The sequence below is a fragment of the Azospirillum sp. TSH20 genome, from assembly GCF_003115935.1.
GTDB lineage: Bacteria > Pseudomonadota > Alphaproteobacteria > Azospirillales > Azospirillaceae > Azospirillum.
The window spans coordinates 278,898-333,878 of record NZ_LGQU01000022.1; the positions used below are offsets into that span (position 1 = coordinate 278,898).

The window sequence follows — 54,981 nt, forward strand, 5'->3', positions numbered from 1 at the left end:
TACCGAGCGGCGACCGAGACACCGGACGCGGCGTGCGACGCGGCCAGCTTGGTCTGGTAGGTCTGGATCAGCTGCTCGACCGATGCCGAGGTGACGTTCAGGAAGCTGCTGGGATAGACGCCCATCCACAGGACGACAACGATCAGCGGCACGAACACCGCGATTTCGCGCGGAGTTATGTCGAACATCGCCTTGACGTCCGGCTTGGTCAGCTTGCCGTAGACAACGCGGCGGTACAGCCACAGCGCGTAGGCCGCGCCCAGAACCATACCGGTGGCGGCCAGGGCGGCGACCCAGGTGTTGTCGCGGAAGACGCCCATCAGCACCAGGAACTCGCCGACGAAACCGGCGGTGCCCGGCAGACCGACCGAGGCCATGGTCATGAACAGGAAGACCACCGCGTATTTCGGCATGTTCTTCACGAGGCCGCCGTAACGGGCGATCTCGCGGGTGTGCAGCCGGTCATAGACGACGCCGACGCACAGGAACAGCGCACCCGACACGACGCCGTGCGACAGCATCTGGAACACCGAACCCTCGATGCCCTGCTGGTTCAGCGCGAACATGCCGATGGTGACGAAGCCCATGTGGGCAACCGACGAGTAGGCGATCAGCTTCTTCATGTCCTCCTGGGCGAGAGCGACCAGCGAGGTGTAGATCACGGCGACGACCGACAGGGTGTAGATCAGCGGCGCGAAATACTCGGTCGCTTCCGGCAGGATCGGAATGTTGAAGCGCAGGAAGCCGTACCCGCCCATCTTCAGCAGCACACCGGCCAGGATCACCGAGCCGGCGGTCGGCGCCTCGACGTGGGCATCCGGCAGCCAGGTGTGGACCGGCCACATCGGCACCTTCACCGCGAAGGAGGCGAAGAAGGCCAGCCACAGCCACAGCTGCATGTTGCGCGGGAACTGGGTGGCGGTGATGGTCGGGATGTCGGTGGTGCCCGCCACGTAATACATGGCCAGGATCGCCAACAGCATCAGGACCGAGCCGAGCAGCGTGTAGAGGAAGAACTTGAATGCGGCATAGACGCGGCGCGGGCCGCCCCAGACACCGATGATGAGGAACATCGGAATCAGGACGCCTTCGAAGAACATGTAGAACAGGATGAAGTCCAGCGCGCAGAACATCCCGATCATCAGGGTTTCCAGCACGAGGAACGCGATCATGTATTCCTTCAGGCGGACCTGCACCGACTCCCAGCTCGCCAGGATGCACAGCGGCATCAGGAAGCCGGACAGGACGACGAACAGCACCGAAATGCCGTCGACGCCCATGTGGTAGTTGATGCCGAACTCGGGGATCCAGCCCGCCTTCTCGACCATCTGGTAGCCGGGATTGCGGGGATCGAAGTTGGCCCAGACCAGAAGGGTCAGGACGAAGGTGACGAGGGTCGTCCACAGCGAGATGTACCGCACGTTCCGCAGCACGTCCGGGGAATTGCCCCGGCAGAACAGCAGGATCAGCGCGACGCCCACGAGCGGCAGGAAGGTCGCGAACGACAGGATCGGCCAGCTAGCCATTGTTGTTGTTCTCCTTCGAAACCGCTCAGCCGAAGACCGACAGCCAGGCGACGAGCAGGACGACCCCGATCACCATGGCAAAGGCGTAGTGATAGACGTACCCCGACTGCAGCCGGCTGGCGCGTGCCGCGACGTCGCGGGTGGCGGCGGCGATGCCGTCCGGCCCCACGCCGTCGATCACCGCCCCGTCGCCAGACTTCCACAGGCCGTAGCCGATAGCCTTGGCCGGACGGGTGAACAGCGCGTCGTACAGCTCGTCGAAGTACCACTTGTTGTAGAGGAACTGGTGGATGCCGCGGAAGGTGGAGGCGATCCGGCCCGGCAGGCGCGGCATCATCACATAGCCGATGTAGGCCATGGCGATACCGATCAGGCCGACCACCAGCGGGGCGATGGCGACCCAGCCCGGGGTGTGGTGGTGCGCGGCCTCGATGGCGTCATGCTCGTGCAGGGTCATGATGGCCTTGCCCCAGAACTCCATCCGGTCGTGGCCGATGAACCACTGGTGGAAACCGAAGCCGGCGAACAGCGCGCCAAGCGTCAGGACCGCCAGCGGGATCAGCATGACGACCGGCGATTCGTGGGCGTGGTCGTAGACTTCCTTGTCCATCCGCGGCGTGCCGTGGAAGGTCATGAACAGCAGGCGCCAGGAGTAGAAGGCGGTCAGCAGAGCAGCCGCGATGCCCAGGGCAAAGGCGAAGCGCCCCACCCCGCTGCCCGAGGCGAAGGCCGCCTCCAGGATCATGTCCTTGGAATAGTAGCCGGCGAAGAAGGGCAGGCCGGCGAGCGCCAGATTGCCGATCCACATCACCGCATAGGTGAAGGGAATCTTGCGCCAGACACCGCCCATCTTCCGCATGTCCTGCTCATGGTGCAGGGCATGGATGACCGAGCCGGCGCCGAGGAACAGCAGAGCCTTGAAGAAGGCGTGCGTGAACAGGTGGAACATGGCCGCGCCGTAGGCCGAGACGCCGGCGGCGAAGAACATGTAGCCGAGCTGCGACATCGTCGAATAGGCGATGACGCGCTTGATGTCGAACTGGGTGAAGCCGATGGTCGCCGCGACGAAGGCGGTCAGGCCGCCGACCACCGTCACAACCTCGAGCGCCGTCGGGGCATATTCGAAGACGGGCGACAGGCGGCAGACCATGAAGACGCCGGCGGTGACCATGGTCGCCGCGTGGATGAGCGCCGACACCGGGGTCGGGCCTTCCATCGCGTCCGGCAGCCAGGTGTGCAGACCAAGCTGCGCCGACTTGCCCATCGCGCCCATGAACAGCAGCAGGCAGGCGATGGTCAGGCCGTTGAAGTCCCAGCTGAGGAAATGCAGCGTCTCGCCGGTCAGCGTCGGGGCCTTGGCGAAGATCGTGTCGAACTGGACCGAACCGGTCAGCACGAAGATCGCGAAGATGCCGAGCGCGAAGCCGAAGTCGCCGACGCGGTTGACCAGGAAGGCCTTCATGGCGGCGGCGTTCGCAGAGGGCTTCTCGTACCAGAAATTGATCAGCAGGTAGGAGGCCAGACCGACGCCCTCCCAGCCGAAGAACAGCTGGACCAGGTTGTCCGCCGTCACCAGCATCAGCATGGCGAAGGTGAACAGCGACAGGTAGCCCATGAAGCGCGGCTTCTGCGGATCCTCGGCCATGTAGCCGATGGAGTAGACGTGCACGCAGGCCGACACGGTGTTGACGACGATCAGCATCACCGCGGTGAGCTGGTCGACGCGCAGCGCCCACTTCACGTCCAGCGTGCCGCTCTGGATCCAGGTCATCAGCTCGATCGTGCGCGGGTTGCCGTGCACGGCGACGTCGAAGAACAGGATCCAGGACAGGATCGCCGAGACGATGACTGCGCCCGCTGTCACGAACTGCGAGACGCGGTCGCCCACGGTCGGCGGCCCGGCGACGACATGGTGGTCGTCGTGGGCATCGTCGTGCGCGTGGTCCAGCTCGTCATGCGAGATGTGATGGGAATGATCGTCATGGGCATGGGCGATCTGGGCGTGCCCGTGATCGTCATGGCCATGACCGTGGCTTCCGTGACCCGCGGCCGCCGGCTCGGCCTTCGGCCCGCCGAACAGCGCGATCGATCCGGCGACGAGGAACGCCAGGAGCGGAAGGAATACGACTAGCACTTCCATGGCGCCGCCTCAGCCCTTCATCATGTTGATGTCTTCGACTCGGATCGAGCCGCGGTTGCGGAAGTAGACCACCAGGATGGCGAGGCCGATGGCCGCCTCGGCGGCGGCGACGGTCAGGATGATCATGGCGAAGATCTGGCCGACCAGATCGTGCAGGAAGGTCGAGAAGGCGACGAGGTTCAGGTTCACCGCCAGCAGCATCATCTCGATCGACATCAGGATGATGATGACGTTCTTCCGGTTCAGGAAGATGCCCAGCACACCCAGCGTGAAGATGATGGCCGAGACCGTCAGGTAATGTCCGAGACCGATCTCCATGATCACACGCCCTCCCCGGTCGTAACCTTGCGAATGACGACCACGTCTTCCCGGCGACGGGAAATCTGGGCGCCGACATTCTGTTTGCGCACGCCCGGACGGTGCCGCAGCGTCAGCACGATCGCGCCGATCATGGCGATCAGCAGGACGATGCCCGACGCCTGGAACAGGTAGACGTACTGCGTGTACATCAGCCGGCCCAGCGCATGGGTGTTCGTGACCTGATCGAGCGCCGGGGTCGGCGCGCCGGCGATGGCGGCGACGTTGGGAGCCACGATCCAGCCGCCGAGCACGGCGGCCAGTTCAGCCAGCAGGATCAGCCCGACCAGCGCGCCCAGCGGCAGCGCTTCCATCGCACCCTTGCGCAGTTCGCGGAAGTTGATGTCGAGCATCATGACCACGAACAGGAACAGCACGGCGACGGCACCGACATAGACGATGACGAGGATCATCGCGATGAACTCGGCGCCCATCAGGACGCAGAGACCGGCCGCCTGGAAAAAGGCGAGGATCAGGAAAAGGACAGAATGAACAGGGTTCCGCGCCGAGATGACCATCACACCGGAGGCCACCAGCAGCGCGGCGAACACGTAGAAGGCGATGCCTTGGAGTATCATCGTTTTTCTCGCTTCCGCTTACCGGTAAGGAGCCTCGGCCGCGAGGTTCTGGGCGATTTCCGCCTCCCAGCGGTCGCCGTTCGCCAGCAGCTTCTGCTTGTTGTAGAAGAGCTCTTCACGGGATTCGGTGGAGAACTCGAAGTTCGGCCCCATGACCACCGCATCGACCGGGCAGGCTTCCTGGCACAGGCCGCAGTAGATGCACTTGGTCATGTCGATGTCGTAACGCGTGGTGCGGCGGCTGCCGTCGTCGCGCGGTTCGGCCTCGATGGTGATGGCGAGAGCCGGGCACACCGCTTCGCACAGCTTGCACGCGATGCAGCGCTCCTCGCCGTTCGCATAGCGGCGGAGCACATGCTCGCCGCGGAAGCGGGAGCTGATGGGGCCCTTCTCATAGGGGTAGTTGATCGTGACCTTGGGCTTGAACATGTAGCGCAAGGTCAGCGCCATGCCGCCCAGCAGCTCGGTCAGGAACAGGCTGCGCGCCGCGCGGTCGAGGAACGCCATGGCCTCTTCGTCTCCTTCCTCGCCGGCAGCCGCCCTTTGGTCGGGCGGCTCGCCGGCACTCAAATCGACATGTCGATGGTGGGTTCGGTTGCCGGCTTTCGCCGTTGCTTACTTCGGCAGCCAGCCGAAGGTCACCAGAACGCCGGCGGTCAGCACGACCCAGAACAGCGACAGGGGCAGGAAGACCTTCCAACCCAGCCGCATCAGCTGGTCGTAGCGGTAACGCGGCACGGTGGCGCGAACCCAGACATAGGTGAACAGGCAGAACGCGATCTTCAGCGCGAACCACACGATGCCCGGCACCCAGGTGAAGGGCGCGAAGGGCAGCGGGGGCAGCCAGCCACCGAGGAACAGGATGCTCGTCATCGCGCTCATCAGGATCATGTTGGCGTATTCGCCAAGGAAGAAGAGCGCAAAGGGAGCCGAGCTGTACTCGACCATGAAGCCGGCGACCAGCTCCGACTCGCCTTCCGGCAGGTCGAAGGGAGCGCGGTTGGTTTCCGCGAGCGCCGAGATGAAGAACATCACGAACATCGGCAGCAGCGGAATGCAGAACCAGACCGTCTCCTGGGCCCGCACGATGTCGGTCAGGTTCAGCGAACCGACGCAGAGCAGCACGGTGATGATGATGAGGCCCATCGAGACCTCGTAGGACACCATCTGCGCCGCGGAACGGAGCGCACCGAGGAAGGCGTAGCGCGAGTTCGAGGCCCAGCCGGCCATCACGATGCCGTAGACGCCCAGCGAGGAGATCGCGAACAGGTACAGCACGCCGACGTTGATGTTGGACAGCACCACCCCGTAGTCGAACGGGATGACCGCCCAGGCGATCAGCGCCAGGAAGAAGGTCAGCATCGGCGCGACGTAGAACACGACGCGGTTGGCGCCTTCCGGCAGGATCTGCTCCTTCGCGAACAGCTTCAGGCCGTCGGCGAAGGGCTGCATCAGGCCGAAGGGACCGACGATCGCCGGTCCCTGGCGCAGCTGCATCGCGCCCATGATCTTGCGCTCGGCATAGGTCATGAAGGCGACGGCCACCAGCAGCGGCACGGTGATCGCCAGGATCTCCAGAACCATAATGATCAGCGGCAGGAGGAAGCCGCTCCAGAACTCAGCCATGGGTGCCAGTCCTCTCCTGAGCAGGGCCCACCAGCGCTTCCGTGCAGTTGGCCATCGTCACCGAGGCCCGGCTGATCGGGTCGGTCATGTAGAAGTTGGTGATCGGCGTCACGAAGGGGGCGGCATCGACCGGGCCCTGCGCGCCGAACGGCGCCCAGTTGGCCGGGGTCATCTCGCCGACCGCACCGAAGATCGGGTTCGCCGCCATCAGCCGCTGGCGCAGCTGACCGTGGGTGTCGAAGGGCAGCGTGGTGCCCAGGACTTCCGACAGGGCGCGGACGATCTTCCAATCCTCGCGCGCTTCGCCCGGCGGGAAGACCGCGAGGCGGGCGAGCTGAGGACGGCCTTCGGTGTTGACGTAGACCGCGTTCTTCTCGGTGTAGGCGGCGCCCGGCAGGATGACGTCGGCGCGGTGGGCGCCGGCATCGCCATGGTGGCCCTGGTAGACGACGAAGGCGTTGCCAAGCTTGGCCATGTCGATCTCGTCGGCGCCCAGCAGGTAGACGAAGTCGATCTCGCCCTTCGACGCGCCGTCGAGGATGCCGTGGGTGTCACGGCCACCCTCGCCCGGCAGGAAGCCGGCCTCGATGCCGCCGACACGCGCCGCGGCGGTGTGCAGGACGTTGAAGCCGTTCCAGTCGTCGCGGAACATGCCGTAGGCCTCACCGACCAGACGGGCGGCGGCCTGGACCGCGAGACCGTCGGCGCGCTGGAAGGCGCCCATGCCGACGATGATCATCGGGTTCTTGGCGGCGCGCAGCGTTTCGGCGAACGGATGGCTGCCGTCGACCAGCTGCTGCAGCGTGTCCGGACCGGAGCCGATCACGCTGTAGGGATAGGTCAGGTCACGCTGCTCGCCGATGGAGGCGATGGTGACGCCACCGGCCAGATAGCGCTTGCGGATGCGGGCGTTGACCAGCGTGCCTTCCCAGCGCGGGTTGGTGCCGACCAGCAGGATCACGTCGGCCTTCTCGATGCCGGCGATGCCCGAATTGAACAGGTAGCCGGCACGAACCGAGGTGTCGAACCGCGCACCGTCCTGACGGCAGTCCAGGTTCGTCGAACCGAGACGCGACAGCAGCTCCTTCAGCGCGAACTGCGCCTCGACATCGACCAGATCGCCGGAGATGGCGGCGACACGGTTGCCGGGCAGGCCCTTCAGGCGCGCCGAGATGGCGGTGAAGGCCTCGGCCCAGCTGGCCGGGACCAGCTTGCCGTTCTGGCGGATGTAGGGGCGGTCGAGACGCTGGCGCTTCAGACCATCGTACGAGTAGCGGCTCTTGTCGTTCAGCCACTCCTCATTGATGTCGTCGTTGACGCGCGGCAGGACGCGCATCACCTCGGCGCCACGGGCATCGACGCGGATGTTCGAGCCGACGGCGTCGAGGACGTCGATGGTCTCGGTCTTGCGCAGCTCCCACGGACGGGCCGTGAAGGCATAGGGCTTGTGGGTCAGAGCACCCACCGGGCAGACGTCGGCGAGGTTGCCCGACAGCTCCGAGCCGATCGCCTTCTCGACGAAGGTGGTGATCTCCATGTGCTCGCCGCGGTAAACGGCGCCGACATCGGGAACACCGGCCACTTCGTTGATGAAGCGGATGCAGCGGGTGCAGTGGATACAACGGGTCATGATGGTCTTGATGACCGGACCCATATACTTGTCCTTGACCGCCCGCTTGTTCTCGCCGTAGCGGCCGCGGTCGAAGCCATAGGCCATGGCCTGGTCCTGCAGATCGCACTCGCCGCCCTGATCGCAGATCGGGCAATCCAGCGGGTGGTTGATCAGCAGGAATTCCATGACGCCCTTGCGGGCCTTCAGGACGGTCTCGCTGTTGGTGCGGACGACCATTCCGTCGCCGCAGGGCATGGCGCAGGACGCGACCGGCTTGGGCGCGCGCTCCATCTCCACGAGGCACATGCGGCAGTTGGCCGGCACGCTGAGGCGCTCATGATAGCAGAAGCGCGGAATCTCGATCCCCAGCTGCTCGCAAGCCTGGAGGATCGAGGTGCCCGGCTCGACCTCGATCTCGATCCCGTCGATGGTCAGTTTCGGCATGGGAACGGGAACTCCTTACTCGGCCGCCAGCGGGGCGCTGTTGCGGTAGGCCTGGATGCGCCGCTCCACTTCCGGACGGAAGTGGCGGAACAGGCCCTGGATCGGCCAGGCGGCAGCGTCGCCGAGCGCGCAGATGGTGTGGCCTTCGACCTGCTTGGTGACCTGCAGCAGCATGTCGATCTCTTCCAGGCGGGCGTTGCCGGTGACCATGCGCTGCATGACGCGGTTCATCCAGCCGGTGCCTTCGCGGCACGGCGTGCACTGGCCGCAGGACTCATGCGCATAGAACTGCGACAGGCGGGCGATGGCCTTCACGATGTCGGTGGATTTGTCCATCACGATCACCGCGGCGGTGCCGAGGCCCGACTGCACTTCGCGCAGGCTGTCGAAATCCATCAGGACGGTGTCGCAGATCGACTTCGGCAGGACCGGAACCGACGAGCCGCCGGGGATGATGCCCAGCAGGTTGTCCCAGCCGCCGCGCACGCCGCCGGCGTGGCGTTCGATCAGCTCCTTCAGCGGGATGCCCATCTCCTCTTCCACGTTGCACGGATTGTTCACGTGCCCGGAGATGCAGAAGAGCTTGGTGCCCGAGTTCTTCGGACGGCCGAGGCCGGCGAACCAGGAGGCGCCGCGACGCAGGATGGTGGGAACAACCGCGATCGATTCGACGTTGTTCACCGTGGTCGGGCAGGAATAGAGACCGGCCTGGGCAGGGAACGGCGGCTTGTTGCGCGGCTGCCCCTTCTTGCCCTCGATCGACTCGATGAGCGCGGTTTCCTCGCCACAGATGTACGCGCCCGCACCGCGGTGGATGTAGACGTCGTAGCTGTAGCCGGTGCCGCAGGCGTTCTTGCCGATCAGCCCCGCCGCATACGCCTCGTCGATGGCGCGCTGGACGTTGGAGCCCTCGTTGTAGAACTCGCCGCGGATGTAGATGTAGCAGGCGCTGGCACCGATGGCGAAACCGGCGATCAGGCAGCCTTCGATCAGCTTGTGCGGATCGTGGCGCAGAATGTCGCGGTCCTTGCAGGTGCCGGGCTCGCCCTCGTCGGCGTTGATGACGAGATAGACGGGCTTGTCGGTCACGTTCTTCGGCATGAAGGACCACTTCATGCCGGTCGAGAAGCCGGCGCCGCCACGGCCGCGCAGCCCCGATTCCTTCACCTGATCGATGATCCAGTCCCGGCCGTTGGCCAGGAAGGATGCCGTGTTGTCCCAGTCACCGCGCTTGCGGGCCGCCTCGAGACCGAAGTCCTGGTAGCCGTAGAGGTTGGTGAAGATGCGGTCCTCATCGCGAAGCATCGCTGTCCCCTCCCCCTCAATCGTCCGCTTGCGCGGTGGTGAAAGCCTTCAGCGTCGTCGGGCCGCCGACCGGCTCCGAGGACTGACGGCCGATCTGCGAACCGGGCTTCGGCGTCTCGCCGCGCGCCAGCGCGTCGAGGATGCGCTCCATATGCTCCGGCGCCACGTCTTCGTAGTAATCGTCGCCGATCTGCACAACCGGCGCGTTGACGCAGGCGCCCGAGCACTCGACCTCGCCCAGCGTGAACTGGCCGTCGGCCGTGGTCTCGCCCACGTCGATGCCGAGCTTGCTCTTGCAGGTGTGGACGATCTCGTCCGACCCGCGCAGCCAGCAGGGGGTGGTGGTGCAGACCTGGATGTGGTGCTTACCGACCGGGTTCTTGTTGTACATCGTGTAGAAGGTCGCGACCTCGTACACGCGGATGCGCGGCATGCCGAGCAGGTCGGCCACGGCGTCCATGGCGACGCGCGGCAGCCAGCCGCCGTTCTGCCGCTGGGCGACGTCCAGCAGCGGCATGCAGGCGCTGGCCTGCTTGCCCTGCGGGTACTTGGCGATGATGCGCTTCGCCAGCTCCAGGTTTTCCGGAGTGAAGGTGAAGCTGGTCGGCTCGGCGTGGCCGTGATCGGAAGCGGGCGCGCTCATCGATCGATTTCTCCGAAAACGATGTCCATCGAGGCGATGTTGGCGACGGCGTCGGCCAGCATGTGACCCTTCGACATGAAGTCCAGGCCCTGAAGGTGGGCGAAGCCCGGCGCGCGGATCTTGCAGCGGTAGGGCTTGTTGGTGCCGTCGGACACCAGATACACGCCGAACTCGCCCTTGGGCGCCTCGATGGCGGTGTAGGTCTCGCCGGCGGGAACGTGGAAGCCCTCGGTGAAGAGCTTGAAGTGGTGGATCAGCGCTTCCATCGAGCGCTTCATCTCGCCGCGCGGCGGCGGGGACACCTTGCGGTCCTGGATCTTGTAGGGACCGGCCGGCATCTCCTTGCAGCACTGGCGGATGATGCGCAGCGACTGCTTCATCTCCTCCATGCGCACGAGATAGCGCGCCCAGCAGTCGCCGGTCAGGCCGACCGGGACGTCGAACTCCATGCGGTCATAGACTTCGTAGGGCTGCGACTTGCGCAGATCCCAGGCGACGCCGGAGCCGCGCAGCATCGGACCGGTGAAGGCCCAGTCGAGCGCCTGCTCCTTCGTGACGATGCCGATGTCGACCGTGCGCTGCTTGAAGATGCGATTCTCGGTCAGCAGGCTTTCGAGGTCGTCCATGAACTTCGGAAAACGCTCGGTGAAGGCCCAGATGTCGTCCAGCAGCCCGTCCGGGATGTCCCAGGCGACGCCGCCCGGCCGGAAATAGTTGGCGTGCAGGCGGGCACCCGATACGCGCTCGTAGAACTCCATGAGGATTTCGCGTTCCTCGAAGCCCCACAGCGCCGGGGTGATCGCGCCGACGTCCAGCGCACCGGTCGTGATCGACAGGATGTGGTTCAGGATGCGCGTGATTTCCGAGAACAGCACGCGGATGTACTGGGCACGCAGCGGCGCCTTGATCTGCAGCAGGTTCTCGATGCCGAGCACATAGGCGTGCTCCATGCACATCGGGCTGACGTAATCCAGGCGGTCGAAATACGGCACGGCCTGGACGTAGGTCTTGTACTCGATCAGCTTTTCGGTGCCGCGGTGCAGCAGGCCGATGTGCGGATCGCAACGCTCCACCACCTCGCCGTTCAGCTCCATCACCAGACGGAGCACGCCGTGGGCGGCCGGGTGCTGCGGCCCGAAATTCATCGTGTAGGGCTTGATCTGCGTCTTGGTCTCCGGACCGGAGGCGCTGATCGCCCCGCCCAGACCAGTCATTGCCGGACCAGTCGAGACGACGCCGGTCGCCGATTCGGTCGAAACGGTCATGCTCACGGCTTCTTGCTCCCGTCCTGGAGGGCCGCCTTCTCATCGCCGGGCAGCATGACGTTGGTCATGCCTTCCCACGGGCTGAGGAAGTCGAAGGCGCGGAAATCCTGGGTCAGACGGACCGGCTCGTAGATCACGCGCTTCTGGTCCTCGTCGTAGCGGGCTTCGACGTAGCCGGTCAGCGGGAAGTCCTTGCGGAAGGGGTGACCCTCGAACCCGTAGTCGGTGAGGATGCGGCGCAGGTCCGGATGGTTCTCGAAGAAGATGCCGAACAGGTCCCACACCTCGCGCTCGAACCAGTTCGCGGCGCTGAAGACGGCGACCGCCGACGGGACGGGCGTGTCCTCGTCGGTGGCCAGCTTCACGCGCATGCGCCGGTTGTGGGTGTAGCTGAGCAGCTGGTAGACGACCTCGAACCGCTCCGCGCGGTCCGGGTAATCGACCGCGGTGATGTCGGTCAGCTGCTCGAACCGGGTGGCCGGATCGTCGCGCAGCGCGGTCAGCACCGCCAGGATGGCCGGCCGTTTGACCGTCACCATCAGTTCGCCGAGCCTCACCTCGACCTTCAGGACGTCGCCGCCGATCTTGGCGGCGATGACGTCCCCGAGTTCCTTCAACGCCTGTTCGGACATGGGTGGGACCCTGCCTTCCTACTTGTCTTCAGCGCGCTTCTCTTCCGGCCACGGGACCGGAGCCTTGTCGGCCCCGGCCGGTCCGGTCCGCTGGGATCAGCGGGCGATGCGGTTGCCGCGCTTGATCTTCTTCTGGAGCTGGAGGATGCCGTAAATCAGCGCCTCCGCCGTCGGCGGGCAGCCGGGCACATAGATGTCCACCGGCACGATCCGGTCGCAGCCACGCACCACCGCGTAGGAATAGTGGTAGTAGCCGCCGCCGTTGGCGCAGGAACCCATCGAAATGACCCAGCGCGGCTCCGGCATCTGGTCGTAGACCTTGCGGAGCGCCGGGGCCATCTTGTTGGTCAGGGTGCCGGCGACGATCATGCAGTCGGACTGGCGCGGGCTGGGACGCGGAATCACGCCGAAACGGTCCAGGTCATACCGGCTCATATAGGCGTGGATCATCTCCACCGCGCAGCAGGCCAGACCGAAGGTCATCGGCCACAGCGAGCCGGTCCGGGCCCAGGCCAGCAGGTCCTCGTACTTCGCCAGCACGAAGCCCTTGTCCTGGATCTCGTCCGAGACCGCGCGGATGTAGGCGTCCTGTTCCGGTCCGGGCGGAATCGGCGCCAGCGGCTTGGCGACCTCTACTCCCATTCCAGAGCTCCTTTCTTCCACTCATAAATGAAGCCGATGGTCAGGATGCCCAGGAACAGCATCATCGACCAGAAGCCGAACAGCCCGATGTCACCCAGGGCGACCGCCCACGGGAACAGGAAGGCGACTTCAAGGTCGAAGATGATGAACAGGATCGAGACCAGGTAGAACCGCACGTCGAACTTGGTGCGCGCGTCCTCGAACGGCTCGAAGCCGCATTCGTAGGGGGAGACCTTCTCGGCGTCCGGGTTCTTCGGGCTGATGACGTAGGATGCCCCCACCATCACCGCGGCCAGCGCGATGCCGATCAGCAGAAACACCAGGATCGGAAGATACTCAATGATCAGCGGAGTCGACACCGCGTTCCTCCCATAAGCCCACGACCACGGGCGCCGTTCCGGCCGGGAAATCGGCGGAAGCGCAAAGCCGTGGCAGCCATGCCTTGGATTAGCCCATCAGACGGGCCGGAATATATGCCGAGACCGTGGGCAAGGAAAGCGCTTTGAATCGCTTTTCACCACGCGGAAGGACAAGCCGGTCCCCGCGCGAGAGCTTGGTAATACCACGTTTTTAAAACGGGGAAAAGGAAAGACAATACGCATGCGAAAAAGGACCCGCGGTTTGCGAGTCCTTTGCACATACTGGCGCGTTGCGCGCAATTTGAAAAAGGAAGTGGCGCGAGTGACGGGACTTGAACCCGCGGCCTCCGGCGTGACAGGCCGGCGCTCTAACCAACTGAGCTACACCCGCGCAGAGCGACTTGTTTCAAAACACCGCACCGTCACAGAGCCAAAGGCTTGAACCGCTTAGTGTTTTTAACTGGAACCGTTTAAGGCCCCCGTCGTTCGGTGGGCGGTTTGTAGTCGCCCCGGCCGCCGCCTGTCAATCACCAAATTGAAAAAAAAAATCACCGGAGCTGACGCCTGCGGCATCGTGGTGCCCCGCCCGCCCGCTCAGGGCAGACGGTGGGCATCGCGACGCAGGGCCTCCAGCCGGTCGAACGCCTGCAGCATGCCCGCCGACAGTTCGCGGTGGTCGACCGCATCCGGTCCGCCGAAGCGGGTCAGCGTCTCTTCCAGCGCGCGGGCCAGATGTTCGGCAACGTCAAGATGCTTCTGTTCCAGGGCCAGCTCCAGCGCGGCAAGGATGCGGTCGCCGAGCCGCCGTTCATTCAAGGTCATGCGTTTCCCCACCCATATCCGGCAACGGGCGGCGAGGCGCCGTCCCGTTTGCGTTTCCGACCGAGAATAGCAGCTTCGCCATTCGTGCGCGGTGGGATTCGCATCGCTGCGACATTTCGGAGGCAGCCCTTCCGGAACCGCCCTACCCCGTGCGATAGTCCGGCCATGACGTTCCGCGACTCGCCCCTCTTCTGTCTCATCGCCGTTCTTCCGGCCCTCGCCGTTTTCGCGGCGGCGGGCCCCGCCATGGCGGCCGCCAACGTATCGGCCGCCCAGGCCGAGGCGAAGGAGATCGCGAAGTCGATGGGCAACTGCACGCCGGCGAAGGTCGAGGTCCTGCGCTACACCGTCGGACGGGAAGGGTCGACGACCTTCAAGGTCGGCTGCACCGAGGACAAGGACGCCTTCGTCGTCGTGCAATGCCGGGCACGCATCTGCACCCTGCTTCGTTGAGGCAAGCCCCACCGGCGAATTCACCGCTCGTTAACCGGGGTCACGCGCAATGTGCAGGATTGGGTGGCCCATGTTTGGCAAGAGCGCTTGGCGAGAGGAATTGCAGGATGATGGGCGCAGGTATGGACGCGGCGCGAATGGGGTCCAGGCGGGGGCGGCTTGTCCTGTCGCTGGCGATTTCGGCGTGGGCGCTGACCGGCTGCACCTCCCCGCTCGGGCTGGCGGCGGCTGGTGCCGATGTCGTGACGCTGAATGCGACCAAGAAAACGATCGGCGATCATATCGTGTCGGCGGCCACCGGGCGCGATTGCTCGATCCTCAGCTTCGAGAAGGACGGCGATTATTGCCCTGACAAGGTCGAGGTCGACCGGTCGCGGCTCTATTGCTACCGCACGCTTGCCGACGTCGAGTGCCACCACATCCCGGACCCCTACCGCAACGGCAACACCGCGCTGGCCAGTCCGCCGCCGGACGTCCGGACGCTGCCGCGCAAGCGGGGCTGGTTCGACGACGCCACGCCCTATACGCCCAACAACGGGTCGTAAGGCGTCAACGCACCTTCTTGGCGACGAAGGCCTTGGCGATCGCCATCATCGCCTTCTCATGATTCGGCCCGCCGGCCGGCGCATTGTGAATGGTGGTGCCCTTCCCCGCAGGCGCTGACTTGCCGGTAGGCGTTGCACGCTGGGGAGCCGGCTGTTCGTCCGGCTCCCGGCCCAGCTGGTTCAGCAGGTTCTCGAGCGCATCGCGGCTGAGTCCGGAGGCCGACGGGCGCCCGCCCCCTGCCCCACCGGCGGCGGCCGGGCGTGCCGCCGGCCTGCTGCTGGCCGGACGGCCGGCCCGTTCGATGGCGGCGGCGGCGATGGCCTTCAGGAAGGGTTGGGCGATGCCGCGCAGCAGGTCGGGATCCTCGACAGCCCAGGCCATCAGGATCTTCTGCGCATTCATCCGGCTGCCCTTGGCCGCCAGGATCGCTTCGCGCACCTTGCCGTCGACATAGGAATTGCTCATCGGGAATCGCCCACCGGGATGTGTCCGCCGACCATGCAAATATCGGCGGTACTGTTCAGGACTGTTGGGCCAACTCGGTTAACAAACGGTTGCGGGTCCCTTCTGGCCGGCGGGAAGAGACCGAAGAAGCGGTTGCTCCAATTGGAGGAGGCGCGGATAGTGGCGGCATGCTGATCGAAACCTTTGCCGACCTGATCTGCCCCTGGTGCTACATCGGCAAGCGCCGGCTTGACCGGGCGCTGATGCAGCGGCCGAACCTGCGCCCGGAAATCCGCTGGCAGCCATTCCAGCTGAACCCGGACATGCCGCGCGGCGGGATGTCGCGCGACGACTATCTCGCCGCCAAGTTCGGCGGGGCGGAGCGGGCGCGGCAGATTCACCGGGTGGTGGAGGATACCGCGGCGCGCGACGGATTGCCGCTGGCGCTCGACCGCATCCAGCGCACGCCCAACAGTTTCGACGCGCACCGTCTGGTCCGCATCGCCGGCCGCCTGGGGCTGGGCAATGCCATGGCCGACGCGCTGTTCGCCGCCTATTTCGTCGAAGGTGTGGACATCGGCGACCCGGACGCGCTGGCCAGCGTCGCCGCCGGACTGGGGATGGACTTCGTCGAGATACGGCATCAGCTCTCCACAGATGCCGAATCGGCGTCAGTCCTTGCCGCCGATACGCTGGCCCGCCAGATGGGGCTGCAGGCGGTGCCCTGCTATATCTTCAATCGCCGCTACGCGCTCTCCGGCGCGCAGGAGCCCGCGAGTTTCCTGCCGCTGCTCGACCTCGGCAGCGAGGAACCGGAGAACCTGTCGGTCGTCTCATGTTGATCCCGGCCCCAAAATGAAGAAGGGCGGCCCGAAGGCCGCCCTCTCCCGCTTTTGGCGTGTCAGGCCGACGTGCTGCTGGCCTTGGCGTAGCCCAGGGTCTTCAGCGCGTCGGCGATCTCCGGCAGGATGCCCGGATCGTCGATGGTCGCCGGCATCTTGTAATCCTGGCTGTCGGCGATCTTCTGCATGGTGCCGCGCAGGATCTTGCCGGAGCGGGTCTTCGGCAGGCGGTCGACCACCAGGGCGCGCTTGAAGTCGGCGACCGGGCCGATCTGCTCGCGCACAAGCTGGACCACCTCCTTGACGATCTCCTCGTGCGGGCGGGTGACGCCGGCCTTCAGGCAGACGAAGCCCAGCGGCACCTGCCCCTTCAGATCGTCGGCCACGCCGATCACCGCGCATTCGGCGACGTCCTTGTGGCTCGACAGCACCTCTTCCATGGCGCCGGTGGACAGGCGGTGGCCGGCGACGTTGATGATGTCGTCGGTGCGGGCCATGACATAGACATAGCCGTCATCATCGACGAAGCCGGCATCGCCGGTCTGGTAGTAGCCGGGATAATCGGCGAGATAGGATTTCTTGAAGCGCTCGTCGGCGTTCCACAGCGTCGGCAGCGTGCCCGGAGGCAGCGGCAGCTTGACGCAGATGGCGCCGATGTCGCCGCGCGGAACCTCCTTCAGCTCGGCATTCAGCACGCGCACGTCCCAGCCCGGCATCGGGCGGGTGGCGGAGCCGTACTTGATCGGGAACAGGTGGACGCCCAGCGGGTTGCCGGAGATCGCCCAGCCGGTCTCGGTCTGCCACCAGTGGTCGATCACCGGGACGTTCAGATTGTCCTCGGCCCAATGCAGCGTGTCGGGGTCCGAGCGCTCGCCGGCCAGGAACAGGGCGCGGAAGTGCGACAGGTCGTACTTCTTCAGGTAATTGGCGTCCGGATCCTCGCGCTTGATGGCGCGGAAGGCGGTGGGGGCGGTGAACAGCGTGCCGACCTTGTGCTGCTCGATCACGCGCCAGAAGGTGCCCGGATCGGGGGTGCCGACCGGCTTGCCCTCGAACACCACGGTGGTGCAGCCGGTCAGCAACGGCGCATAGACGATGTAGGAATGGCCGACGACCCAACCCACGTCCGACGCCGCCCAATACACCTCGCCCGGCTTGACGTTGTAGATGTTGGTCATGGTCCAGCGCAGGGCCACCGCATGGCCGCCATTGTCGCGAACCACGCCCTTGGGCTGGCCGGTCGTGCCGGAGGTGTAGAGGATATAGAGCGGATCGGTCGCCTTGACGGGCACGCACTCCGCCGGCTCGGCCTTCGCCACCGCCTCGGCCCAGTCGACGTCGCGGCCGGCGATCAGCGTCGCCGTCTCCTGCGGGCGCTGCCAGACGATGACGCTGCCCGGCTTGTGGGCCGACTGCTCGATGGCGGCATCCAGCATCGGCTTGTACTTGACGATGCGGTTCGGCTCGATGCCGCAGGAGGCCGAAACGATGGCCTTCGGCTTGGCATCGTCGATGCGGGTCGCCAGCTCGTGCGGGGCGAAGCCGCCGAAGACCACCGAATGCACCGCACCCAGACGGGCGCAGGCCAGCATGGCGACCAGCGACTGCGGGATCATCGGCATATAGAGGAGGACGCGGTCGCCCTTCTCCACGCCCTGGGCACGCAGCGCGCCAGCGAAGCGGGCGACTTGGTCCTGCAACTCCGCATAGGTGATGGTCTGAACGGTCTGGGTGACCGGGCTGTCATAGATGATCGCAGCCTGAGCGCCGCGCCCGCCTTCCACATGACGGTCCACCGCGTTGTAGCAGGTGTTCAGCTCCCCGCCGGTGAACCAGCGGTAGAAGGGCGCGTTGCTGTCGTCCAGCACCTTGTCCCACGGCTTGAACCAGGAGATGTCCTTCGCCGCCTCGCCCCAGAACCCGGCGGGGTCCGACAGGGAGCGGGCATGCATCTGGTCGAAAAGCTCTGCAGTCGTGGTGCTGGCGGTCGGGCTCATGGCAGGGCGTCCCTCGTTCTATTTTGGTACTATTCGGTGCGCATTTCCTCTCGGCCGCGAAACGATCCGTTACGCAGCCTCCACAATCTGCGACAAAAGCATAAGTGCAGGCAAATGTCAGAAGGTCGGGGGTGCGGCGAGCTGTCGCATTCCCCATTCGTGAAACGATGTTCCGGGAATTGGAATAGCCCCGCTGTTTCAGAAGGAGACGCACACCGGCCGAATGGCCAGCCCGACCGACTGCTGGTGGAAACGGTCCTTGTACAGATCGACGATTTCGTGGATCAGCCGCAGCGTCGCCGGGTCGCCATCGGCCAACAGAGTGAGGATTTTGCTGGGTTCCCGCACCAGATGGCCGGTCTGGATGTCGCGCCAGTGGCCGGAGGCGTCGACGACGGTCAGCCCGTTGGGAAAGCGCGGCGTCACCTCCCGGTCCAGGAAGTCGGTCCATTCGCGATCGCTGACGCCAAGCTCGTTGCCGATGTTGCGCCCAAAGAACAATTGCGCCTCGATCATCGCGCCGGCCGCATAAGCCTCGCACACCGTTGGTGACACCGCCGGCGCGGGTGCCAGTTGGGCCGCGGCGGGGCCGGCCAGCAAGAGGAGCGAAAGGACGGCGGACGACAGGCCGGGACCATGGCGCAGGACGGGACGGTTGAAGAGACGCATGGGCGATTCTCCGTTCGGGCGGGAGAGGAAGCGTCGGCGGCGCGATCAGCGACGCTCTGGTCAGGACGCCCCTGGACCGTTATGCATGGATCATGGCCGTCGATCCACCCATCACCGGGATTCGCCCGATCCTGACCGTCGTTCACGGCAACGGCGAGCGCCTGATCGTGGCCCGTCTCACCAACCTGGGCGGCGGCAGCCAGTCCAACCGCTTCGTCCTGCGCCGCGCCGATTTCCGCGCACCCTGGGAGCAGCCGGACAAGGGCTATTTCGGCTATGCCGAGGTTGCCCGCGCCCTGGACGCCAACGGCTGGCGCGGCTGCATCATCGAGGCGATGGCGACCACCGACCTGGAGGAGCGCCGCGCCCGCCAGCTCGCCCGCAAGAAGCTCCATCTGCAATGTGTGGAGGCGGCGATCCGGCGGGCGCAGGAGGGGGAGACGCCCAAAGCGGGCTAGGCTTCCGCGCTCAGCACTTCCCCAGTGCCTTCATGCGCCGATCGAAATCGGCTGCAAGATCGGCGAGCGTCACTTGGCCGAGATGGCGGACGAGCACCGCCTCTGCCTCACGCAATGCCCCGTCGAGGGCGGCATTGACGGCCTGCTCCACCAGGCAACTCGGTTCGTCCGCCGTTGGACCGATGGCGAAGACCCCCGGTTCCCCCAATGCGCGGTGAATGTCCAGCAGGGTGATCCCGTCGAGCGGCCGTGCCAGCCGCCAGCCGCCGCCATGGCCCTTTTCCGACCGCACATGGCCGGCCTCGCGCAGCCCCGCCATGGTCCGGCGGATGACCACCGGATTCGTGTTCAGCATCTCAGCGATCGCTTCCGACGTCAGCGCACCGTCATGCCGGTCCATGTGGATCAGCACATGCAGCATGCGGGAAAGGCGGCTGTCCTGCCTCATCGGTGATCGGTCCTTTCGGGGGTGACGCAGGCGGCCGGTCAACTCAGGCCACTTCATAAGTTACATGGCACATTGACCGCGCCCTTTCATGTAACTTATCGTGTGTCGTGATCGGACGCGGACGGCGCGCCGGTAATTCCGTGGAAAGGCACAGGCATGAACGGAAACGACACGACGACCTATGACGCCATCATCGTCGGCGGCAGCTATGCCGGCATCGCCGCCGCGCTGCAGCTGGCCCGTGCCCGGCGCCGGGTTCTGGTGGTGGATGAGGGACTGCGGCGCAACCGCTTCGCCAGCCACTCGCATGGTTTCCTCGGTCAGGATGGTCGTCCACCGGGAGAAATCGCCGGCGAGGCCCGCAATCAGTTGATGCGCTATCCGACCGTCACCTGGATGACCGGTCGGGCGGAACAGGCCGCGAGGACACCCGAGGGATTCCGAATCACCAGCTCCGACGGCATCGGCTACCGAGGGCGTCGGCTGTTGATCGCCGTTGGTGTGGTCGACGAACTGCCGGCGATCCCCGGTCTGGTGGAACGTTGGGGACGCTCCGTGTTCCATTGTCCCTACTGCCACGGCTATGAGCTGATGCAAGGTCGTATCGGTGTCGTCGCCGTATCCGGGCAATCCATGCACCACGCGCTGATGCTGCCGGATTGGGGACCGACGACACTGCTCCTGAATGGAGCGTTCGAGCCCGACGCCGACCAGTCGGCCCATCTGGCGCGGCGCGGGGTGGCCGTCGAGACTGCCCTCATCAGCGGGATCGACGGCGATTCACCGGAGGTCTCGCTCGCCGACGGACGCAGATTGCCTTTCGCCGGACTGTTCGTGCTGCCGCGAAGCCGCGTTGCAAGCCCGCTGCCCGCACAGCTCGGGTGCGCGACCGAAGACGGACCGCTCGGCACCCATATTCGCGTCGACGCGATGCAGGAAACCAGCATCCCCGGCGTCTTCGCCTGTGGCGATGCGGCACGAGCCGCGGGATCGGTGGCGCTGGCCGTCGGCGCCGGCACGATCGCCGGGACGGCGCTGCACCGGTCGCTGCTGTTCTGCGACGACGACGCCTTGTTCGTCCGCTCCTAACCGATCAGCAGGCCCGCCGCGATGGTCCACATCACCAGGGCGATGACGCCGTCCATCACCCGCCACGCGGTGGGCTTGGCGAACAGCGGGCGCAGCAGCCGGGCGCCGTAGCCAAGCGCGAAGAAGAACAGGAAGGATGCCGTCATCGCCCCCAGGGCGAAGGCGCCCCTGGCCTCGGCGAAGCGGGCGGAGACCGAGCCGACCAGCACCACCGTGTCCAGATAGACATGCGGGTTCAGCCAGGTCAGCGCGAGGCAGGTCAGCAGTGCCGGCAACAGCCCGCCCGGTTCACGATCGGCCGGGTTCAGCCCACTGCCGCCGGCCCACGCCGACCGGGCGCTCCGCAATCCATAGACCAGCAGGAAGGCAGCGCCGGCATAGCGCATCAGCGGTTCCAGCCAGGGCCAGCGCGCCGCGACGGTGGCGAATCCGCTCACCCCCGCCAGGATCAGCACGGCGTCGGACAGCGCACAGGTGGCGCAGATCACCAGCACATGCTCGTTGCGCAGGCCCTGACGCAGCACGAAGGCGTTCTGCGCCCCGATGGCGACGATCAGGCTGAACCCGAGGAACAGCCCCGGCAGGAAGGCAGGCATCAGGGCGGCGGGAGAAAGGTCGGTCATCGCGGCGGCTCCGGAAGCGGCGGATGTCATTCCGCTACCACCTCGCGCTCCTTTGCCGTACTTAACCGTTCTTGCCGTGATTAAGCAGAGCTAAACCATGCTGGACTACCCGCTGCTGGTGGCGCTGGCCGCCGTGATCCGCACCGGCAGCTTCGAGCGCGCCGCCCGGCAGCTGCATGTCACCCCGTCGGCGGTGTCGCAGCGGGTGAAGCTGCTGGAGGAGCGGCTGGGCACCGTCCTTGTGGTCCGTGGCCAGCCCTGCACCGGCACCGCCGCCGGCCTGCGCCTGTGTCAGCACGTGGAGCAGGTGGCGCTGCTGGAAAGCGAACTGCGCGGCACCCTGCCCGGGCTCAACCCGGCCGACGGTCCGGTCACCTTGCGGATCGCGGTGAATGCCGACAGCCTCGCCACATGGTTCGTCGCGGCGATGGCCGAGCTGCCGGGCTGCCTGTTCGATCTGGTGCTGGACGACCAGGACCACAGCGCCGAATGGCTGCGCAAGGGCGAGGTGCTGGCCGCCGTCACCGCCAGCGCGGCACCGGTTCCCGGCTGCAACAGCCATCCGCTTGGCGCACTCCGCTACCGCGCCACCGCCAGCCCGGATTACCTGCGCCGCCATTTCGCCGACGGGGTGACGGCGGACGCCTTGGCGAACGCGCCTTGCCTGACCTTCAACCGCAAGGATCAGTTGCAGGCGCAGTGGCTGCGCATGGTGCTGAGCGACTGCGATCCGGCACAGGCGCCCACTCCGCCGACTCACTGGCTGCCCTCCACCCATGCCTTCGTCGATGGGGCGCTGGCCGGGCTGGGATGGGGAATGAACCCCGACCCGCTGGTTGCCGACCATCTGGCGACGGGGCGTCTGGTGGAGTTGGTGCCCGGCCGGCCGCTGGACGTGCCACTCCATTGGCAGCAGAGCCGGATCGCCGGAACCGCGCTGGCCGACCTGTCGCGCGCGGTCCTGCGCGCCGGACGGCGAGCCCTCCATCCCACCGGCGAAGAGGCAGGAAGCCCGCCCGCCCGATGAAGGCTTTGCCCGCGCCGAGTGCGCGCTTATATGGATTCAACCAATCTCTGGAGGGACTCGATGACCAGCAGCGCCGCCACGGCCGCAAACGACACCCCCGATCTGGGTGCGCTTCCCACCTGGGACCTGAGCGACCTCTATCCCGGCACCGAGTCGCCGGAGCTGAAGGCCGACCTCGACCGGATGGAGCGGGAGTGCAAGGCCTTCCGCGAGCGCTATGCCGGCAAGCTGGCGGCGCTGAACGGCGACGATCTGGCCGCGGCGATCCGCAGCTATGAGGACATCGACGAGACGCTGTCGCGCGTCATGTCCTATGCCGGGCTGGTCTACAACGGCAACATGATCGACCCGGCCATCGCCAAATTCTATCAGTCGGCGCAGGAGCGGGTGAACGACATCTCCGCCCACCTGATCTTCTTCACGCTGGAGATCAACCGGCTGGACGAAAAGGACCTGGCGGCCAAGCAGAAGGCTTCGGCGGCCCTGCGCCATTACGAGCCGTGGCTGCGCGACGTCCGCCTCTACCGCGACCACCAGCTGTCCGACGAGATCGAGCGGCTGCTGCATGAAAAGCACGTGGTCGGCCGCGCCGCCTGGAATCGCCTGTTCGACGAGACCATCGCCAGCCTGCGCTTCCCCATGGGCGGGAAGGACCTGACCTGTGCGGAGGCGCTGAACCGCCTGTCCGACCGCAATCCCGCCATCCGCCGCGAGGCCGGCGAGGTGGTGGGCAAGGTGCTGGGCGAGAATGCGCGGCTGTTCTCGCTGGTCACCAACACGCTGGCCAAGGACAAGGAGATCGAGGACGATTGGCGCAACTATCCGACGCCGACCTCCGCCCGCAACCTGTCCAACCGGGTCGAGGATGAAGTCGTCGACGCGCTGGTCTCCGCCGTCAAGGGCGCCTATCCGGAGCTGTCCCACCGCTATTACGCGATGAAGGCCAAATGGTTCGGCCAGGACCATCTGGATTACTGGGACCGCAACGCTCCCCTGCCGGAGGATGCCGACCGCAGCATTCCCTGGGACGAGGCGCGCGACATCGTGCTGGGCGCCTATGGCCGCTTCTCCCCCCACCTCGCCAGTCTGGGCAAGCGCTTCTTCGACAACCCCTGGATCGACGCGCCGGTCCGCCCCGGCAAGGCGCCGGGCGCCTTCGCCCACCCGACCGTGCCCAGCGTTCACCCCTATCTGCTGGTCAACTACCAGGGCAAGACGCGCGACGTGATGACGCTGGCCCATGAGCTGGGGCATGGCGTCCACCAGATCCTGGCCGGCAAGCAGGGTCACTTCCTGTCCGACACCCCGCTGACGCTGGCGGAAACCGCCTCCGTGTTCGGCGAGATGCTGACCTTCCGCGCCCTGCTGGCGGCGGAGACCGACCCCAAGCGCCGCCGCATCATGCTGGCCGGCAAGGTCGAGGACATGCTGAACACGGTGGTCCGCCAGATCGCCTTCTTCGATTTCGAACGCCGCGTCCACACCGAACGGCGCGAGGGCGAACTGACCTCGGACCGCATCGGTGAAATCTGGATGGCGGTGCAGATCGAAAGCCTGGGGCCGGCGCTGCGCTTCGACGAGGGATACAGGCATTACTGGTCCTACATCCCCCACTTCATCCACTCGCCTTTCTATGTCTACGCCTATGCCTTCGGCGACTGCCTGGTGAACTCGCTCTATGCGGTCTATCAGGATGCCGAACAGGGCTTCGCCGAGAAATATCTGGCGATGCTGACGGCCGGCGGCACGCTGCGCCACAAGGAGCTGCTGGCCCCCTTCGGCCTCGACGCCTCCGACCCCGCCTTCTGGCAGAAGGGGCTCGGCGTCATCCGCGGCTTCATCGACGAGCTTGAGGCCGGCGAGGCGAAAGCCTGACGAATCGGGTGTCTTGACCGCCGTCAAGAGACCATGACCGGCGTGCGGGTATGGTGGCCTTCGGAGCGTCGTCTCCGAAGGCCATCTTTTTTGGAAGCGAACATCATGCTTGCGACCACCACGCCCTCCGCCCCATCCGCTGACGTCCCCCTCCTTGGCTACGAGGCCATGGACCGCGACCACGCCGATTCCCTGGCGCTTTGGCAAGTTGCCCACGACGCCCCCGCCGGCCAACTCCAGGCGCCCTTCGCCGCCTTCGCCAAGCATCTGCGCGAACATTTCGCCCGCGAGAACGCGCTGATGACCCAGCACGGCTTCTTCGCCCTGCATTGCCACAAGGACGAGCACACCCGCGTCCTGAAGGTGGTCGCGACCATGGAAGCCGAACTGGAGGAGGGTAACGAGGCCCGCGCGCGCCTGTATGTGACCGAGCATTTCCCCGACTGGTTCCACACCCATCTGGCGACGATGGATCGGGTGACCGCGGATTTCCTGGCGCAGGCAGAGGGGTGAAGGACAGCGCCGATTGCGCGGCTCTCCTGCCTATTCCGTGAAGCGCTCAGCCTTTGATCGCATCCGGAGGAACGGCATCCGGTCGAGGCGGATCGCTTCTCAGGAATTGGTAAGGAGCATCGCGACGCTGGGCGCGGTGCGATAGAGATCGGGACCGGCCGGAGCCGTATTCAGAAAATAGGACTTCGGAAATTTGGACCGGAGCAGTGGAAGGCTGTCGAAGACGCTGTAGCTGTAGGCGATTCCATCCCCTTCCGATTGAACATAGCCTTTCCCATTGGTCTTTATGAAATCCGCCAGCGGCCAAAGCCCGATCCGGTGAATGGCCTGTTTGACGCGACGGGCCAATGGCCCCCCATGGCCGAAATTGTTGCAATCCGAAATGAACACGGCGTTACCTGCCACTCGGGCCATCTCGCGCACGGCACGCATGTCATCCTGGACATGATGCAAAACACCGAATTCGCAGACCAGATCGAAGCTGTTGTCGGGATAGGGAATGTCGAGAGCGCTGCCTTCGACAAGCCGGTCGGGCCGATGACCCTTGCGAATTGCCTCGGCAATCATCTCGGGAACAGGTTCCAACCCGAAGACCTCGACATCCGGCGCATGCTGAGCCAGCCACAGCCCGACGCGACCGGTCCCACACCCGACGTCAAGCACACGTCGGAACCCATAAAACCGAATGAGTCCGGTCAACCACTGCAAAGCGAATGTATGTTCATCGGCCTGAGAGACATGCATCCGATCATAAAGTTGCGCGGTCTTCCTGTAATAGGCGCGCTGAGTTTCCGACATGTCCGGATCCAATCGAACCAATGATTCTTGCATGGCGGCTTACCAACATGGCCCCGCTCACGCGAACTCAATCATCAAACAGGACAAGGCGCGATGGTACAAAGCGAAAAGGCCCGGCTCAAGGCCAGGCATCGAAGCTACACGACTTTTTTAGAGAACGGATGGTGGGCGCACAAGGACTCGAACCTTGGACCCGCTGATTAAGAGTCAGCTGCTCTACCAACTGAGCTATGCGCCCATCCGTAGGATATGTTCAAGAGATGGTGGGCGCACAAGGACTCGAACCTTGGACCCGCTGATTAAGAGTCAGCTGCTCTACCAACTGAGCTATGCGCCCATCTCTTGCTGCGGTGAACCTGACTGAATTCCTTACTGAAATCAGCCGACTGTTCATCGCGCCGGCCAAGCCGTTGTCCCGGCCGGTGTGGCGCGGTTTATAGCGAAGGGCCTTTGGCCTGTCGATAGCAAAATCGCACCCCATGTGAATTTTTTGGCGCGTGCTTTTCGGTGGCCGGACTCCTGCCCCGGCGGCTACACCGGCGCAGTCGAAACGGGCATCGGAACGGGAGATCGGGAATGGGCGGCTGGACCGAAGGCTATGTCGGCGGCATCGACTATATCCGCGCCGTCTATCGCGACTGGTCGCCGGCCCTGCTCTGCTTCGCGCTGACGCTGCGCGGCTGGCGCCCGCCCGAGGCGCTGCGCCACGGCAGCTTCACCATGGCGGAGCCCGGCTGCGGCCATGGGCTGACCAGCGCGTTGCTGGCCGGCGCCCATCCGGCGGCGCGATTCGAGGCGATGGACTTCAACCCCTCCCACGTCGCCGGCGTCCGCCGGCTGGCCGCCGACGCCGGGCTGACCAACGCCGAGTTCCTGGAGGAAAGCTTCGCCGAGTACGCCCGCCGCGACGGCCCCATGCTGGACGTGGTCGCCCTGCACGGCGTCTGGTCCTGGGTGAGCGGGGAGAACCGCGCGATCCTGCTGGACACGCTGCGCCGCCGGTTGGCGCCGGGTGGTGTGGTCTTCGTCAGCTACAACGCCCTGCCCGGCACGCTCGCCCACATGCCGCTGCGCCGCCTGCTGGTGGAGCGCTGCGCCGAAGGGGACGGTCCCCTGCCCGACCGCATCGCCCGCGCGGTGGAGTTCGCCGCGCGGATGGCGGCGCAAGGCGGCGGCTGGTTCGCCAACACAGAGGGCGTGGTGGAGCGGATCGAGCAGCTTCGCCACAAATCGCCCAACTACATCGCCCACGAATATCTGAACGGCGACTGGACCGCCTTCTACCATGCCGACGTGGCGCGCGAGCTGGCCGGCGCGAAGCTGGAATTCGCCGGCGCCGCCGTGCCGATGGAACAGTTGCACGACCTCACCCTCTCCCCCGCCCAGCAGGCGCTGGCAGATGAGGCGCGCGACCCCGCCCAGGCGGAGACCCTGCGCGACGTGATGACCAACCGCAGCTTCCGCCGCGACCTGTTCGTGAAGGGCGGCGAACGGCTGGGTCGGGCCGAGCGCCGCGCGTTGCTCGGCGAGACCCGTTATGCGCTTCTGGTGGCCGCCGACGACCTGCCGGAGGTCGCGTCCACGCCCATCGGCCGCCTGCCCTTCCCGCGGGCGCTCTACCAGCCGCTGGCCGACGCCCTGGCAGAAGGGCCACAGAGCCTGGACGCGCTGCTCGCCCGGCCGGCCCTGGCGGGGCAGGGGGAAGAGGCGGTGCTGCGCGCGCTGGTGCTGCTGACCAGCCTGTCGCTGGCGGCACCGGTGATGCCGGACGAGGGCTCTGCCGAACGGAAGACTTCAAGCGACCGCTTCAATGCCGCCGTGCTGGAACGCCATCGCTTCGGCGACACGCCGGGGCAGCTCGCCTCGCCCCTTCTGGGCGCCGGCGTGCCGGTGTCACGGATCGAGGCTCTGTTCCTCCTGGCCGCCCGCCTGGGCGAGGAGCCGGCCGCCTTCGCCTGGAATTACCTGTCGGCCGACGGCATCGTGCTGGGGCGCGATGGCGAGCGTTGCATTGGGGATGAAGCCAACCGCGCGGAACTGGCGCGCCGTCATGCGGCCTTCGTGCAGCGGCGATTGCCGTTGCTGCAGGGACTCGGGGTGGCTTGAGGGCTGGAGTGCCGGCGTCAGCGCTCCGCCGCCGTCTTTGGCAGCTTTTCGGCAATGCCGTAAAGCGCCTCGCGACGGCGGATTTCGGCGAAGACGTCGTCGGGATGGATGTTCAGCGTCGCCCACAGGACAGACAGGTTGTAGAGCAGGTCGGCGCTTTCGTTGATGACGCCCTGGCGATCCTCGTTCATGGCGTCCAGCGCCACCTCGACCGCCTCCTCGCCCACCTTCTTGGCGATCTTCTTCGGGCCGGCGGCGATCAGCCGCGCGGTCTTGGAGTGCGCCGGATCCATCTGCTGGCGGTCGAGGATGGCGGCATAAAGGCGGATCAGGTCGTCGGTCATCAGGTGGGATTTGTCTCGTGTGCGGGCGACGGAAGCATCGTTTCGATAACGTGATCGCTCCGCGACGGAATTACCATCCCCCATAGGCGCGGTGAGGCGCCGCACGATGGCCTTATGCCTTGCGGCGCGGCGACGTTTCAGCTCACCGGGTCATAGGAATGGTCGGCCTTCGGACGCTCGTCCAGCAGGGCTTCGCCGGTGCTGACGAAATAGACGACCTCGGCGATGTTGGTGGCGTGGTCGCCGATGCGCTCCAGGTTCTTGGCGATCATCATCAGGTGCATGTGCGCCGTGAACTGGTCCGGCGCCGCCAATGCTGACCGTTCCACCTCCGCAACGAGGCTGGTGTAGAGGGCATCCACCTCGTCGTCGGTGCGCCAGATGCGCAGGGCCGCCTCGCCGTCATTGTCGACATAGGCGTCGATCACGGCGCTGAGGCGCTCGCGCACCAGCCGGCCGAGCTGCGGAAGCCCCGCCATCGATCCGGCGTCGGGCAGGCTGAAGATGGCAACAGCCCGCTTGGCGGTGTTGGCGGCATGATCGCCGATCCGTTCCAGATTGCCGGCGATCTTCAGCGCCGCGATCACCTCGCGCAGATCGTCGGCAACCGGTTGACGCAGAGCCAGCAGGCGCATGCAGTGGGCTTCGATGTCATGCTCGAAGGAGTCGAGTCGCGCATCCGATTCCACGATTTCCCGCGCAAGCTCGGGATTGCGCTGGGCCAGACAGGTCAGCGCCTGGTCGATCTGCGTCTCCGCAGCGCCGGCCATCTGAACGATGGCGGATTTCAGCCGCTTCAGCGCGTCCTCGAACGCGGACACGATGTGCGGAGCGGAGGTCTTCATGGTCGCCAAACCCTTCCCGGCGGTCTTGTGCAAAGCCCTCACCATAGCGCCCGGACGTTACGGTACGATGACAGCCCTTATGACCAAAGGCGGTTCCCGCTCCCCCCTCGCCCACCCCGGAAACTGCCTGATTGATTTTGCGGCGCAGCATTGCGACACATGTGTGGAGTCCGTGCTTTCTCCCCCACTCAACGACGTGCCGAACCCGCCATGATCGAACGCCGCTTTGAACAGATCATTTTTGCCAGCCGCTGGCTGCTCGCCCCCTTCTATCTCGGGCTGGTCGTCTCGCTGGGTGCCTTGCTGGTGAAGTTCATGCAGGAAATCCTGCATATCGTCCCGCACGTGCTGGAAATGAGCGAGAAGGACGTGCTGCTGGCCGTTCTGACGCTGATCGACATGTCCTTCGCCGGCAATCTTCTGCTGATGGTGATCTTCGCCGGCTACGAGAACTTCGTCTCCAAGATCGACGTCGCCAATCACGAGGACCGGCCGGACTGGATGGGCAAGGTCGATTTCGGTGGACTGAAGCTGAAACTGATCGCCTCGATCGTCGCCATTTCGGGGATTCACCTATTGAAGGCCTTCATGAACCTGGCGCAGACCTCCCGCGACGAGTTGATGTGGCTGGTCATCATCCACATGACCTTCGTGATTTCCGGCGTTCTGCTCGCCTGCATGGACAGGCTGGAGGGGCACCACGCCCCTGCCGCGAAGTCCGGACCCAAATCTGCAACGGATCAACACTGAACCGGAAAGACGGGCCGGCAAAAGGCCATTGCGGCGCATCATCGACAGGGATAGACACTCTACGGTCACACCGGCTTGCCGGGCCGTCGGCGGATCGGAACGGGCTTGACCGCAGGGCTTCTGCCCGTTGACGGAATATTAACCCTAACACGCCAATGTCCCGATCACCAGACACCGCGCCGCAGCGGTCACCGGTCCTCCGGAGGCTGTCATTGCGGCAGGTATCAGGGCTGCCGGGCGCACTCTCCGCTTGAGCGTGCGGGCGCATTCGACTATGGAACCGTTGGCGGGCATGCTATGCCAGTCCGCCGGCTCGGCCGTCTCAACCGCTTTGATAGAGTTCGTCAGCTCCATGCTCTCCAAACTGCTCGGCGTTCTGTCCGCCGACATGGCGATCGATCTGGGGACGGCCAACACCCTGGTCTATGTCAAGGGCCGCGGCATCGTCCTGAACGAACCGTCCGTCGTCGCCATCGCCAATGTGCGCGGCAAAAAGCAGGTCCTCGCCGTCGGTGACGAGGCGAAGATGATGCTTGGCCGCACGCCCGGAAACATCCAGGCCATCCGGCCGCTTCGCGACGGCGTCATCGCCGATTTCGAAGTTGCGGAGGAAATGATCAAGCATTTCATCCGCAAGGTTCACAACCGCCGCAGCTTCGCCAGCCCGCAGGTCATCATCTGCGTGCCGTCGGGCTCGACCGCGGTGGAACGCCGGGCGATCCAGGAATCGGCGGAGGCCGCAGGCGCCCGCCGCGTCTTCCTGATCGAGGAACCGATGGCCGCCGCGATCGGCGCCGGCCTGCCGGTGACGGAGCCGACGGGGTCGATGGTCGTCGACATCGGCGGCGGCACCACCGAGGTGGCCGTGCTGTCGCTGGGCGGCATCGTCTACTCCCGCTCGGTCCGCGTCGGCGGCGACAAGATGGACGAGGCCATCATCGGCTACATCCGCCGCAGCCACAATCTGCTGGTCGGCGAAGGCTCCGCCGAGCGGATCAAGAAGGAAATCGGCTCCGCCTGTCCGCCCGAGGACGGTGAAGGCCGCATCCTGGAGATCAAGGGCCGCGACCTGATGAACGGCGTGCCCAAGGAGCTGATCATCTCCGAACGCCAGATCGCCGAGTCGCTGGCCGAGCCCGTTTCGGCCATCGTCGAGGCGGTCAAGGTGGCGCTGGAGCACACCGCTCCGGAACTGGCCGCCGACATCGTCGACAAGGGCATCGTCCTGACCGGCGGCGGCGCGCTTCTGGGCAACCTGGACTTCGTCCTGCGCCACGCCACCGGCCTGCCGGTGTCGATCGCGGACGATCCGCTCTCCTGCGTGGCGCTCGGCACCGGCCGCGCGCTGGAGGAGATGAAGACGCTGCGAAACGTCTTGGTCAGCGCCTACTGATTGGTGTATCCCTGGTTGGAAGGCCTCCGGTCCCACGCTCTCTCAGAGCGGCTGAGGACCGGAGACGGACCGCGTATCTGGACGGGAATTTCCTGTGAAGCCACGCTCATCCGGCTCCGTCATCCGCCTTGCCGCCCCTTTGCGGGCTCTCGCGCAGCGTTTCTCCTTCCTTCTGCTGGTTCTGGCCTCCGTCGCGCTGATGATGGTGGGCAAGATCGAGTCCGTTTCGGTGGACAGCGCCCGCGCACGCGTGACCGATGCCTTCGCCCCCATCCTGGACGCCATCTCCCGCCCCGCCGCGACGGCGGCGCGCGTGGTCGAGTCCGCGGTGGAGCTTGAGAACGCCTTCGACGAAAACCAGCGGCTGAAGGCCGAGAACGCCCGGCTGCTGCAATGGAGGCAGGCGGCGTTGCGGCTGGAGGCGGAGAACAACAGCCTGCGCAGCCTGCTGCGCGTCCGCCCGGAGCCGGCCGTCAACTACATCGCCGCCCGCGTCATCGCCACGCCCGGCAGTTCCTTCGTCCGCACGCTGGTGGTCACCGCCGGCCGACGCGACGGGGTGCGCAAGGGACAGGCTGCTCTGGCCGGCGCCGGTCTGGTCGGCCGGGTGATCGAGGTCGGCGAATGGTCGTCCCGCGTCCTGCTGCTGACCGACATCAACGCCCGCACTCCGGTGATCCTGTCGAACACGCGCCAGCGCTCGATCCTGGCCGGCGACAATTCCGATCAGGCCAAGCTTCTGTACCTGCCGCCCGACTCGCCGATCCAGGTGGGAGAGCGGGTGGTGACCTCGGGTGACGGCGGTCTTTTTCCGCCCGGCTTGCCGGTCGGCGTGGTGACCGCGGTCAGCGAACGCGGCATTCGCGTCCTGCCCAGCGCCGATCTGTCGCGCGTCGAATATCTGCGCCTGGTGGATTTCGGCCTGCCGAGCACCGATCTGGACCCGTCGCCGGATTCCAAGTGAACCGGATGTGGAAGTGAGCTGGATGTGGACGTGAGCCGGACGGACGGTCCGCCGACCGGAGGATTGCCGATATGACGGCGACTTTCTGGCAGAAGGTGGACAAGACCGGGCGCAATCTGGCGCCCTTCGCCGTCACGGTGATGATGGTGCTGGTCGGCATGATCCCGGTGCCGGTGCCCGGCTACGCCCCGGTGGCCCCGAACCTGACGCTGGTTTCGGTCTATTACTGGACGATCCACAGGCCTGACCTGATGCGTCCGGGGGTGGCCTTTCTGATCGGGTTGCTGCAGGATTTCCTGGTCGGCGGACCGCTGGGCGTGAATGCGCTGCTGCTGGTCGTCGCCCAATGGGCGGTGCTGAACCAGCGCCGGGTGTTCCTGGCCAGCACCTTCGCCCTGCTGTGGTTCGGCTTCACGCTGGTTATGGCGGGTGCCGTGCTGCTGCAATGGCTGGCCTTCACGGTGCTGGACGCTGCCGCGCTGTCGATCCTGCCGGCGCTGTTCCAGGGCCTGCTGACGGTGGCTGTGTTTCCTGCGGTGGGTTGGCTGCTGATCCGCGTCCACCGCGCGTTCCTGAACGGGTAAAGGGCCCCGACGGATCTCATGAGTTCAATCGATCGCGACACCGACCGCTCCCGCCTGCTGGCGCGCCGCGCCCTGGTGCTGGGCGGCATCAAGCTGGCCGGCCTGTCCGCGCTGGTCGGTCGCCTGTATTACCTGCAGGTCGTCGAGTCGGCCCGCTACACCATGCTGGCGGAGGAGAACCGCATCAGCCTGCGGCTGATTGCGCCCTCGCGCGGCAACATCGTCGACCGTTTCGGCGTGCCGCTGGCGGTCAACGAGCAGAACTATCGCGTCGTCGTGGTGTCGGAACGCACCCACAACATCCAGGAGACGCTCGACAAGATCTCCCGCATCGTGCCGCTGACCGATGGCGACCGCCGCCGCGTGCTGCGCGAGTTGCATCGCAAGCGCCGATTCGTGCCCGTCACCGTGCGCGAGAACCTGACCTGGGAGCAGGTGGCGACGCTGGAGACCAACACCCCCGACCTGCCCGGCGTGGCGATCGAGGTGGGCGAGCTGCGGCATTACCCGCAGGCGGACGCGACCGCCCACATCCTGGGCTATGTCGGCGCCGTATCGGAAGCGGAGCTGAGCGGCAACAGCGATCCGGTGCTGTCCCTGCCCGGTTTCCGCATCGGCAAGGCCGGCATCGAGAAGTTTCACGAGAAGGTGCTGCGCGGCACCGCCGGCACCAGCCAGCTGGAAGTCAATGCGGTCGGCCGCGTCATCCGCGAACTCTCCCGCGACGAGGGGCAGTCGGGCCGGGAAATCCAGCTGACCATCGACATGGCCCTGCAGCGCTTCGTGCAGGAAAGGCTGTCGCAGGAGGTCAGCGCCTCGGCGGTGGTGATGGACGTGCACACCGGCGGCATCTACGCCCTGTGCTCGCACCCCAGCTACGATCCCAACCAGTTCACCATGGGCATCAGCGCCGAGCTGTGGGAGGAGTTGCTGTCCAACCCGGCGACTCCGCTGAACAACAAGGCGGTGGTCGGCCAATACCCACCGGGCTCCACCTTCAAGATGATGGCGGCTCTGGCGGCGCTGGAATCGGGGGTGGTCAGCAACCGCCATACGGTGTTCTGCCCCGGCTACCTCGAACTGGGCGACCACCGCTTCCACTGCTGGAAGCGCGGCGGCCACGGCACCGTCGATTTCGTCGGCGCGCTGCGCCATTCCTGCGACGTGTTCTTCTACGACGTGTCGCGCCGGATCGGCATCGACCGCATCGCCGAGATGTCCAACCGCTTCGGCCTGGGCCACCGCACCGACATCGACCTGCCGCACGAGCGCGCCGGCCTGATCCCCTCGATTGCCTGGAAGAAGGCGACGCTGGGCAAGGGCTGGGACATGGGCGAGACGCTGGTCGCCTCGATCGGCCAGGGCTATGTGCTGACGACGCCGCTGCAGCTGGCGGTGATGGTCTGCCGGCTGGCCAATGGCGGCTATGCGGTCAAGCCGCACCTGACCAAGCAGATCAAGACTGTCAGCGGCGAACAGACCGCCTGGCCCGGCATCGGCGTGAAGAAGGAGAATCTCGACATCGTGCTGCGCGGCATGACCGAGGTGGTGAACGCCCCGAACGGCACCGCCTTCAAGTCGCGCATCACCGAAGTTGGGTACGAGATGGCCGGCAAGACCGGGTCCGCCCAGGTCCGCCGCATCACCATGGCCGAGCGCAACAGCGGCGTGAAGAAGAACGAAGACCTGCCCTGGCGCGAGCGCGACCACGCCCTGTTCGTCGCCTTCGCGCCGATCCAGGCGCCGCGCTATGCCTGCGCCGTCTTCGTCGAGCATGGCGGCGGCGGATCGACCGCGGCGGCGCCGATCGCCCGCGACATCCTGCTGGAAACCCAGAAGCGCGACCCCGGCCGTGCCGCCGTCGCCGAAACCCCGCCGCCGAGCGGCATGCCGGAACCCCGGGGCTGAGGTTTCCTGATCGGAACGATGCTTCCAACGAGCGACTGCGCGGGCGCCCTGTTCCCTCAGACCACCTGCAGCCCGAACACCGCGGCGCCGAGAAGACGGGCATCGCTGTTGCGAAGATCGACCGTCACTGGGCGGACGGCATCGGGCGCGTCGATCCAGAGGGTCAGAAGATCGTCCTGCCTGTCCTCGCGCCGGGGGATCGGCACGGCCACCGACGTGGTTTGACCGAAAGCCAGCCTGACCTCGACCGGTGCTGCAAAGTTCAGGGAGAGGAAGACCGACTGCCGCTCGTGATAGGGTAGGCCTGCCAGCGTGATGAGCAGCGACTGGCACGCTGTCTCCGGAATGCGCAGGACGACGACCGCCTGCCTGCTGGTCCAGATCCAATTCTCTTCGTGGTGATGGAAGCCGCTCCAGCCGGACAGAACGGAGCCGATCCCACGCGCCACCGGATATTCCCGTCCACGCAGCAAAGTAGCGATCGGCGGGATTGCCGGGATGTGGCGCCGGCTCCCATCATTGACACCCGCGGCCCGAGGGGCCGATGCGGCATGCGTTCCGGTGAGGCGGTTGCGGGATCGCATCCAATGATCGGTTTGTGCCAGGAAATCGGCGTTCCAGCGCGCCTCGGTCGCAGCCGCCCGCACCGGGTCGAGTTTTCCCTGGGTGCGCAGCCAAGCAAGATCACGCAGGCGCTGCGCACAGACCATGAGCTTCAAGGCCGCAGAATGCTCCTGGGTGGCGAGGTCGGAACCCTGCCATCCGCTGACCCGGTGACTGTTGCTGGCATGCTGCCGCCACCCGACCAAAGGACGCGACCGGTAATGATGGCTTCCGAGCAGCGTTGCCCTGAAGCCGGTGAGGAGATCGAGGCCATATGGACAGAGTTCGGGGTCGAGCGGCGGAAATGCCTCGATCACGGAACGATGATAGGCCGACGAGGCGCCCAGCCAGCAGGGTTCCATCTGGCGGTCGAGCAGTGTGACGGGGTCATCGAAGACCGTGTCCGGCATTTCCGCACCGCTCAGGGAGATCGGGATGCCGCCCTCGCTCAGCAGGAGCGCATTGGACGTGAACAGCCGGCAACCAGGGTTGGCGGCGAAATGGTTGATGATCGTGTCAAGTCGGCCCGGGAGCGTGATGTCGTCGCTGTCCGCCTGGATAAGCAGCGGCGCCCGCGAGAGGGCGACGAGGCTGGGCAGCATGCCATGACCGATCGCTTGGCTATTCCGCATCACCGTCGCGGCCACGTCCGGCCGGCCGCTCAGCCGCTCCAGGGCCACGGAAAGGCTGCCATCATCGGACCCGTCGTCGATCAGAACGAGTTCGGTGTCCGATCGCCATTGGGAAAACAGACTGTCCAGTTGTTGGCCGATCCAGCCGGCATGGTTGCGCAACGGGATGAAGACCGTCGCCGCAAAGCTCTGATGCGGAGCGGCCGGCGGCTGGACGGGGGCATCCTCGGCCCAGCGCTCGATGGCGCCGGCGATCTCGTCGGCAGCATAACAGCTGCTGACGTCCGGATGAGCGTAGATCGCCTCCAATGCCGGGCGAGGCAGGCGAAAACAGCTCTTCAGAGCGCGATAGATCTCGCTCGTCGGTTTGGTCGTGCCGTCGTTCGAATGCGGCAGGCGGAACTCCATCCCCGGAAAGAGTTCGGCCAGTCCATTCTGGATTGCTGTCGGTGCGTTCTCGTGGCGGAACAGCAGAAGGCGGACATTCCCCTTGGTCAGGATCGAGTAGCCGCGTTGCCGATCGAAAGCATGCGCCCGCAGATCGAAACCGAAGGGCGTCTCGATCTCTTCCCGAAACCAGATCAGGGGCGCGCGGATCATCCGCTCAAGATAAAGGCGATTGGGATCGCCATCGGGCGTATCGCGGAGCCACAGATCGCCGACGCGCGCGGCGAGAGCCTCCGCCGTCGCCTCCGCCGTGGCGCCAAGGCAATCCGCGAAGTCGGCGTCGAGGTTCTGCATGGCGACCGAGATCGAGCGGACGATAGGGTCGCGGACACCGCTGACGATGGTTACGGACTCGCCTTTGGCCATGGCCTCGGCCAGGCGGCGGGCAATCCCCGGCGCTTCTGTGTGGAACGGCGGCATGTCCTGCTGGGCCGTCGCCCGCAAGGCGAGAGCATGTGCCAAAGGTTCGTGCAGCCAGGACCCGAGCCCATGACTGTTGAAGACCTCACCAGGAAAGCGCGCGGCCAGCAACTCGGTTATGGAGGTTGTGCAGACCTTGGCATAGGTAAGGACGAGGATCATGGTCTAGCTCATGTGGCAGCGGCAGACAGGGTGATTGGGCGGCCGTCTGGCTGCGGGTCACGTCCCCCGTGGATTACCCGCCGCTGCGTGCCGTTCTTGCAAAGGTAAGACGGTTCCGGATGGATGTCGGACGATTGCAAATGGCAATGGACCCATCCGGCATGTCGTTTCGGATGACGGCATTGACGCCGATCCGGCAATCGTCGCCGATGCTGACTCCGGCATGGATGCGTGCGCCCATTCCGATCATGCACCGCTTGCCGATCCGCACGTCGCTCGCCACGGTCGCATGGGGCAGAACGACGCTGAAATCGCCGACCGCGACCCGCGCACCCAGGACATTGTGCGCAAAGAGATGAACATGCCTGCCAAGATCAACATCGGTGACGAGTGCGAAGGGGCCGACGTAGCACCCTTCCCCCATCTGGGCGTGGGATGAAACCACCGAGGATGGATGGATGATTCGCGGCCAGCGGCAGCCGCGCAGGGCCGGACGCTCGCGGATCGCTTGAGCGTGATCGGGATCGGCAACGGTCAGGAGTGCATCCACCGTCGCGCCATCCACATCATCTATAAAACCAACCTCATGCCCGAGAACCGATCCGGCAGGCCGGTCATCCACAACCCTGCCGACAGTAATTCCCGCGGTCTCCAGAATGCAAATAAGATTACGAGCATTTCTCCCCCCGCCAACCAGCAGCAAGCCCTCAGCTACAGGAGAAACAGAAGCACTCATTCCCATCGCAATTCTTATCTTTCGCGCGTTCTTCATCAGCTAATTAAACTGTATCAGTTCGCATTCATCCGGACAATATGTTGACGCTGAAGCGGTAAACAGAGCCTGTTTTCAATGTTGGACACTTGATTCCATTGCGCAAACTTCTTTTTCGCGCTGTGGTTGGGCAGGAGCGGAAAATGGCTTCGCAAAAGGCGTGAGGCCAAAAGAAAAGCGCGCCCCCGAAGGGACGCGCTTTTCAACAGACCGATGCGGCTTTCGCCAGATCAGTTCTTCGACTTGTCGACCAGACGGCGCTCGGCGATCCACGGCATCATGGCGCGCAGCTTCTCGCCGACCTTCTCGATCTCGTGCTCGGCGTTGCGGCGGCGGATCGCCTTGAAGGACGGCTGGCCGGCCTTGCACTCCAGCATCCAGTCGCGGACGAAGCGGCCTTCCTGGATGTCGGTCAGGACGCGCTTCATCTCGGCCTTGGTTTCGGGCGTGATGATGCGCGGGCCGGTGCGGTAGTCGCCGTATTCGGCCGTGTTGGAGATCGAGTAGCGCATGTTGGCCATGCCGCCCTCGTACATCAGGTCGACGATCAGCTTCACTTCGTGCAGGCACTCGAAGTAGGCCATCTCGGGGGCATAGCCCGCTTCGACCAGCGTCTCGTAGCCGGCGCGGATCAGCTCGGTCAGGCCGCCGCAGAGCACGGCCTGCTCACCGAACAGATCGGTCTCGCACTCTTCCTTGAAGGTCGTCTCGATGATGCCGGCGCGGCCGCCGCCATTGGCCGAGGCGTAGGACAGGGCGATGTCCAGCGCGTTGCCCGAGGCGTTCTGGTGCACGGCAACCAGCGACGGCACGCCGCCGCCACGCTGGTATTCGCTGCGCACGGTGTGGCCGGGGCCCTTCGGCGCGATCATGAACACGTCGAGGTCGGCGCGCGGCTCGATCAGGTTGAAGTGGACGTTCAGGCCGTGCGCGAAGGCCAGGGCGGCGCCCTGCTTCATGTTCGGGGCCAGATCGTCACGGTACAGGTCGGCCTGCAGCTCGTCCGGGGTCAGAACCATCACGACGTCGGCCCAGGCGGCGGCTTCGGCCGGGGTCATCACGGTGAAGCCGGCGGTCTCGGCCTTCTTGATGGTGGCCGAACCCGGGCGGAGCGCGATCCGCACGTCCTTCACGCCGCTGTCACGCAGGTTATGGGCGTGGGCATGGCCCTGGCTGCCGTAGCCGACGATGACGACCTTCTTGCCCTTGATCAGGTTGACGTCGGCATCACGATCGTAATAGACGCGCATTGAGATGGTTCCTTGAATTCGCAACGAACGAAGACTGAGTGCGTTTCCTGCGGCGGATTACTCCATTGAGCAAAGCCGTCCGTCAAGGGAAACAATCGCTCGATGGAGCGGCGAAGCGCAAAGCTTCCTTGCGTTTTTGCCGCCCCAATCTTTCGCAGAATGCTATTCCGCGGGTAACGGCGCCTCAGAACGCCGCCGGTCCCTTCGACATGGCGACCACGCCGGTGCGGCTGGCTTCCACGAGGCCGAGCTGGCTCATCAGGCCGACGAAGTCGTCGACCTGCTCGGTGGTGCCGGTCAGCTCGAAGATGAAGCTGGTCAGGGTGGCGTCGACCACCTTGGCCTGGAAGATGTCGGCGAGGCGAAGCGCCTCGATCCGGCGGTCGCCGGTGCCGGCCACCTTGACCAGCGCCAGTTCGCGTTCCACCGACGGCCCCTCGTCGGTCAGGTCGTGGACGCGGTGGACCGGAACCAGCCGGCCGAGCTGCGCCTTGATCTGCTCGATGATCATCCGGGTGCCGGAGGTGACCAGCGTGATGCGCGACAGGTGCTCGGCGTTGTTCACCTCCGCCACCGTCAGGCTTTCGATGTTGTAGCCGCGGCCGGAGAACAGCCCGATGACACGGGCAAGCACGCCCGGCTCATTGTCCACCAGCACGGCGATGGTGTGCTTTTCGATCGCGTTTTCCATGAGACCCATTCCCCCGTTCGTTCGTCGTCAGCCGATCAGACCAGCACCATGCCGTCTTCCGGCGTGGCATCGGACGGGCTGTCGTCCGGACCGAACAGGATCTCGTTATGGGCCTTGCCGCCCGGGATCATCGGGAAGCAGTTTTCCTTCGGATCGACGGCGATATCGATGATGCAGGGGCGGTCGGTCACCGTCAGCATCTTCTCGATCACCTGATCGACCTCGGCCACCGTGGTGGCGCGCAGGCCGACGCAGCCCCAGGATTCCGCCAGCTTCACGAAGTCCGGCAGGGCTTCCGAGTAGCTCTGGGAATAGCGCGAGCCGTGCAGCAGTTCCTGCCACTGGCGCACCATGCCCATATACTGGTTGTTCAGGATGAAGATCTTGACCGGCGCGCGGTACTGCACGGCGGTGCCGATCTCCTGCATGTTCATCAGGAAGCTAGCCTCGCCCGACACGTCCACCACGATGGCGTCGGGGTGGGCCAGCTGGGCGCCGATGGCGGCCGGCAGGCCGTAGCCCATGGTGCCGAGCCCGCCCGAGGTCATCCAGCGGTTCGGCTGGTCGAAGGGCAGGAACTGGGCGGCCCACATCTGGTGCTGGCCGACTTCCGTCGTGATGTAATGGTCCTTGCCGCGCAGAGCCTCGCGCAGGCGCTCCAGCGCGTACTGCGGCTTGATGACCGATTCGGTGCGGTTGTAGTTCAGGCAGTTGCGGGCGCGCCAGCCCTCGATCTTGCCCCACCACTCCTTCAGCGCGGCCTTGTCCGGCGACTTGGCGCGCGCCTTCCAGATGCGCAGCATGTCTTCCAGCACCGCGCCGCAGTCACCGACGATCGGAATGTCGACCGCGACGTTCTTGTTGATCGAGCTGGGGTCGATGTCGACGTGGATCTTCTTCGAACCCGGCGAGAAGGCCGACAGCTTGCCGGTCACGCGGTCGTCGAAGCGGGCGCCGATGTTGATCATGACGTCGCATTCGTACATGGCGAGGTTCGCCTCGTACGTGCCGTGCATGCCCAGCATACCCAGCCACTGGTTCTCGGACGCCGGGAAGGCGCCCAAGCCCATCAGGGTGGAGGTGATCGGGAACCCGGTGGTCTTGACGAACTGGGTCAGCAGCTTGGCCGCGAAGGGGCCGGCATTGATCACGCCGCCGCCGGTGTAGAAGACCGGGCGCTTGGCGTTGGCGATCAGTTCCACCGCCTCTTCGATGCGGGCGATCTCCGGCTTCACCTGCGGTCGGTAGGTCTTGTGCTTGACCTCCGCCGGCGGGACATAGGTGCCGTCGGCGAACTGCACGTCCTTCGGGATGTCGACCAGCACCGGGCCGGGACGCCCGCTGCGCGCGACATAGAAGGCCTCGTGCAGGGTGCGGGCCAGGCTGTCGACGTCCTTCACCAGGTAATTGTGCTTGGTGCAGGGCCGGGTGATGCCGGTGGTGTCGGCTTCCTGGAAGGCGTCGTTGCCGATCAGGTGGGTCGGCACCTGGCCCGACAGGCAGACCAGCGGAATGCTGTCGCACAGGGCGTCCAGCAGGCCGGTCACCGCGTTGGTGGCGCCGGGGCCGGAGGTCACCAGCACGCAGCCGACCTTGCCGGTCGAGCGCGCATAGCCCTCCGCCGCGTGAACCGCGGCCTGCTCGTGGCGTACAAGGACATGCTTCAGGTCGTTCTGCTGGAACAGCGCGTCGTAGATGGGAAGTACGGCGCCGCCGGGATAGCCGAAGATGATGTCAACGCCCTGATCCTTCAGGGCTTTGATGACGATCTGGGCGCCGGTCAGCTTCTGTTCGGACATCGGTCACGACCTTCTCATGTGGGCGCCTCCTCTAGGGCGCCCGGTTCCTTGGGAACACCAACCCCGCCTGGAGGGGATGCCGTTCATAACAACGGCTTAGCTCCGATGGCGTGTGCTGGGATGGGCAAATTAGTCAAATCATCCGTCATAGGTCAACCCTATTCGCGAATGTTTGCAAAGTTTTTTTGCCGCAGTTTTTCCAATTGTTGCGCGCCCATTGGAGGTGGTCGTCCCGTTCCACCCCCTGCCGCGCCAGCGCTTGCCGCAAACGGAAACGGCGGCCGCACCGAAGCGCGGCCGCCGTTCCGAAAAGGCGACTGAGTTTGCGCAGCCCGTCAGGCGGCGGTCTTCAGCAGTCCGCAGAGCCGGCGGATGCCCTCGCGGATCTGGGCCGGCTTGGTGACGGAGAAGGCCAGACGCAGCGTGTTCTTGCCCGACCGATCGGCATGGAAGGCCGAGCCGGGGACGAAGGCGACGTTGGCCTCCTTGATCGCGCGGGCGAGCAGCTCGGTGCCGTCGACGCCTTCCGGCGCCTCGATCCAGACGAACAGGCCGCCCTCCGGCTTGGTCCAGGTAACGCCCGGCGGGGCGAACTCGTCCAGTGCCGCCAGCATGGCGTCGCGGCGCTCCTTATATTGCGTGCGCAGCAGCTTGATGTGGCTGTCGAAGATCTGCGAGACGACGTCGTGCATGACGATCTGGTTGATCGTGCTGGCATGCAGGTCGGCCGCCTGCTTCATCAGCACCAGCCGGTTCACCACCTCCGGCGCCGCATTGACCCAGCCGATGCGCATTGCCGGAACCATCGTCTTGGAGAAGGTGCCGCCGAAGATCACGTTGGTCAGCTTGCCGCCGTTGCGCTCGCAATCCAGCGCCGCCATCAGCGGCAGATGCTCGCCGTCATAGCGCAGCTCGCAATAGGCGGTGTCCTCGATCACCGGCACGCCGGCGGCCTCGCAGGCGTCCAGGATGGCGTGGCGGCGGGCCAGCGTCACCGTGGTGCCGTTCGGGTTCTGGAAGTCGGGGACGAGGTAGAAGAACTTCGGCTTCTGAGCCAGCGCTTCGTTGAGCGCCGCCATCTCCGGCCCTTCCTCGTCCATCGGGATGGAGAGGTAGGTGGGCTCGTAGGGCGAGAAGGCCTGCAGCGCGCCTAGATAGGTCGGGCGGGTCACCACGATCTTGTCGCCGGGGCCGATCAGCAGCTTGCCGACGAACTCCAGCACCTGCTGCGAGCCGTTGGTGATGAGAACGCCGTCCAGCCCGACATTGACGCCCTTGCCGCCCATGTAGTCGCAAATCCATTCCCGCAGCGGCGTGTAGCCTTCGGTGATGGAGTATTGCAGAGCGGCGCCGGCCCCGGCGTTGGACTGGAAGATCTTCTCGTAGGACCGCGCGATGGCGGAGCTGGGGAACAGGTCCGGGTCGGGAATGCCGCCAGCGAAGGAGATGATCTCCGGACGGTCGATCAGCTTCAGCAGTTCCCGGATTTCGGACGCCGTCATGCCGCCCACGCGGCCCGCGAACACATGACCCCAATCAACCGACACGGTGCTTCTCCTTCGGATCAGTAATTTAGTATCGTTCTCAGGCGGTCGAGCATTGCATTTCGTACCGCGGGCGAACAAGGCAGATCGATGGTATGGCAGCTATGCTGTCCTGTATCACTTACCAGCATATCAGAGAATTTGCCAACAATCTGATGCCGAAACCAAGTGACCTGCCGTTTGGCATAGCGGCGGGTCGATTGCTGGGCCAGCGCAACGGCCTCATTGAGCGGAATCTCGCCATGCAGGACGCGGCGCAGCTCCGGCACGCCCAAAGCCTTCAGCACCGGTAGGTCGTGGGCGAGCGCCTGCTCTCGCGCCAGTGCGTCCAACCGCCGCACCTCCTCCAGCGCACCCTGCTCCATCATCAGATGGAAACGCTTGTCGCATTGGGCGTAGAGGTCGGCCCGCGGCGGGTCGAGCACGAGGATGGTGAAGCGCAAATCCTCCGGCGTGCCCTGGGCCGTTTGGCTCTGCCAGTGGGACAGCGGATGGCCGGTGGCCTCCAGCACCTCCCAGGCGCGGGTCAGGCGGGTGGTGTCGCCGGGGTTCAGCTTGGCCGACGCGGGGTCGCAGGCGACCAGTTCGGCGCGGAACTCCTCGCCGCCGATGGTTGCCAGCCGGGCATGGGCGGCGGCGCGCACCTCGTCGGGGATGGGGGGCACTTCGCTCAAGCCCTGCATGAGGGCCCGCAGGTAGAGACCGGTGCCGCCGACCACCACCGGCAGCCGGCCCTCGGCCTTGGCGGCGGCGATCTCCGCCAGAGCCATATCGCGCCAGCGCGCCGCCGATCCGCGTTCCGCCGCCGGCAGCACGCCATAAAGACGATGGGGAGCCCGCGCCAGATCCTCGGACGGCGGCCGGGCGGTCAGCACGTCCAGATCGGCGTAGAGCTGCATGCTGTCGGCATTGATGACGGTGCCGCCGAACGCCTCGGCAATCGCCAGCGCCAGCCCCGACTTGCCCGATGCGGTCGGGCCGCCGATGACGATGACATCGGTGAGCGTGTTCATCGCCCTTCCATGGGGCCACGGCGTTTCCTTTGCAACACCCATCCGCATGCCCCAACCGCATGCCGACGCCGAAGCTTCGTTGGACCGGACCCCTCGCCTGTGGTAGGCAGCGCGCAAAGGCCCTCTTTTTTGCTCGGGACACCCGCCGATGAACGCCATCGTCACGCTGATCGCCCCCCGTACCGCCACGCTCGACGAGGCCGTCGTCCAGACCGCCAAGGCGGCGCTGGTGGGCTTGGGCGCCGATGCCGGCGCGCCGGACTGGCTGGCTACCGGTACCGCCTGCGACCTGCCCTTCGGCAATCTGGCGCCGGAGCAGGCGGAAGCGGCGATCCGCCATGCCCTGAACGGCGCCACGCTGGACATCGTCGCCCAGCCGGCGGCGACCCGGCGCAAGCGGCTGCTGGTCGCCGACATGGAATCGACGATCATCGAGCAGGAGATGCTGGACGAGCTGGGCGACTATGTCGGGCTGAAGGACCACATCGCCGCCATCACCGCCCGTGCCATGAACGGCGAGATCGACTTCAAGGATGCGGTGCGCGAGCGGGTCGCCCTGCTGAAGGGCCTGAAGGAGACGGTGATCGACGAGGTGTGGCAGCGCGCCACCCTGATGCCGGGCGCCGCCCAGCTGGTCGGCACCATGCGCGCCAACGGCGCCGCCTGCGTCCTGGTGTCGGGCGGCTTCCGCTGCTTCACCGGCCGGGTGCGCAGCTGGATCGGCTTCGACGACGACCGCGGCAACGAGTTGGAAGTGATCGACGGCGTGATGACCGGCAAGGTGATCGAGCCGATCCTGGACAAGGACAGCAAGCTGCAGGCGCTGATGGCCTATGCCGGCGAGCACCGCGTGCCGATGGCGGAGACCATGGCCGTCGGCGACGGTGCCAACGATTTGCCGATGCTGCTGGCCGCCGGTCTGGGCGTCGCGTTCCATGCCAAGGCGGTGGTCGCCGCCGAAGCCCGCGCCCGCGTCGACCATGGCGACCTGACCGCCCTGCTCTACGCCCAGGGCTACCGGGCGGCGGAGTTCGTGGGATAAGGAAGGGTTCGCCTTTGCCCCTCACGCCCACACGCCGCGGACATAGGGTGTCAGCTGCGTGTCCGTCAGGATGATGTGGCGGACCAGCCAGTCGGCGGTGAATTTATAGAGCTTCTCGGCGTTCTCGTGGGTGGGTTCGTTGGAGAACTGGTTCGACAGCTCGCTGACCTTCTGGACAGCGGCGCGGTGCATGGCGACATGCTCGTCGAATTTCGGGTAATGCACGATCTGCATGATCCGCTCTTCGCGGGCGAAATGCTCCTTGGTGTATTCCAGAAGCTTGATCAGGATCTTGGCGACGCGAACCGGCTGGAACCGCGGGGCGGCCAGCGCGGCGTCGAGTTCGTTCAGATACTCGATCAGGTGTTTGTGATCGTCGTCGATGGCCGGCTGCCCGACGCTCAACTGCCGTCGCCATGTGATGGCGCCCATGACCTTGCGGCCTCCCCCCTTAACCGGCACCCCGTTGGGGAGGATTATGAATGGTGTTACCACCGCACCCAAACAGCCGCCGGCGTCACACGGCAATTTGACGCACCCGCATGACGCGAACCGGAACGGAGCGGGGCGGATGCGTCGCCGCACCCGCCCCGTTCTACAGACTTACGTTGATAAATCTCAGCCGACGATCGAATACCCGCAATCGACATAGGTGGTGTCGCCGGTGATGCCCTTGGCGCCGTCGGTGGCGAGGAAGGCGGTGGTGTAGCCGACCTCCTCGATGGTCACCAGACGGCCTTCGGGGGCGCGCTCGGCGGCCTTGTTCATCAGCTCGTCGAAATGGGCGATGCCGGACGCGGCACGGGTCTTGATCGGGCCGGGCGAGATGGCGTGGACGCGAATGCCCTTCGGACCGAGTTCCGCCGCCAGATAGCGCACGCTGGCCTCCAGCGCCGCCTTGACGGGGCCCATGACGCCGTAATTGTCGATGACGCGGTTGGCGCCGAAATAGGACATGGTGAACAGCGACCCGCCGTCCTTCATCAGCGGCTCGGCATAGCGGGCCATGCGGATGAAGGAGTGGCAGGAGACGTCCATCGCCTGCTGGAAGCCCTCGCGCGAGCAATCGACGACACGGCCGTGCAGGTCCTCCTTCGGCGCGAAGGCGATGCTGTGCAGCGCGAAGTCGAGCTTGCCCCACTTCTCGCCGATCTTGTCGAACAGGGCCTTCAGCTGGCCTTCGCCGGTGACGTCCACCGGTTCGAAGATCTCGGCCTCCAACTGCTTGGCCAGCGGCTCGACGAACTTCTTGGCCTTGTCGTTCAGATAGCTGACCGCAAGGTCGGCACCCATGGCGCGAAAGGCGCGGGCGCAGCCCCAGGCGATCGACTGGTCGTTGGCAATGCCAAGGACGAGCCCCTTCTTGCCTTCGAGCGTGGCGGCGGCGGGAATGATCGTGGTCATGCGGACTGTCCTGCGGTCGATGGGACGGGAGGAGCGGCCGCAACCCCGGCCGCCTTTCGCCAGGTGAGATCACGCGGCGCTCCTTGTGCAGTGCACCATAAACCAACCGCCGGAGGTCCGCAATGTGCAATGGGCGCGTTCCGCACATGCGCCTCAATCATTGCGCAGCATTGCTCGGAGAGCGTTCAGTAAAAACTGAATTGTTGCCGTTTCAGTCTTTCATTGATCCATATCAAAACGGCCTGCCAGTATGGGACTGGCAGGCCGTTTCTTGATGACATTTCCGTTATGGCGTCACGCCGCTTGTGCGGTCCGCCTCCTTAGCGGGCAACACCCGGCGTAAAAGACGGCGGATCGCTGGCCGGGAAGGATTCCTGCGAGGCCTCGTCGACGATCTCCTCCTCGCACGCCTCCTCATAGATGTCGCCGGGATGGCGGGAGTAGCGATTGACGCCCTGGTTCACATCCTGTGCCGGAATCGCCGCCCGGTCGTTGTGCGACCAGTCGGCCAGCATCGCCTTGCCGGGGCAATAGCCGGTCAGACCGCGCGCCACGAGAGCGCCGCCGGCAAGCGCCATCGCGGCGCCGGTCCAGTTGGGCCGGCGCAGGCCCAGGACCGCCAGCAGCACGCCGCCGGCCAGCGACGCCAGCCGCTCGGTATGCCCGACATTGATGCTGTAACCGCCGCTGGGTCCGTGAATGCGGTCGTTGAGGCCGCGCAGGTTGCGCTGGGCCGTTTCGGTGATGGAAGAGAGTTCCATGTCGGTCCTCCTGAATGCGGGTCCCGGTCGGGGATCGTCCGCCATCGGATCGTTATCGCGTCACTGTTGGGAAACCGGCGGCTGGGGGGTGCCGTTCCCGGACGTCGTCCCGGAAGCAGACCCCGGCGCCGATTGCGAAGTGCCGCCCTGACTGCTTCCCTCCTGGCCGCTGGAACCGGCGGCGCCGCGCGCCTGCTGCAGTTCACGGTTCAGCCGCGCCACCTCCTGCGACAGGCGCTGCACCTCCTGGCGCAGCGGCGCAGCCGAGGCATCGCCGGCGCCCGCCGAGCCGGCGATGGCGGCCAGCGTCGCCGAATCCCGCATCCAATAGGGCGCCACGCCGTAATAGGTGTGGACCGCCATCGCCCATTGGCGGTCGTTCATGTTCGGCCGGTTCTTCTCGTCGAAGCGCGGGGCGTTGGTCAGCTTGTCCTTCGGCACGTTCAGGACATAGCCGTCGCCGGACGGGGAGAACAGCGCCCAAGGCACCGGGAAGTGGCTGTCGCCGATGCCGAGGAAGCCGCCCAGCTCGACCACCGCATAGGCGACCCGGCCGCTGGCGGGATCGATGATCAGTTCGGACACGCTGCCGAGATCCTTGCCGTCCGGGCTGCGCAGCTTGGCGTCCTCAAGCTCGTCGGCGGCGATCGCGCGCGGATGGGCGATGGAGTCCTGCAGGGCCGCCGCCTCGCCCAGGATGGCCTGGCAGGCGGGCGCGTTGCCCTTCTGCGCGGCGGCCTGTGCCGCCTGCTGCAGGGCGCGAAGCTGTGCGGTTTCCTGCTGCGTCACCGGAGCGGGGGTACCGGGGCCGGCAGCCTCAAGAGCCGCCGCCTGCTGTCCCAGCCGGTCGAGCCCGGCCGCGCAGTCGTCGGCCGCCAGCGCGGGCGCGGCGAAGGACAGGGTTCCCAGCGCGGCCAGCAGCAGGGCCGTTGCAGGGGTGGGGCGCGTCATTAGGGCATCCTCCGGCTTGAATCGTCTCATGCTGCATGAACAGCATGGTCAAGCCGGAGGTTCCATCAGCCAGAGATTCCCTGGCGCCGATCTTCCCCCAGTTGTGAAAGGTCAACCCGGAAGGGGCAATCCGCCGCGCTGGACGATGAAGGACTGGATGGCGTCCAGACCCTCGCCCGCCTTGACGTTGGTGAAGACGAAGGGGCGGTCGCCGCGCATCTTGCGGGCGTCGCGGTCCATCACCTCCAGGCTGGCGCCGACCATCGGGGCGAGATCGGTCTTGTTGATGACCAGCAGATCCGAGCGGGTGATGCCCGGCCCGCCCTTGCGCGGGATCTTGTCGCCGGCCGACACGTCGATGACGTAGATGGTGATGTCCGCCAGTTCCGGCGAGAAGGTCGCCGCGAGGTTGTCGCCGCCCGATTCGATGAAGATCAGGTCCAGGTCGGGGAACTTCGCGTTCATCTGGTCGACGGCGGCAAGGTTGATCGAGGCATCCTCGCGGATCGCGGTGTGCGGGCAGCCGCCGGTCTCCACCCCCATGATCCGTTCCGGCTTCAGCGCGCCGGAGCGGGTGAGGAATTCCGCATCCTCCTTGGTGTAGATGTCGTTGGTGATCGCCGCGACCTCCCAATCGTCGCGCATGCGCTTGCACAGCGCGTCGGTCAGCGCGGTCTTGCCGGAGCCGACGGGACCGCCGATGCCGACGCGAAGCGGACCGGCGTGGCTCTTTTCGATAGCGGGGAGAGCGCTCATGAGCGGAACAGCCTCGTATATTGGGTTTCGTGGATCATCGAGGTCCAGTCGACGGCCATCGCCCGGCCGCCGAGATCGTCCAACGGGGCGGCCAGCGCCGCCTCCGCCGCGCCATGCGTGATGGGGTCGAGGGCGGCCAGCGCGCGCTGTCCGTCGGTCTGGCCCAGCGGCACCAGACGAACGCCGGCCGACACCAGATTGGCGGCGAAGGCGTGCAGGTAGGCGGTCAGCGCCGGCCCTTCCGCCACACCGATCAGCGCCGACACCAGCGCCACCGCCACCGCATAAGCGACCGGCCGGCCGGTGGCGGCGATCACCGAATCCCAGCGCGGCAGGTTATCGAGCGGCCATGCGGCGCGGATCGCCAGCAGGAAAGCCTGCCCCTGCGCCCGCGATTCGAGCGCGGTCTCGGCGGACGCGCGCAGGATGTCGGCCCGCTCCACCGCCCAGGCGAAGCCGGTCTCGTCCCCCACCAGCACGGCACGGTGGGCGGCGGCGAACAGCATGCCGTCGGTGCGCCCGGCGCCGTGGCGCAGGATGCCGTCGAGCCAGACGATCATCGTCGCCCGGTCCCGCACCAGCCCCTGCTCCACCGCCGCCTCGATCCCATGGCTGTAGGAGAAGCCGCCGACGGGAAAGCTGGGCGACAGCCACGCCAGCAGGCGCGTCAGGGCGTGGGTGGAGACGCTGTGATCGACCTCAGTGCGAATGCCCATGCCCGCCGCCATGCGAATGCCCGCCATAGGCGCCGCCTTCCGGCATGAAGGGGGCGATCACATCGCGCACCTCCGCCCCCAGCCCGCGCAGCATGTCCTCGATCACATGATCGCGGCGCAGGCGGATGGTGTCGCCGACGATCTGCACCGGCAGGTGACGGTTGCCGAGATGCCAGGCGACCCGCGCGAAGGCCTCGACCGGGCCGGGTACGCGGACTTCCATCAGCTCCTCAGAGGCGGCGACCACGCGCAGGAAGCTGCCGTCGATCAACTCCAGCCCGTCGCCGTCGTCCAGCGCCACCGCCCGCGGCAGGTCGAGCAGGAAGGCGCCGCCGGCATCGTCGGTCATCGCCATGCGGCGGCGGAAACGGTCATCGAAGGCGAGCGTCACGGTGCCGGCCGCCTGCTCGACCGGCCAATGGCCGCGGGCGTGGACTCGGGTGGCGCGGCGGGTGGGATCGGTCATCAGCGAAGCCGTTCGAAGGGGGTCGGGTGGCCGAAGAAGCGGCCGGCCAGATCGCTGACCAGCGCCGCGTCCCCGGTGGTGAAGAAGCGCAGGCCCCGTTCGGCAGGATCTGGCCGGTATTCGGGGTGACGATCGAGATACTGCTCCAGCGAGCGGGCGGTCAGCGTCGGCTGGCACAGCACCTCCACCCCCGGCGGCAGCGCGCGGGCGAACAGGTGGCGCACCAGCGGGTAATGGGTGCAGCCCAGCACCACCGTGTCCAGCGGCTGGCTGCCCATCTTGTCCAGCAGCACGCGGACATAGCCGGCGACCGCCGGTTCGATCTCGTCATCCGACGCGCCGCGCTCGATCAGCGGCACGAGGTCGGGACAGGCCTGCTGCACGACGCGGACCGAAGGCGCGCGCTTGCCGATCTCCCGCGGGAAGGATCCGGAATTGACCGTCGCCGCGGTGGCGAAGATTCCGACACTGCGCGGCTCGGCCAGATGGTCGGGCGGAACGGTGTCGATCATCCACGGCACGCGGGTGATCGCCTCCACCATCGGCACCAGCACGCCCAGCACGTTGCGGCCGGGATGGGCCGACGGCAGCCATTCCTGCTGCAAACGGCGCAGCGCCACCGCGGCTGCGGTGTTGCAGGCGATGACGACCAGCCGGCAGCCCTGGGCGAACAGCCGATCCATCCCGGCGATGGTCAGCCGATAGATGTCGTCCTCGCTGCGCGGGCCGTAGGGAGCGGCGGCATGGTCGCCGAGATAGACGAATGGCCGGTCGGGTGCCGCATCCACCAGGGCGCGCAGCACCGTCAATCCGCCATGTCCTGAGTCGAATACACCGATCAACTGTTTGAGCCTTCGCAACCATTACCCTCTCCCGCCCCGGGAGAGGGAGGGACCCGCCGAAGGCGGGAGGGTGAGGGGGGTTCCGGACATGGATCTAATCCTTGGAATACCCCTCACCCTTCCCAAGCTTCGCTTGGGCCCCTTCCCTCTCCCGGGGCGGGAGAGGGAGCGTACCATCAGAACAGGAAATACCGCTGCGCCATCGGCAGGACGTCGGCCGGTTCGCAGGTCAGCAGTTGTCCGTCCGCCCGCACCTCGTAGGTTTCCGGGTCCACCTCGATGTGCGGGGTGGCGTCGTTGTGGATCATGTCCTTCTTGCCGACGGTGCGGGTGCCCTGGACGGCGATCAGCTCGCGGTGCAGGCCAAGCTGGCGGCCGACCTCCAGTTCCATCGCCTTGGCGCTGACGAAGGTGACGCTGCTGGCCTGGAGCGAGCGGCCGAAGGCGCCGAACATCGGGCGGTAATGCACCGGCTGCGGCGTCGGGATGGAGGCGTTCGGATCGCCCATCAGCGCGGCGGCGATGGTGCCGCACTTGATCACCATGTCCGGCTTCACCCCGAAAAAGGCCGGCGACCACACCACCAGATCGGCGAGCTTGCCGACCTCGACCGATCCGACGACATGGCCGATGCCGTGCGACAGCGCCGGGTTGATGGTGTATTTGGCGATGTAGCGCTTGACCCGGAAATTGTCGTTGTCGCCGGTCTCCTGCGGCAGCCGGCCACGCTGGAGCTTCATCTTGTGGGCGGTCTGCCAGGTACGGATCACCACCTCGCCCAGCCGGCCCATCGCCTGGCTGTCCGACGAGATCATGGAGAAGACGCCGAGGTCGTGCAGGATGTCTTCCGCCGCGATGGTCTCGCGCCGGATGCGGCTTTCGGCGAAGGCGACGTCCTCGGGGATGCGCGGGCTGAGGTGGTGGCACACCATCAGCATGTCCAGATGCTCGTCCACCGTGTTGATGGTGAAGGGCCGCGTCGGGTTGGTAGAGCTGGGCAGCACGTTGGCGAAGCTGGCCACCCGTATGATGTCCGGCGCATGACCCCCGCCCGCCCCTTCGGTGTGGAAGGTGTGGATGGTGCGGCCCTTGAACGCCGCGATGGTGTCCTCGACGAAGCCCGATTCGTTCAGCGTGTCGGTGTGGATCGCCACCTGGACGTCGAGCTGGTCGGCAACCGTCAGGCAGGTGTCGATGGCGTCGGGCGTGGTGCCCCAATCCTCGTGCAGCTTCAGGCCGCAGGCGCCGGCGGCGATCTGCTCCAGCAGCGCATCGGGGCGGCTGGTGTTGCCCTTGCCGAAAAAGCCGAGGTTGATCGGCAGCCCTTCGGCGGCCTGGAGCATCCGCTCCATATGCCATGGACCGGGCGTGCAGGTGGTGGCGGAGGTGCCGGCGGCCGGGCCGGTGCCGCCGCCCAGCATGGTGGTGACGCCGCTGTTCAGCGCCTCGTCCACCTGCTGCGGGCAGATGAAATGGATGTGGGCGTCGATGCCGCCGGCGGTGACGATCTTGCCCTCGCCCGCGATCACCTCGGTGCCCGGACCGATGATGATGTCGACGCCGGGCTGGATGTCGGGGTTGCCGGCCTTGCCGATGGCGGCGATGCGCCCGCCGGTGATGCCGATGTCGGCCTTGACGATGCCCCAATGGTCGATGATCAGGGCGTTGGTGATGACGGTGTCGACCGCCCCCTGGTGGCGTGAGCGCTGGCTTTGTCCCATGCCGTCGCGGATCACCTTGCCGCCGCCGAACTTCACCTCCTCGCCATAGACGGTGTGGTCGCGTTCGACCTCCACGATCAGGTCGGTGTCGGCCAGCCGGATACGGTCGCCGGTGGTCGGGCCGTAGAGGGCCGCATACTCGGCCCGGTCGATGCGGTGCGCCATTGTCGTTCGCCCTTCCCTGTCGGCCCGTCAGAGGGCGCCGTTGACCATGCGGTTGAAGCCGATCACCACCCGGTCGCCGCCATAGGCGACCAGAGTCACGCGCCGGGTCTGGCCGGGCTCGAAACGCACCGCCGTCCCGGCCGGAATGTCGAGCCGGAAGCCGCGCGCCTTCTCGCGGTCGAAGGTCAACGCGCTGTTGGTCTCGTAAAAGTGGAAGTGCGAGCCGACCTGGATCGGCCGGTCGCCGGCATTGGCGACGTCGAGTTCGACGGTGTCGCGGCCATCGTTCAGCACGATCTCGCCGGCCGCCGGGAAGATTTCACCGGGTTTCATGGGCTGTCCCCCTCAACGGATCGGCTGGTGGACGGTGACGAGCTTGGTGCCGTCGGGGAAGGTTGCTTCAACCTGGATGTCGTGGATCATGTCGGCCACGCCGTCCATCACCTGATCCCGGGTCAGCACGGTGGCGCCGTCACGCATCAGCTCGGCCACCGTCCGGCCATCCCGCGCGCCTTCCACCACGTAATCGGTGATGAGGGCGACCGCCTCCGGATGGTTCAGCTTGACCCCGCGTTCCAGCCGCCGCCGCGCCACCATCGCCGCCATCGCGACGAGCAGCTTGTCCTTCTCGCGCCCTGTCAGGTTCATCGGGGGATTGCCCTTTCGCCACCCTGTTCGTTACCGGCAATTATGCCACGCCGAAGCGGCGCGCCAAGTGCGTCGTATGACGTAGAGGGTTGAACCAGTTGACGCGCAAGCCTGGGCTCGGCCGTCACACCTCCCACAGCCGCGGCAGGCGGGTGGGCAGGCCGGCGGCCTCGGCGCGCAGGCCGGACCACAGCGTCGCGTAGGCGCGCCGCACCGCACGGGCATCGCCGCCGAGAATGCGCACGATCAGCAGGCCATCCAACGCGGTGGCGCCGATGCGGGCTCCCTCCTGCGGCTCGGCCAGCGCGCGGACGGCGTCGAGATGGGTGCCGGCATCGGGAGCGGCGTGCAGCAGAGTGGCGCAGGCCGCTGCTCCGCCGAAGCCGGCGGGGTGGGCCAGCGCCTCGGCGATGTCGTCGTCCAGATGCAGGGCGTCGGCCCAGATCAGACGGCCGTCGCGGGCGACCTCCCAGGCGTCACGGATCAGGCCACGGGTGACCGTCTCGCCGAAGGCGGCGCGGCCGAAGACCAGCATTTCGCCGGCGATGACGCGGCCGTCACCCGCCAGATTGATCCGGGTCAGGCGGCGAAGACGGGAGCCTTCGAAAACGATCGCCTCCTGCGGCATCCATTCCAGCCAGCCATCGTCCTCCACCGACAAGGCGGTGTCGATGCGGCAGTCGGCGCCGGTTGAGCGGTAGACCTTCTCGGCCGCCTGGGTGGTGACCAGCGCCCTGGCACCCGGCCCGACCGACAGGGCGATGTCCATGCGGTCACCGCCGACCATTCCGCCGGATGTTGTGGCAAGCACCGCGATGGGAAGGTCATCGCGGCGCGGCGTCGGCATCAGCACCCGCAGCGGGTCATGATGGTAGAGAGTCGCCAGTCGGGTCTCGCCGTGGCGATGCTCGAACCGGACGGTCGCCGCGCCATGGACGGCGACCTTCTTTTCCTCACGCGCCGAGCCTTCCGGCCTGTCGGCCACCGCCACCTGAACCAAGCGCCCGCTCCCCGACTGCCAACTGGACTCTGCGGGCGCCAGTCTGCCGGAAGCGGAGCCGTTCAGGCAATGCGGACAAACACCCCGCCCCGCTCAGCCCTCGCCGTTGAAGCAGCCGTTGCGGGCGGCGACCACCGCGACCTGGGTGCGGTTGCGCACGCCCAGCTTCTGCATGATGGCGCGCACATGCACCTTCACCGTGCCCTCCAGCACGCCCAGGCCGCGGGCGATCTCCTTGTTGGAGTGGCCGGCCAGCAGCAGTTCGAAGACGTCGCGCTGGCGGTCGGTCAGGCGGTCGAGGATGTCGTCGTTGCCGCGCGGCCCCTCGGCCAGCGCCCCGTTCAGCACCGCGCGCGGCAGCGGCAGGAAGATGTCGCCGCTGAGCGCCAGCGAGATGGCATGCTCCAGCACCTCTGGCGGGCTGGTCTTCAGCACGTAGCCGCGGGCGCCCATGCGGACGCTGTCGACGATGTCGGCAACCTCGTCGGAGTTGGTGAGGATCAGGACCGGCACGTCGCCCAGCGTCTCCTTCAGCCGGCGCAGCCCGGC

57 protein-coding genes and 3 tRNA genes (2 of these 60 running past the window's edge) are annotated in these 54,981 nt (G+C 66.1%); 15 read left to right on the top strand and 45 right to left on the bottom strand.

Annotation, left to right across the window (positions count from 1 at the left end):
* The 15 genes from TSH20_RS06725 to TSH20_RS06795 all read right to left on the bottom strand — a co-directional run.
* Positions 1–1,526: the 5' portion of an NADH-quinone oxidoreductase subunit M gene (locus TSH20_RS06725; protein WP_109073993.1), read on the bottom strand. 1 nt of this gene lie to the left of the window's left edge; 1,526 of the gene's 1,527 nt are visible here — the first part of the coding sequence; the start codon lies at positions 1,524–1,526; its stop codon straddles the left edge of the window (only 2 of its three bases are visible, at positions 1–2).
* Positions 1,527–1,551: 25 nt separating this feature from the next.
* Positions 1,552–3,666 carry an NADH-quinone oxidoreductase subunit L gene (gene nuoL, locus TSH20_RS06730; RefSeq protein WP_109073994.1) on the bottom strand — a complete coding sequence of 705 codons (2,115 nt, stop codon included), beginning with the start codon at positions 3,664–3,666 and terminating at the stop codon, positions 1,552–1,554.
* 9 nt (positions 3,667–3,675) lie between these two features.
* Positions 3,676–3,984, bottom strand: coding sequence for an NADH-quinone oxidoreductase subunit NuoK (gene nuoK, locus TSH20_RS06735; protein ID WP_014248409.1), 309 nt, complete (start codon positions 3,982–3,984; stop codon positions 3,676–3,678).
* 2 nt (positions 3,985–3,986) lie between these two features.
* A complete protein-coding gene (locus TSH20_RS06740; protein ID WP_109073995.1) occupies positions 3,987–4,601 on the bottom strand; it encodes an NADH-quinone oxidoreductase subunit J in 615 nt (204 codons plus the stop codon).
* 18 nt (positions 4,602–4,619) lie between these two features.
* A complete protein-coding gene (nuoI, locus tag TSH20_RS06745; protein WP_014248411.1) occupies positions 4,620–5,108 on the bottom strand; it encodes an NADH-quinone oxidoreductase subunit NuoI in 489 nt (162 codons plus the stop codon).
* Between the two features lie 108 nt (positions 5,109–5,216).
* Positions 5,217–6,227 (bottom strand): NADH-quinone oxidoreductase subunit NuoH, encoded by a 1,011-nt coding sequence (nuoH, locus tag TSH20_RS06750; RefSeq protein ID WP_109073996.1) that lies wholly within the window; start codon positions 6,225–6,227, stop codon positions 5,217–5,219.
* A complete protein-coding gene (gene nuoG, locus TSH20_RS06755) occupies positions 6,220–8,283 on the bottom strand; it encodes an NADH-quinone oxidoreductase subunit NuoG (protein WP_109073997.1) in 2,064 nt (687 codons plus the stop codon). Before nuoG ends, nuoH begins: the two co-directional genes overlap by 8 nt.
* Before the next feature lie 15 nt (positions 8,284–8,298).
* Complete coding sequence (nuoF, locus tag TSH20_RS06760) at positions 8,299–9,588, bottom strand: NADH-quinone oxidoreductase subunit NuoF (RefSeq protein ID WP_109073998.1); 1,290 nt, start codon at positions 9,586–9,588, stop codon at positions 8,299–8,301.
* 16 nt (positions 9,589–9,604) lie between these two features.
* Positions 9,605–10,231: an NADH-quinone oxidoreductase subunit NuoE gene (gene nuoE, locus TSH20_RS06765; RefSeq protein WP_109073999.1), complete on the bottom strand. Its 627-nt coding sequence runs from the start codon at positions 10,229–10,231 to the stop codon at positions 9,605–9,607.
* A complete protein-coding gene (locus tag TSH20_RS06770) occupies positions 10,228–11,445 on the bottom strand; it encodes an NADH-quinone oxidoreductase subunit D (protein WP_109074079.1) in 1,218 nt (405 codons plus the stop codon). The genes nuoE and TSH20_RS06770 overlap by 4 nt, the downstream gene beginning before the upstream one ends.
* 53 nt (positions 11,446–11,498) lie before the next feature.
* Positions 11,499–12,128, bottom strand: a complete 630-nt coding sequence (locus tag TSH20_RS06775; RefSeq protein WP_109074000.1) for an NADH-quinone oxidoreductase subunit C — start codon at positions 12,126–12,128, stop codon at positions 11,499–11,501.
* Between the two features lie 96 nt (positions 12,129–12,224).
* The gene (locus TSH20_RS06780; RefSeq protein ID WP_174470176.1) at positions 12,225–12,770 is read right to left on the bottom strand and encodes an NADH-quinone oxidoreductase subunit B; all 546 of its coding nucleotides are present in this window, start codon (positions 12,768–12,770) and stop codon (positions 12,225–12,227) included.
* Positions 12,761–13,129: an NADH-quinone oxidoreductase subunit A gene (locus TSH20_RS06785; RefSeq protein ID WP_045580751.1), complete on the bottom strand. Its 369-nt coding sequence runs from the start codon at positions 13,127–13,129 to the stop codon at positions 12,761–12,763. Before TSH20_RS06785 ends, TSH20_RS06780 begins: the two co-directional genes overlap by 10 nt.
* 314 nt (positions 13,130–13,443) lie before the next feature.
* Positions 13,444–13,520: transfer RNA gene (locus tag TSH20_RS06790), tRNA-Asp, on the bottom strand.
* Positions 13,521–13,723: 203 nt separating this feature from the next.
* The gene (locus tag TSH20_RS06795) at positions 13,724–13,951 is read right to left on the bottom strand and encodes a hypothetical protein (protein WP_085089951.1); all 228 of its coding nucleotides are present in this window, start codon (positions 13,949–13,951) and stop codon (positions 13,724–13,726) included.
* A gap of 165 nt (positions 13,952–14,116) precedes the next feature.
* Here TSH20_RS06795 and TSH20_RS06800 point away from each other — a divergent pair, with 165 nt between their 5' ends.
* Together TSH20_RS06800 and TSH20_RS06805 are read left to right on the top strand one after the other, a co-directional pair.
* Positions 14,117–14,404: a hypothetical protein gene (locus tag TSH20_RS06800; protein ID WP_247871188.1), complete on the top strand. Its 288-nt coding sequence runs from the start codon at positions 14,117–14,119 to the stop codon at positions 14,402–14,404.
* Between the two features lie 137 nt (positions 14,405–14,541).
* Positions 14,542–14,949 (top strand): hypothetical protein, encoded by a 408-nt coding sequence (locus TSH20_RS06805; protein WP_109074001.1) that lies wholly within the window; start codon positions 14,542–14,544, stop codon positions 14,947–14,949.
* A gap of 4 nt (positions 14,950–14,953) precedes the next feature.
* Here the strand turns inward: TSH20_RS06805 and TSH20_RS06810 are convergent, their stop codons facing one another.
* Complete coding sequence (locus TSH20_RS06810) at positions 14,954–15,415, bottom strand: hypothetical protein (RefSeq protein WP_109074002.1); 462 nt, start codon at positions 15,413–15,415, stop codon at positions 14,954–14,956.
* Between the two features lie 167 nt (positions 15,416–15,582).
* Between TSH20_RS06810 and TSH20_RS06815 the strand changes: the two genes are divergently transcribed.
* Positions 15,583–16,236 carry a DsbA family oxidoreductase gene (locus TSH20_RS06815; protein ID WP_109074003.1) on the top strand — a complete coding sequence of 218 codons (654 nt, stop codon included), beginning with the start codon at positions 15,583–15,585 and terminating at the stop codon, positions 16,234–16,236.
* Positions 16,237–16,295: 59 nt separating this feature from the next.
* Here TSH20_RS06815 and TSH20_RS06820 read toward each other — a convergent pair whose 3' ends face one another.
* Positions 16,296–18,233: a propionyl-CoA synthetase gene (locus tag TSH20_RS06820; RefSeq protein WP_109074004.1), complete on the bottom strand. Its 1,938-nt coding sequence runs from the start codon at positions 18,231–18,233 to the stop codon at positions 16,296–16,298.
* A gap of 198 nt (positions 18,234–18,431) precedes the next feature.
* Positions 18,432–18,902 carry a DUF3574 domain-containing protein gene (locus TSH20_RS06825; RefSeq protein WP_109074005.1) on the bottom strand — a complete coding sequence of 157 codons (471 nt, stop codon included), beginning with the start codon at positions 18,900–18,902 and terminating at the stop codon, positions 18,432–18,434.
* 92 nt (positions 18,903–18,994) lie between these two features.
* On the opposite strand from TSH20_RS06825, the gene TSH20_RS06830 reads away from it, so the two are divergent.
* Entirely contained in the window at positions 18,995–19,360 is a 366-nt protein-coding gene (locus TSH20_RS06830; RefSeq protein ID WP_109074006.1) for a hypothetical protein, read from the top strand.
* A gap of 10 nt (positions 19,361–19,370) precedes the next feature.
* Here the strand turns inward: TSH20_RS06830 and TSH20_RS06835 are convergent, their stop codons facing one another.
* Positions 19,371–19,808, bottom strand: coding sequence for an Rrf2 family transcriptional regulator (locus tag TSH20_RS06835; protein WP_109074007.1), 438 nt, complete (start codon positions 19,806–19,808; stop codon positions 19,371–19,373).
* Between the two features lie 156 nt (positions 19,809–19,964).
* On the opposite strand from TSH20_RS06835, the gene TSH20_RS06840 reads away from it, so the two are divergent.
* The gene (locus TSH20_RS06840; RefSeq protein WP_109074008.1) at positions 19,965–20,897 is read left to right on the top strand and encodes an NAD(P)/FAD-dependent oxidoreductase; all 933 of its coding nucleotides are present in this window, start codon (positions 19,965–19,967) and stop codon (positions 20,895–20,897) included.
* Here TSH20_RS06840 and TSH20_RS06845 read toward each other — a convergent pair.
* Positions 20,894–21,520, bottom strand: a complete 627-nt coding sequence (locus TSH20_RS06845; RefSeq protein WP_109074009.1) for a LysE/ArgO family amino acid transporter — start codon at positions 21,518–21,520, stop codon at positions 20,894–20,896. The two genes, TSH20_RS06840 and TSH20_RS06845, sit on opposite strands and share 4 nt — an antisense overlap.
* 97 nt (positions 21,521–21,617) lie before the next feature.
* Here TSH20_RS06845 and TSH20_RS06850 point away from each other — a divergent pair, with 97 nt between their 5' ends.
* The 3 genes from TSH20_RS06850 (at position 21,618) to TSH20_RS06860 (ending at position 24,935) form a co-directional block, all read left to right on the top strand.
* Positions 21,618–22,547, top strand: coding sequence for a LysR family transcriptional regulator ArgP (locus tag TSH20_RS06850; RefSeq protein ID WP_109074010.1), 930 nt, complete (start codon positions 21,618–21,620; stop codon positions 22,545–22,547).
* Between the two features lie 60 nt (positions 22,548–22,607).
* Entirely contained in the window at positions 22,608–24,422 is a 1,815-nt protein-coding gene (locus TSH20_RS06855) for a M3 family oligoendopeptidase (RefSeq protein ID WP_109074011.1), read from the top strand.
* A 105-nt stretch (positions 24,423–24,527) separates the two neighbouring features.
* Positions 24,528–24,935, top strand: a complete 408-nt coding sequence (locus TSH20_RS06860) for a hemerythrin family protein (RefSeq protein ID WP_109074081.1) — start codon at positions 24,528–24,530, stop codon at positions 24,933–24,935.
* Positions 24,936–25,034: 99 nt separating this feature from the next.
* Here the strand turns inward: TSH20_RS06860 and TSH20_RS06865 are convergent, their stop codons facing one another.
* From TSH20_RS06865 to TSH20_RS06875, 3 genes are all read right to left on the bottom strand, one after another.
* Entirely contained in the window at positions 25,035–25,733 is a 699-nt protein-coding gene (locus TSH20_RS06865; RefSeq protein ID WP_158281960.1) for a class I SAM-dependent methyltransferase, read from the bottom strand.
* A gap of 162 nt (positions 25,734–25,895) precedes the next feature.
* Positions 25,896–25,971: transfer RNA gene (locus TSH20_RS06870), tRNA-Lys, on the bottom strand.
* 23 nt (positions 25,972–25,994) lie between these two features.
* Positions 25,995–26,070, bottom strand: a tRNA-Lys gene (locus tag TSH20_RS06875).
* Positions 26,071–26,309: 239 nt separating this feature from the next.
* Here TSH20_RS06875 and TSH20_RS06880 point away from each other — a divergent pair.
* On the top strand, positions 26,310–27,839 hold the full coding sequence (locus TSH20_RS06880; protein ID WP_109074013.1) for a class I SAM-dependent methyltransferase: 1,530 nt from the start codon (positions 26,310–26,312) through the stop codon (positions 27,837–27,839).
* Positions 27,840–27,856: 17 nt separating this feature from the next.
* On the opposite strand, the gene hisE is transcribed toward TSH20_RS06880, so the two are convergent.
* Complete coding sequence (gene hisE / locus TSH20_RS06885; RefSeq protein WP_085089963.1) at positions 27,857–28,183, bottom strand: phosphoribosyl-ATP diphosphatase; 327 nt, start codon at positions 28,181–28,183, stop codon at positions 27,857–27,859.
* Positions 28,184–28,320: 137 nt separating this feature from the next.
* Positions 28,321–29,028 carry a phosphate signaling complex protein PhoU gene (phoU, locus tag TSH20_RS06890; protein WP_085089964.1) on the bottom strand — a complete coding sequence of 236 codons (708 nt, stop codon included), beginning with the start codon at positions 29,026–29,028 and terminating at the stop codon, positions 28,321–28,323.
* 210 nt (positions 29,029–29,238) lie between these two features.
* On the opposite strand from phoU, the gene TSH20_RS06895 reads away from it, so the two are divergent.
* The 5 genes from TSH20_RS06895 to mrdA all read left to right on the top strand — a co-directional run bounded on the left by TSH20_RS06895 (position 29,239) and on the right by mrdA (position 34,627).
* Positions 29,239–29,778, top strand: a complete 540-nt coding sequence (locus TSH20_RS06895) for a TIGR00645 family protein (RefSeq protein ID WP_109074014.1) — start codon at positions 29,239–29,241, stop codon at positions 29,776–29,778.
* A 352-nt stretch (positions 29,779–30,130) separates the two neighbouring features.
* Positions 30,131–31,171, top strand: coding sequence for a rod shape-determining protein (locus tag TSH20_RS06900; protein ID WP_012974729.1), 1,041 nt, complete (start codon positions 30,131–30,133; stop codon positions 31,169–31,171).
* Positions 31,172–31,265: 94 nt separating this feature from the next.
* Positions 31,266–32,135 carry a rod shape-determining protein MreC gene (gene mreC / locus TSH20_RS06905; RefSeq protein ID WP_109074015.1) on the top strand — a complete coding sequence of 290 codons (870 nt, stop codon included), beginning with the start codon at positions 31,266–31,268 and terminating at the stop codon, positions 32,133–32,135.
* Between the two features lie 71 nt (positions 32,136–32,206).
* Positions 32,207–32,719 carry a rod shape-determining protein MreD gene (mreD, locus tag TSH20_RS06910; protein WP_109074016.1) on the top strand — a complete coding sequence of 171 codons (513 nt, stop codon included), beginning with the start codon at positions 32,207–32,209 and terminating at the stop codon, positions 32,717–32,719.
* Between the two features lie 18 nt (positions 32,720–32,737).
* On the top strand, positions 32,738–34,627 hold the full coding sequence (gene mrdA / locus TSH20_RS06915; protein WP_109074017.1) for a penicillin-binding protein 2: 1,890 nt from the start codon (positions 32,738–32,740) through the stop codon (positions 34,625–34,627).
* Between the two features lie 56 nt (positions 34,628–34,683).
* On the opposite strand, the gene TSH20_RS06920 is transcribed toward mrdA, so the two are convergent.
* The 7 genes from TSH20_RS06920 to miaA all read right to left on the bottom strand — a co-directional run bounded on the left by TSH20_RS06920 (position 34,684) and on the right by miaA (position 43,960).
* Complete coding sequence (locus TSH20_RS06920; protein WP_109074018.1) at positions 34,684–36,891, bottom strand: glycosyltransferase; 2,208 nt, start codon at positions 36,889–36,891, stop codon at positions 34,684–34,686.
* A 73-nt stretch (positions 36,892–36,964) separates the two neighbouring features.
* Positions 36,965–37,663, bottom strand: a complete 699-nt coding sequence (locus TSH20_RS06925) for a DapH/DapD/GlmU-related protein (protein WP_109074019.1) — start codon at positions 37,661–37,663, stop codon at positions 36,965–36,967.
* A 230-nt stretch (positions 37,664–37,893) separates the two neighbouring features.
* Positions 37,894–38,913, bottom strand: coding sequence for a ketol-acid reductoisomerase (gene ilvC / locus TSH20_RS06930; RefSeq protein WP_014248441.1), 1,020 nt, complete (start codon positions 38,911–38,913; stop codon positions 37,894–37,896).
* 184 nt (positions 38,914–39,097) lie between these two features.
* A complete protein-coding gene (gene ilvN, locus TSH20_RS06935) occupies positions 39,098–39,604 on the bottom strand; it encodes an acetolactate synthase small subunit (RefSeq protein ID WP_109074020.1) in 507 nt (168 codons plus the stop codon).
* Positions 39,605–39,639: 35 nt separating this feature from the next.
* On the bottom strand, positions 39,640–41,403 hold the full coding sequence (locus TSH20_RS06940) for an acetolactate synthase 3 large subunit (protein ID WP_109074021.1): 1,764 nt from the start codon (positions 41,401–41,403) through the stop codon (positions 39,640–39,642).
* A gap of 335 nt (positions 41,404–41,738) precedes the next feature.
* The gene (locus tag TSH20_RS06945) at positions 41,739–42,950 is read right to left on the bottom strand and encodes a PLP-dependent aminotransferase family protein (RefSeq protein WP_109074022.1); all 1,212 of its coding nucleotides are present in this window, start codon (positions 42,948–42,950) and stop codon (positions 41,739–41,741) included.
* A 17-nt stretch (positions 42,951–42,967) separates the two neighbouring features.
* The gene (gene miaA, locus TSH20_RS06950) at positions 42,968–43,960 is read right to left on the bottom strand and encodes a tRNA (adenosine(37)-N6)-dimethylallyltransferase MiaA (RefSeq protein ID WP_109074023.1); all 993 of its coding nucleotides are present in this window, start codon (positions 43,958–43,960) and stop codon (positions 42,968–42,970) included.
* A gap of 148 nt (positions 43,961–44,108) precedes the next feature.
* Between miaA and serB the strand changes: the two genes are divergently transcribed.
* Positions 44,109–45,002, top strand: a complete 894-nt coding sequence (gene serB, locus TSH20_RS06955; protein WP_109074024.1) for a phosphoserine phosphatase SerB — start codon at positions 44,109–44,111, stop codon at positions 45,000–45,002.
* A 21-nt stretch (positions 45,003–45,023) separates the two neighbouring features.
* Here serB and TSH20_RS06960 read toward each other — a convergent pair whose 3' ends face one another.
* The 13 genes from TSH20_RS06960 to TSH20_RS07020 all read right to left on the bottom strand — a co-directional run.
* On the bottom strand, positions 45,024–45,434 hold the full coding sequence (locus TSH20_RS06960) for a bacteriohemerythrin (protein ID WP_109074025.1): 411 nt from the start codon (positions 45,432–45,434) through the stop codon (positions 45,024–45,026).
* A 186-nt stretch (positions 45,435–45,620) separates the two neighbouring features.
* The gene (fabI, locus tag TSH20_RS06965) at positions 45,621–46,406 is read right to left on the bottom strand and encodes an enoyl-ACP reductase FabI (RefSeq protein ID WP_109074026.1); all 786 of its coding nucleotides are present in this window, start codon (positions 46,404–46,406) and stop codon (positions 45,621–45,623) included.
* 320 nt (positions 46,407–46,726) lie between these two features.
* Entirely contained in the window at positions 46,727–47,167 is a 441-nt protein-coding gene (locus TSH20_RS06970; RefSeq protein WP_109074027.1) for a DUF2892 domain-containing protein, read from the bottom strand.
* A gap of 60 nt (positions 47,168–47,227) precedes the next feature.
* Positions 47,228–48,118, bottom strand: a complete 891-nt coding sequence (locus TSH20_RS06975) for a PRC-barrel domain-containing protein (RefSeq protein ID WP_199231898.1) — start codon at positions 48,116–48,118, stop codon at positions 47,228–47,230.
* A 111-nt stretch (positions 48,119–48,229) separates the two neighbouring features.
* Positions 48,230–48,874 (bottom strand): urease accessory protein UreG, encoded by a 645-nt coding sequence (ureG, locus tag TSH20_RS06980; RefSeq protein ID WP_085089978.1) that lies wholly within the window; start codon positions 48,872–48,874, stop codon positions 48,230–48,232.
* Positions 48,871–49,590, bottom strand: a complete 720-nt coding sequence (locus TSH20_RS06985; RefSeq protein WP_348770406.1) for an urease accessory UreF family protein — start codon at positions 49,588–49,590, stop codon at positions 48,871–48,873. Before TSH20_RS06985 ends, ureG begins: the two co-directional genes overlap by 4 nt.
* Entirely contained in the window at positions 49,574–50,056 is a 483-nt protein-coding gene (locus tag TSH20_RS06990; protein WP_109074030.1) for an urease accessory protein UreE, read from the bottom strand. Before TSH20_RS06990 ends, TSH20_RS06985 begins: the two co-directional genes overlap by 17 nt.
* On the bottom strand, positions 50,056–50,916 hold the full coding sequence (murI, locus tag TSH20_RS06995; RefSeq protein ID WP_348770407.1) for a glutamate racemase: 861 nt from the start codon (positions 50,914–50,916) through the stop codon (positions 50,056–50,058). The genes TSH20_RS06990 and murI overlap by 1 nt, the downstream gene beginning before the upstream one ends.
* Before the next feature lie 158 nt (positions 50,917–51,074).
* Positions 51,075–52,784 carry an urease subunit alpha gene (ureC, locus tag TSH20_RS07000; protein ID WP_109074032.1) on the bottom strand — a complete coding sequence of 570 codons (1,710 nt, stop codon included), beginning with the start codon at positions 52,782–52,784 and terminating at the stop codon, positions 51,075–51,077.
* A 27-nt stretch (positions 52,785–52,811) separates the two neighbouring features.
* Positions 52,812–53,117, bottom strand: coding sequence for an urease subunit beta (locus TSH20_RS07005; protein WP_109074033.1), 306 nt, complete (start codon positions 53,115–53,117; stop codon positions 52,812–52,814).
* Between the two features lie 12 nt (positions 53,118–53,129).
* The gene (locus TSH20_RS07010) at positions 53,130–53,432 is read right to left on the bottom strand and encodes an urease subunit gamma (protein ID WP_085089984.1); all 303 of its coding nucleotides are present in this window, start codon (positions 53,430–53,432) and stop codon (positions 53,130–53,132) included.
* 124 nt (positions 53,433–53,556) lie between these two features.
* Complete coding sequence (locus TSH20_RS07015) at positions 53,557–54,423, bottom strand: urease accessory protein UreD (protein WP_247871193.1); 867 nt, start codon at positions 54,421–54,423, stop codon at positions 53,557–53,559.
* Positions 54,424–54,525: 102 nt separating this feature from the next.
* Positions 54,526–54,981, bottom strand: partial view of a response regulator transcription factor gene (locus TSH20_RS07020; RefSeq protein WP_247871189.1) — the 3' portion only. 198 nt of this gene lie beyond the right edge of the window; the window shows 456 of its 654 coding nt (coding positions 199–654); the start codon falls outside the window, past its right edge; it ends in the stop codon at positions 54,526–54,528.

Excerpts from the sequence above, each read along its gene's own strand:
- nuoL (WP_109073994.1), bottom strand. The coding sequence starts at position 3,666 with ATGGAAGTGCTAGTCGTATTCCTTCCGCTCCTGGCGTTCCTCGTCGCC.
- nuoK (WP_014248409.1), bottom strand. The coding sequence starts at position 3,984 with ATGGAGATCGGTCTCGGACATTACCTGACGGTCTCGGCCATCATCTTC.
- TSH20_RS06740 (WP_109073995.1), bottom strand. The coding sequence starts at position 4,601 with ATGATACTCCAAGGCATCGCCTTCTACGTGTTCGCCGCGCTGCTGGTG.
- nuoI (WP_014248411.1), bottom strand. The coding sequence starts at position 5,108 with ATGGCGTTCCTCGACCGCGCGGCGCGCAGCCTGTTCCTGACCGAGCTG.
- nuoH (WP_109073996.1), bottom strand. The coding sequence starts at position 6,227 with ATGGCTGAGTTCTGGAGCGGCTTCCTCCTGCCGCTGATCATTATGGTT.
- nuoG (WP_109073997.1), bottom strand. The coding sequence starts at position 8,283 with ATGCCGAAACTGACCATCGACGGGATCGAGATCGAGGTCGAGCCGGGC.
- nuoF (WP_109073998.1), bottom strand. The coding sequence starts at position 9,588 with ATGCTTCGCGATGAGGACCGCATCTTCACCAACCTCTACGGCTACCAG.
- nuoE (WP_109073999.1), bottom strand. The coding sequence starts at position 10,231 with ATGAGCGCGCCCGCTTCCGATCACGGCCACGCCGAGCCGACCAGCTTC.
- TSH20_RS06770 (WP_109074079.1), bottom strand. The coding sequence starts at position 11,445 with ATGACTGGTCTGGGCGGGGCGATCAGCGCCTCCGGTCCGGAGACCAAG.
- TSH20_RS06775 (WP_109074000.1), bottom strand. The coding sequence starts at position 12,128 with ATGTCCGAACAGGCGTTGAAGGAACTCGGGGACGTCATCGCCGCCAAG.
- TSH20_RS06780 (WP_174470176.1), bottom strand. The coding sequence starts at position 12,770 with ATGGGAGTAGAGGTCGCCAAGCCGCTGGCGCCGATTCCGCCCGGACCG.
- TSH20_RS06795 (WP_085089951.1), bottom strand. The coding sequence starts at position 13,951 with ATGACCTTGAATGAACGGCGGCTCGGCGACCGCATCCTTGCCGCGCTG.
- TSH20_RS06800 (WP_247871188.1), top strand. The coding sequence starts at position 14,117 with ATGACGTTCCGCGACTCGCCCCTCTTCTGTCTCATCGCCGTTCTTCCG.
- TSH20_RS06805 (WP_109074001.1), top strand. The coding sequence starts at position 14,542 with ATGGGGTCCAGGCGGGGGCGGCTTGTCCTGTCGCTGGCGATTTCGGCG.
- TSH20_RS06810 (WP_109074002.1), bottom strand. The coding sequence starts at position 15,415 with ATGAGCAATTCCTATGTCGACGGCAAGGTGCGCGAAGCGATCCTGGCG.
- TSH20_RS06815 (WP_109074003.1), top strand. The coding sequence starts at position 15,583 with ATGCTGATCGAAACCTTTGCCGACCTGATCTGCCCCTGGTGCTACATC.
- TSH20_RS06820 (WP_109074004.1), bottom strand. The coding sequence starts at position 18,233 with ATGAGCCCGACCGCCAGCACCACGACTGCAGAGCTTTTCGACCAGATG.
- TSH20_RS06825 (WP_109074005.1), bottom strand. The coding sequence starts at position 18,902 with ATGCGTCTCTTCAACCGTCCCGTCCTGCGCCATGGTCCCGGCCTGTCG.
- TSH20_RS06830 (WP_109074006.1), top strand. The coding sequence starts at position 18,995 with ATGGCCGTCGATCCACCCATCACCGGGATTCGCCCGATCCTGACCGTC.
- TSH20_RS06835 (WP_109074007.1), bottom strand. The coding sequence starts at position 19,808 with ATGAGGCAGGACAGCCGCCTTTCCCGCATGCTGCATGTGCTGATCCAC.
- TSH20_RS06840 (WP_109074008.1), top strand. The coding sequence starts at position 19,965 with ATGAACGGAAACGACACGACGACCTATGACGCCATCATCGTCGGCGGC.
- TSH20_RS06845 (WP_109074009.1), bottom strand. The coding sequence starts at position 21,520 with ATGACCGACCTTTCTCCCGCCGCCCTGATGCCTGCCTTCCTGCCGGGG.
- TSH20_RS06850 (WP_109074010.1), top strand. The coding sequence starts at position 21,618 with ATGCTGGACTACCCGCTGCTGGTGGCGCTGGCCGCCGTGATCCGCACC.
- TSH20_RS06855 (WP_109074011.1), top strand. The coding sequence starts at position 22,608 with ATGACCAGCAGCGCCGCCACGGCCGCAAACGACACCCCCGATCTGGGT.
- TSH20_RS06860 (WP_109074081.1), top strand. The coding sequence starts at position 24,528 with ATGCTTGCGACCACCACGCCCTCCGCCCCATCCGCTGACGTCCCCCTC.
- TSH20_RS06865 (WP_158281960.1), bottom strand. The coding sequence starts at position 25,733 with ATGTCGGAAACTCAGCGCGCCTATTACAGGAAGACCGCGCAACTTTAT.
- TSH20_RS06880 (WP_109074013.1), top strand. The coding sequence starts at position 26,310 with ATGGGCGGCTGGACCGAAGGCTATGTCGGCGGCATCGACTATATCCGC.
- hisE (WP_085089963.1), bottom strand. The coding sequence starts at position 28,183 with ATGACCGACGACCTGATCCGCCTTTATGCCGCCATCCTCGACCGCCAG.
- phoU (WP_085089964.1), bottom strand. The coding sequence starts at position 29,028 with ATGAAGACCTCCGCTCCGCACATCGTGTCCGCGTTCGAGGACGCGCTG.
- TSH20_RS06895 (WP_109074014.1), top strand. The coding sequence starts at position 29,239 with ATGATCGAACGCCGCTTTGAACAGATCATTTTTGCCAGCCGCTGGCTG.
- TSH20_RS06900 (WP_012974729.1), top strand. The coding sequence starts at position 30,131 with ATGCTCTCCAAACTGCTCGGCGTTCTGTCCGCCGACATGGCGATCGAT.
- mreD (WP_109074016.1), top strand. The coding sequence starts at position 32,207 with ATGACGGCGACTTTCTGGCAGAAGGTGGACAAGACCGGGCGCAATCTG.
- mrdA (WP_109074017.1), top strand. The coding sequence starts at position 32,738 with ATGAGTTCAATCGATCGCGACACCGACCGCTCCCGCCTGCTGGCGCGC.
- TSH20_RS06920 (WP_109074018.1), bottom strand. The coding sequence starts at position 36,891 with ATGATCCTCGTCCTTACCTATGCCAAGGTCTGCACAACCTCCATAACC.
- TSH20_RS06925 (WP_109074019.1), bottom strand. The coding sequence starts at position 37,663 with ATGAAGAACGCGCGAAAGATAAGAATTGCGATGGGAATGAGTGCTTCT.
- ilvC (WP_014248441.1), bottom strand. The coding sequence starts at position 38,913 with ATGCGCGTCTATTACGATCGTGATGCCGACGTCAACCTGATCAAGGGC.
- ilvN (WP_109074020.1), bottom strand. The coding sequence starts at position 39,604 with ATGGAAAACGCGATCGAAAAGCACACCATCGCCGTGCTGGTGGACAAT.
- TSH20_RS06940 (WP_109074021.1), bottom strand. The coding sequence starts at position 41,403 with ATGTCCGAACAGAAGCTGACCGGCGCCCAGATCGTCATCAAAGCCCTG.
- miaA (WP_109074023.1), bottom strand. The coding sequence starts at position 43,960 with ATGAACACGCTCACCGATGTCATCGTCATCGGCGGCCCGACCGCATCG.
- serB (WP_109074024.1), top strand. The coding sequence starts at position 44,109 with ATGAACGCCATCGTCACGCTGATCGCCCCCCGTACCGCCACGCTCGAC.
- TSH20_RS06960 (WP_109074025.1), bottom strand. The coding sequence starts at position 45,434 with ATGGGCGCCATCACATGGCGACGGCAGTTGAGCGTCGGGCAGCCGGCC.
- fabI (WP_109074026.1), bottom strand. The coding sequence starts at position 46,406 with ATGACCACGATCATTCCCGCCGCCGCCACGCTCGAAGGCAAGAAGGGG.
- TSH20_RS06970 (WP_109074027.1), bottom strand. The coding sequence starts at position 47,167 with ATGGAACTCTCTTCCATCACCGAAACGGCCCAGCGCAACCTGCGCGGC.
- TSH20_RS06975 (WP_199231898.1), bottom strand. The coding sequence starts at position 48,118 with ATGACGCGCCCCACCCCTGCAACGGCCCTGCTGCTGGCCGCGCTGGGA.
- ureG (WP_085089978.1), bottom strand. The coding sequence starts at position 48,874 with ATGAGCGCTCTCCCCGCTATCGAAAAGAGCCACGCCGGTCCGCTTCGC.
- TSH20_RS06985 (WP_348770406.1), bottom strand. The coding sequence starts at position 49,590 with ATGGGCATTCGCACTGAGGTCGATCACAGCGTCTCCACCCACGCCCTG.
- TSH20_RS06990 (WP_109074030.1), bottom strand. The coding sequence starts at position 50,056 with ATGACCGATCCCACCCGCCGCGCCACCCGAGTCCACGCCCGCGGCCAT.
- ureC (WP_109074032.1), bottom strand. The coding sequence starts at position 52,784 with ATGGCGCACCGCATCGACCGGGCCGAGTATGCGGCCCTCTACGGCCCG.
- TSH20_RS07005 (WP_109074033.1), bottom strand. The coding sequence starts at position 53,117 with ATGAAACCCGGTGAAATCTTCCCGGCGGCCGGCGAGATCGTGCTGAAC.
- TSH20_RS07010 (WP_085089984.1), bottom strand. The coding sequence starts at position 53,432 with ATGAACCTGACAGGGCGCGAGAAGGACAAGCTGCTCGTCGCGATGGCG.